This window comes from Empedobacter brevis, from assembly GCF_965118635.1.
Lineage (GTDB): Bacteria > Bacteroidota > Bacteroidia > Flavobacteriales > Weeksellaceae > Empedobacter > Empedobacter brevis_A.
Genome location: NZ_CBCPHV010000007.1, coordinates 1 through 57671, shown reverse-complemented (window position 1 = coordinate 57671; position 57671 = coordinate 1). Strand labels below are relative to the sequence as shown.

General features: G+C 28.3%; 60 protein-coding genes (1 of these 60 running past the window's edge). 36 read left to right on the top strand and 24 right to left on the bottom strand.

From position 1 onward, the window contains the following. Together ACMHJW_RS10725 and ACMHJW_RS10720 are read right to left on the bottom strand one after the other, a co-directional pair. Positions 1 to 1551 carry the 5' portion of a bifunctional UDP-N-acetylmuramoyl-tripeptide:D-alanyl-D-alanine ligase/alanine racemase gene (locus tag ACMHJW_RS10725; RefSeq protein ID WP_413533407.1) on the bottom strand. It extends 915 nt beyond the left edge of the window, so only the first 1551 of its 2466 coding nucleotides appear in the window; its start codon is at positions 1549 to 1551; the stop codon falls past the left edge of the window. Beyond that, on the bottom strand, positions 1538 to 2134 hold the full coding sequence (locus ACMHJW_RS10720) for a thymidine kinase (protein WP_413533406.1): 597 nt from the start codon (positions 2132 to 2134) through the stop codon (positions 1538 to 1540). The genes ACMHJW_RS10725 and ACMHJW_RS10720 overlap by 14 nt, the downstream gene beginning before the upstream one ends. A gap of 158 nt (positions 2135 to 2292) precedes the next feature. Between ACMHJW_RS10720 and ACMHJW_RS10715 the strand changes: the two genes are divergently transcribed. After that, positions 2293 to 3726, top strand: a complete 1434-nt coding sequence (locus ACMHJW_RS10715; RefSeq protein WP_413533405.1) for an exopolysaccharide biosynthesis polyprenyl glycosylphosphotransferase — start codon at positions 2293 to 2295, stop codon at positions 3724 to 3726. Here ACMHJW_RS10715 and ACMHJW_RS10710 read toward each other — a convergent pair. The 12 genes from ACMHJW_RS10710 to ACMHJW_RS10655 all read right to left on the bottom strand — a co-directional run bounded on the left by ACMHJW_RS10710 (position 3719) and on the right by ACMHJW_RS10655 (position 15614). Beyond that, on the bottom strand, positions 3719 to 4987 hold the full coding sequence (locus ACMHJW_RS10710; RefSeq protein WP_413533404.1) for an O-antigen ligase family protein: 1269 nt from the start codon (positions 4985 to 4987) through the stop codon (positions 3719 to 3721). The genes ACMHJW_RS10715 and ACMHJW_RS10710 overlap by 8 nt on opposite strands. Continuing rightward, positions 4962 to 6047 (bottom strand): DUF1972 domain-containing protein, encoded by a 1086-nt coding sequence (locus ACMHJW_RS10705; protein WP_413533403.1) that lies wholly within the window; start codon positions 6045 to 6047, stop codon positions 4962 to 4964. The genes ACMHJW_RS10710 and ACMHJW_RS10705 overlap by 26 nt, the downstream gene beginning before the upstream one ends. 4 nt (positions 6048 to 6051) lie before the next feature. Then, entirely contained in the window at positions 6052 to 7206 is a 1155-nt protein-coding gene (locus ACMHJW_RS10700) for a glycosyltransferase family 4 protein (protein WP_413533402.1), read from the bottom strand. Beyond that, complete coding sequence (locus ACMHJW_RS10695; RefSeq protein WP_413533401.1) at positions 7206 to 7883, bottom strand: acyltransferase; 678 nt, start codon at positions 7881 to 7883, stop codon at positions 7206 to 7208. The genes ACMHJW_RS10700 and ACMHJW_RS10695 overlap by 1 nt, the downstream gene beginning before the upstream one ends. Further along, complete coding sequence (locus ACMHJW_RS10690; protein ID WP_413533400.1) at positions 7876 to 8682, bottom strand: glycosyltransferase family 2 protein; 807 nt, start codon at positions 8680 to 8682, stop codon at positions 7876 to 7878. The genes ACMHJW_RS10695 and ACMHJW_RS10690 overlap by 8 nt, the downstream gene beginning before the upstream one ends. After that, on the bottom strand, positions 8682 to 9920 hold the full coding sequence (locus tag ACMHJW_RS10685) for an O-antigen ligase family protein (protein WP_413533399.1): 1239 nt from the start codon (positions 9918 to 9920) through the stop codon (positions 8682 to 8684). The genes ACMHJW_RS10690 and ACMHJW_RS10685 overlap by 1 nt, the downstream gene beginning before the upstream one ends. Before the next feature lie 2 nt (positions 9921 to 9922). Further along, positions 9923 to 10897 (bottom strand): glycosyltransferase family 2 protein, encoded by a 975-nt coding sequence (locus ACMHJW_RS10680; protein WP_413533398.1) that lies wholly within the window; start codon positions 10895 to 10897, stop codon positions 9923 to 9925. Next, positions 10894 to 12366 carry an MATE family efflux transporter gene (locus ACMHJW_RS10675; RefSeq protein ID WP_413533456.1) on the bottom strand — a complete coding sequence of 491 codons (1473 nt, stop codon included), beginning with the start codon at positions 12364 to 12366 and terminating at the stop codon, positions 10894 to 10896. The genes ACMHJW_RS10680 and ACMHJW_RS10675 overlap by 4 nt, the downstream gene beginning before the upstream one ends. A 147-nt stretch (positions 12367 to 12513) precedes the next feature. Further along, on the bottom strand, positions 12514 to 13104 hold the full coding sequence (locus ACMHJW_RS10670) for a hypothetical protein (RefSeq protein WP_413533397.1): 591 nt from the start codon (positions 13102 to 13104) through the stop codon (positions 12514 to 12516). 58 nt (positions 13105 to 13162) lie between these two features. Continuing rightward, positions 13163 to 14299: a glycosyltransferase family 4 protein gene (locus ACMHJW_RS10665; protein WP_413533396.1), complete on the bottom strand. Its 1137-nt coding sequence runs from the start codon at positions 14297 to 14299 to the stop codon at positions 13163 to 13165. A gap of 3 nt (positions 14300 to 14302) precedes the next feature. After that, positions 14303 to 15256 (bottom strand): hypothetical protein, encoded by a 954-nt coding sequence (locus tag ACMHJW_RS10660; RefSeq protein WP_413533395.1) that lies wholly within the window; start codon positions 15254 to 15256, stop codon positions 14303 to 14305. 169 nt (positions 15257 to 15425) lie between these two features. Continuing rightward, positions 15426 to 15614, bottom strand: coding sequence for a hypothetical protein (locus ACMHJW_RS10655; RefSeq protein ID WP_413533394.1), 189 nt, complete (start codon positions 15612 to 15614; stop codon positions 15426 to 15428). A gap of 39 nt (positions 15615 to 15653) precedes the next feature. On the opposite strand from ACMHJW_RS10655, the gene ACMHJW_RS10650 reads away from it, so the two are divergent. Beyond that, positions 15654 to 16598, top strand: a complete 945-nt coding sequence (locus tag ACMHJW_RS10650; protein ID WP_413533393.1) for a DUF6427 family protein — start codon at positions 15654 to 15656, stop codon at positions 16596 to 16598. On the opposite strand, the gene ACMHJW_RS10645 is transcribed toward ACMHJW_RS10650, so the two are convergent. Together ACMHJW_RS10645 and queD are read right to left on the bottom strand one after the other, a co-directional pair. Further along, positions 16533 to 17360, bottom strand: a complete 828-nt coding sequence (locus ACMHJW_RS10645; RefSeq protein ID WP_413533392.1) for a UDP-2,3-diacylglucosamine diphosphatase — start codon at positions 17358 to 17360, stop codon at positions 16533 to 16535. The genes ACMHJW_RS10650 and ACMHJW_RS10645 overlap by 66 nt on opposite strands. Next, positions 17336 to 17782, bottom strand: a complete 447-nt coding sequence (queD, locus tag ACMHJW_RS10640) for a 6-carboxytetrahydropterin synthase QueD (RefSeq protein WP_413533455.1) — start codon at positions 17780 to 17782, stop codon at positions 17336 to 17338. The genes ACMHJW_RS10645 and queD overlap by 25 nt, the downstream gene beginning before the upstream one ends. 40 nt (positions 17783 to 17822) lie before the next feature. Here queD and ACMHJW_RS10635 point away from each other — a divergent pair, with 40 nt between their 5' ends. Together ACMHJW_RS10635 and ACMHJW_RS10630 are read left to right on the top strand one after the other, a co-directional pair. Continuing rightward, positions 17823 to 18488 (top strand): ComF family protein, encoded by a 666-nt coding sequence (locus tag ACMHJW_RS10635; protein WP_413533391.1) that lies wholly within the window; start codon positions 17823 to 17825, stop codon positions 18486 to 18488. 27 nt (positions 18489 to 18515) lie between these two features. Next, positions 18516 to 20273, top strand: a complete 1758-nt coding sequence (locus ACMHJW_RS10630; RefSeq protein WP_413533390.1) for an Ig-like domain-containing protein — start codon at positions 18516 to 18518, stop codon at positions 20271 to 20273. Positions 20274 to 20382: 109 nt separating this feature from the next. Here ACMHJW_RS10630 and ACMHJW_RS10625 read toward each other — a convergent pair whose 3' ends face one another. The 3 genes from ACMHJW_RS10625 to radA form a co-directional block, all read right to left on the bottom strand. Then, positions 20383 to 20790: a DUF2752 domain-containing protein gene (locus tag ACMHJW_RS10625; RefSeq protein ID WP_413533389.1), complete on the bottom strand. Its 408-nt coding sequence runs from the start codon at positions 20788 to 20790 to the stop codon at positions 20383 to 20385. Positions 20791 to 20842: 52 nt separating this feature from the next. Further along, on the bottom strand, positions 20843 to 21187 hold the full coding sequence (locus ACMHJW_RS10620) for a CD225/dispanin family protein (protein ID WP_413533388.1): 345 nt from the start codon (positions 21185 to 21187) through the stop codon (positions 20843 to 20845). 72 nt (positions 21188 to 21259) lie between these two features. Continuing rightward, the gene (radA, locus tag ACMHJW_RS10615) at positions 21260 to 22624 is read right to left on the bottom strand and encodes a DNA repair protein RadA (RefSeq protein ID WP_413533387.1); all 1365 of its coding nucleotides are present in this window, start codon (positions 22622 to 22624) and stop codon (positions 21260 to 21262) included. Between the two features lie 199 nt (positions 22625 to 22823). On the opposite strand from radA, the gene ACMHJW_RS10610 reads away from it, so the two are divergent. Genes ACMHJW_RS10610 through ACMHJW_RS10595 form a run of 4 tightly spaced genes read left to right on the top strand, consistent with a single transcriptional unit; the run spans position 22824 to position 25338 of the window. Continuing rightward, positions 22824 to 23633 carry a hypothetical protein gene (locus tag ACMHJW_RS10610; protein WP_413533386.1) on the top strand — a complete coding sequence of 270 codons (810 nt, stop codon included), beginning with the start codon at positions 22824 to 22826 and terminating at the stop codon, positions 23631 to 23633. Beyond that, positions 23626 to 24414 carry a hypothetical protein gene (locus ACMHJW_RS10605; RefSeq protein WP_413533385.1) on the top strand — a complete coding sequence of 263 codons (789 nt, stop codon included), beginning with the start codon at positions 23626 to 23628 and terminating at the stop codon, positions 24412 to 24414. Before ACMHJW_RS10610 ends, ACMHJW_RS10605 begins: the two co-directional genes overlap by 8 nt. Beyond that, entirely contained in the window at positions 24407 to 25183 is a 777-nt protein-coding gene (locus ACMHJW_RS10600; RefSeq protein WP_413533384.1) for a hypothetical protein, read from the top strand. The genes ACMHJW_RS10605 and ACMHJW_RS10600 overlap by 8 nt, the downstream gene beginning before the upstream one ends. 26 nt (positions 25184 to 25209) lie before the next feature. Next, complete coding sequence (locus ACMHJW_RS10595; protein ID WP_413533383.1) at positions 25210 to 25338, top strand: hypothetical protein; 129 nt, start codon at positions 25210 to 25212, stop codon at positions 25336 to 25338. On the opposite strand, the gene ACMHJW_RS10590 is transcribed toward ACMHJW_RS10595, so the two are convergent. The 3 genes from ACMHJW_RS10590 to panC all read right to left on the bottom strand — a co-directional run bounded on the left by ACMHJW_RS10590 (position 25339) and on the right by panC (position 27656). Then, entirely contained in the window at positions 25339 to 26358 is a 1020-nt protein-coding gene (locus tag ACMHJW_RS10590) for a lysylphosphatidylglycerol synthase transmembrane domain-containing protein (protein ID WP_413533382.1), read from the bottom strand. A 14-nt stretch (positions 26359 to 26372) separates the two neighbouring features. After that, positions 26373 to 26720, bottom strand: a complete 348-nt coding sequence (panD, locus tag ACMHJW_RS10585) for an aspartate 1-decarboxylase (protein WP_413533381.1) — start codon at positions 26718 to 26720, stop codon at positions 26373 to 26375. Positions 26721 to 26813: 93 nt separating this feature from the next. Beyond that, complete coding sequence (gene panC, locus ACMHJW_RS10580; protein ID WP_413533380.1) at positions 26814 to 27656, bottom strand: pantoate--beta-alanine ligase; 843 nt, start codon at positions 27654 to 27656, stop codon at positions 26814 to 26816. Positions 27657 to 27774: 118 nt separating this feature from the next. Between panC and ACMHJW_RS10575 the strand changes: the two genes are divergently transcribed. The 6 genes from ACMHJW_RS10575 (at position 27775) to ACMHJW_RS10550 (ending at position 34954) form a co-directional block, all read left to right on the top strand. Beyond that, positions 27775 to 28587: a glycogen/starch synthase gene (locus tag ACMHJW_RS10575; RefSeq protein ID WP_413533379.1), complete on the top strand. Its 813-nt coding sequence runs from the start codon at positions 27775 to 27777 to the stop codon at positions 28585 to 28587. Positions 28588 to 28602: 15 nt separating this feature from the next. Then, positions 28603 to 30213 (top strand): DUF4270 family protein, encoded by a 1611-nt coding sequence (locus tag ACMHJW_RS10570; protein ID WP_413533378.1) that lies wholly within the window; start codon positions 28603 to 28605, stop codon positions 30211 to 30213. Between the two features lie 49 nt (positions 30214 to 30262). Further along, positions 30263 to 32110, top strand: coding sequence for a glutamine--fructose-6-phosphate transaminase (isomerizing) (glmS, locus tag ACMHJW_RS10565; RefSeq protein WP_413533377.1), 1848 nt, complete (start codon positions 30263 to 30265; stop codon positions 32108 to 32110). 104 nt (positions 32111 to 32214) lie between these two features. Further along, positions 32215 to 32802 (top strand): riboflavin synthase, encoded by a 588-nt coding sequence (locus tag ACMHJW_RS10560; protein ID WP_413533376.1) that lies wholly within the window; start codon positions 32215 to 32217, stop codon positions 32800 to 32802. A gap of 3 nt (positions 32803 to 32805) precedes the next feature. After that, positions 32806 to 34254 carry a sensor histidine kinase gene (locus ACMHJW_RS10555; RefSeq protein ID WP_413533375.1) on the top strand — a complete coding sequence of 483 codons (1449 nt, stop codon included), beginning with the start codon at positions 32806 to 32808 and terminating at the stop codon, positions 34252 to 34254. Then, entirely contained in the window at positions 34247 to 34954 is a 708-nt protein-coding gene (locus ACMHJW_RS10550; protein ID WP_413533374.1) for a tRNA1(Val) (adenine(37)-N6)-methyltransferase, read from the top strand. Before ACMHJW_RS10555 ends, ACMHJW_RS10550 begins: the two co-directional genes overlap by 8 nt. A 111-nt stretch (positions 34955 to 35065) precedes the next feature. Here ACMHJW_RS10550 and pckA read toward each other — a convergent pair whose 3' ends face one another. Then, on the bottom strand, positions 35066 to 36637 hold the full coding sequence (gene pckA / locus ACMHJW_RS10545) for a phosphoenolpyruvate carboxykinase (ATP) (protein WP_413533373.1): 1572 nt from the start codon (positions 36635 to 36637) through the stop codon (positions 35066 to 35068). 228 nt (positions 36638 to 36865) lie between these two features. Between pckA and ACMHJW_RS10540 the strand changes: the two genes are divergently transcribed. From ACMHJW_RS10540 to ACMHJW_RS10435, 22 genes are all read left to right on the top strand, one after another. Then, the gene (locus ACMHJW_RS10540; protein ID WP_038336002.1) at positions 36866 to 37102 is read left to right on the top strand and encodes an acyl carrier protein; all 237 of its coding nucleotides are present in this window, start codon (positions 36866 to 36868) and stop codon (positions 37100 to 37102) included. A 14-nt stretch (positions 37103 to 37116) separates the two neighbouring features. After that, positions 37117 to 38370 (top strand): beta-ketoacyl-ACP synthase II, encoded by a 1254-nt coding sequence (gene fabF, locus ACMHJW_RS10535; RefSeq protein ID WP_413533372.1) that lies wholly within the window; start codon positions 37117 to 37119, stop codon positions 38368 to 38370. Next, complete coding sequence (gene rnc, locus ACMHJW_RS10530) at positions 38370 to 39122, top strand: ribonuclease III (protein WP_413533371.1); 753 nt, start codon at positions 38370 to 38372, stop codon at positions 39120 to 39122. Before fabF ends, rnc begins: the two co-directional genes overlap by 1 nt. 3 nt (positions 39123 to 39125) lie before the next feature. After that, positions 39126 to 39584: an IPExxxVDY family protein gene (locus ACMHJW_RS10525; protein WP_413533370.1), complete on the top strand. Its 459-nt coding sequence runs from the start codon at positions 39126 to 39128 to the stop codon at positions 39582 to 39584. Positions 39585 to 39616: 32 nt separating this feature from the next. Then, complete coding sequence (gene pyk, locus ACMHJW_RS10520) at positions 39617 to 41059, top strand: pyruvate kinase (RefSeq protein ID WP_413533369.1); 1443 nt, start codon at positions 39617 to 39619, stop codon at positions 41057 to 41059. 127 nt (positions 41060 to 41186) lie between these two features. After that, positions 41187 to 42179, top strand: a complete 993-nt coding sequence (locus ACMHJW_RS10515) for a mannose-1-phosphate guanylyltransferase (RefSeq protein WP_413533368.1) — start codon at positions 41187 to 41189, stop codon at positions 42177 to 42179. 103 nt (positions 42180 to 42282) lie between these two features. Further along, on the top strand, positions 42283 to 42702 hold the full coding sequence (locus ACMHJW_RS10510; RefSeq protein WP_413533367.1) for an adenylyltransferase/cytidyltransferase family protein: 420 nt from the start codon (positions 42283 to 42285) through the stop codon (positions 42700 to 42702). Next, the gene (locus ACMHJW_RS10505) at positions 42702 to 43718 is read left to right on the top strand and encodes an NAD-dependent epimerase/dehydratase family protein (RefSeq protein WP_413533366.1); all 1017 of its coding nucleotides are present in this window, start codon (positions 42702 to 42704) and stop codon (positions 43716 to 43718) included. Before ACMHJW_RS10510 ends, ACMHJW_RS10505 begins: the two co-directional genes overlap by 1 nt. Continuing rightward, entirely contained in the window at positions 43719 to 44267 is a 549-nt protein-coding gene (rfbC, locus tag ACMHJW_RS10500) for a dTDP-4-dehydrorhamnose 3,5-epimerase (RefSeq protein WP_413533365.1), read from the top strand. 20 nt (positions 44268 to 44287) lie between these two features. Beyond that, positions 44288 to 45148 (top strand): glucose-1-phosphate thymidylyltransferase RfbA, encoded by an 861-nt coding sequence (rfbA, locus tag ACMHJW_RS10495; protein WP_413533364.1) that lies wholly within the window; start codon positions 44288 to 44290, stop codon positions 45146 to 45148. A 16-nt stretch (positions 45149 to 45164) separates the two neighbouring features. Then, positions 45165 to 46133, top strand: a complete 969-nt coding sequence (locus ACMHJW_RS10490) for an SDR family oxidoreductase (protein ID WP_413533363.1) — start codon at positions 45165 to 45167, stop codon at positions 46131 to 46133. Between the two features lie 107 nt (positions 46134 to 46240). Beyond that, positions 46241 to 46588, top strand: a complete 348-nt coding sequence (locus tag ACMHJW_RS10485) for a four helix bundle protein (RefSeq protein ID WP_413533362.1) — start codon at positions 46241 to 46243, stop codon at positions 46586 to 46588. 168 nt (positions 46589 to 46756) lie between these two features. After that, positions 46757 to 48118 carry a nucleotide sugar dehydrogenase gene (locus ACMHJW_RS10480; protein ID WP_413533361.1) on the top strand — a complete coding sequence of 454 codons (1362 nt, stop codon included), beginning with the start codon at positions 46757 to 46759 and terminating at the stop codon, positions 48116 to 48118. Between the two features lie 8 nt (positions 48119 to 48126). Then, positions 48127 to 49524, top strand: a complete 1398-nt coding sequence (locus ACMHJW_RS10475; protein ID WP_413533360.1) for a lipopolysaccharide biosynthesis protein — start codon at positions 48127 to 48129, stop codon at positions 49522 to 49524. Further along, complete coding sequence (locus tag ACMHJW_RS10470; protein ID WP_413533359.1) at positions 49521 to 50501, top strand: polysaccharide pyruvyl transferase family protein; 981 nt, start codon at positions 49521 to 49523, stop codon at positions 50499 to 50501. Before ACMHJW_RS10475 ends, ACMHJW_RS10470 begins: the two co-directional genes overlap by 4 nt. Next, entirely contained in the window at positions 50501 to 51511 is a 1011-nt protein-coding gene (locus ACMHJW_RS10465; RefSeq protein ID WP_413533358.1) for a glycosyltransferase family 2 protein, read from the top strand. Before ACMHJW_RS10470 ends, ACMHJW_RS10465 begins: the two co-directional genes overlap by 1 nt. Further along, positions 51498 to 52754 carry a hypothetical protein gene (locus tag ACMHJW_RS10460; protein WP_413533357.1) on the top strand — a complete coding sequence of 419 codons (1257 nt, stop codon included), beginning with the start codon at positions 51498 to 51500 and terminating at the stop codon, positions 52752 to 52754. Before ACMHJW_RS10465 ends, ACMHJW_RS10460 begins: the two co-directional genes overlap by 14 nt. Beyond that, positions 52729 to 53811, top strand: coding sequence for a glycosyltransferase (locus ACMHJW_RS10455; RefSeq protein WP_413533356.1), 1083 nt, complete (start codon positions 52729 to 52731; stop codon positions 53809 to 53811). Before ACMHJW_RS10460 ends, ACMHJW_RS10455 begins: the two co-directional genes overlap by 26 nt. A gap of 5 nt (positions 53812 to 53816) precedes the next feature. Next, positions 53817 to 54920 carry a hypothetical protein gene (locus tag ACMHJW_RS10450; RefSeq protein ID WP_413533355.1) on the top strand — a complete coding sequence of 368 codons (1104 nt, stop codon included), beginning with the start codon at positions 53817 to 53819 and terminating at the stop codon, positions 54918 to 54920. Positions 54921 to 54985: 65 nt separating this feature from the next. Beyond that, positions 54986 to 56071: a glycosyltransferase family 4 protein gene (locus ACMHJW_RS10445; protein WP_413533454.1), complete on the top strand. Its 1086-nt coding sequence runs from the start codon at positions 54986 to 54988 to the stop codon at positions 56069 to 56071. Between the two features lie 10 nt (positions 56072 to 56081). Further along, positions 56082 to 56687: a sugar transferase gene (locus tag ACMHJW_RS10440; protein WP_413533354.1), complete on the top strand. Its 606-nt coding sequence runs from the start codon at positions 56082 to 56084 to the stop codon at positions 56685 to 56687. 3 nt (positions 56688 to 56690) lie between these two features. After that, positions 56691 to 57293 (top strand): acetyltransferase, encoded by a 603-nt coding sequence (locus ACMHJW_RS10435; RefSeq protein ID WP_413533353.1) that lies wholly within the window; start codon positions 56691 to 56693, stop codon positions 57291 to 57293. 27 nt (positions 57294 to 57320) lie between these two features. Here ACMHJW_RS10435 and ACMHJW_RS10430 read toward each other — a convergent pair whose 3' ends face one another. Continuing rightward, entirely contained in the window at positions 57321 to 57581 is a 261-nt protein-coding gene (locus tag ACMHJW_RS10430) for a helix-turn-helix domain-containing protein (protein ID WP_413533352.1), read from the bottom strand. Positions 57582 to 57671: the final 90 nt, after the last annotated feature.

The following is a 57671-nucleotide window of genomic DNA, read 5'->3' as shown; positions in this document are numbered from 1 at the left end:
ATCAGCAATTGCAACACCTAAGAAATCCACGCCATTATTTTGTAATGTATTCGAAATTTCAAAACTTCCTGTACCATAGCTATTAGCTTTTACCATACACATCAATTTTGTGGTTGGTTTTAGCAAAGAACGATACACATTTATATTTTCGATTAGATGTTGCAAATTAATTTCGAGAACAGAATCATTGGAACGTGTTTCAAGTTCATTCGATATTTTTTCTAATTTGAATGGACGAGATCCTTTTAATAAAATAGCTTCGTTGTCTACATTTTGATGACGGAATTGTTCTAAGAATTCTTCTGTCGAGTTGAATGAACGAACATAGGATTGAAATAAATCTTTGAACTGAGAAATTTTTTCTCCAATTAAAACAATTTCATCAAAGCGATAAGGATTGACTAAATTGGCTGCTTGATGATATAAATCTTCGTCTGATAAGTTACTTTGTAAAATATCTGTCAAAACCAACGATTTTTTGTCTCGTGGTTGTTGATTAAGAACATTTAAACCAATTTTTAAAGAATTTAGATCAGAATTGAACGTATCATTGATTAAAATGGAATGATTAATCGCTTCTTTAATTTCCAACCGCATTTCAATTGGTAAAAGTTGACTAAATTCATTTTTAAGTTTCTTATAATCAATGTTTAAACTAATTAAAGTTGTTAAACAAATTAAACTATTTTTAATAGAAGCATCATCGATAAATGGAATCGAATAAGTAAATTCTTCTTGATTATGTAAAATAGAAATTTGTGTATTTGTTTGATTACTTATGATTTGCTTGATTTGTACAGTGGCCAAATCTGAATAACCATAAGTAAATTTATCAATTTTAGCTAAATGTGGATTTTCAAGAATGGCTTGATGAACTTTTTCATTCTCGATATTGAAAACTAATTTTTCTACATTCGAAAATAATTTCAGTTTTTCCTGAATTAATTCATCTTGATTTTTGAAATTCTCTAAATGCGCTTCTCCAATTTTTGTTAACACACCAATTGTTGGTTGAATTATTTCTTCGAGATTTTGCATTTCATTCGGCATTGAAATTCCAGCTTCGAATATTCCCAGATTATTTTCATTTTGCATTTGCAAAACAGAAAGTGCAGCGCCAAATTGTGAATTGTAACTTTTTGGACTACGAACAATCGAAAATTTTTTCCATAACAATTGATTCAACCATTCTTTCACAATTGTTTTTCCATTAGAACCTGTAATTCCGATCACAGGAAAATGAAATTGTTTTCGATGAATTTTTGCCCAATTTTGTAAAGCTAATAGAGGATTTTTAACTTCGATAAAATTTGCATTTGGAAAATTTATAGAAGCTTTTTCAACGACAAAATTTCGAATTCCTCTTTGATAAGCATCTTGTAAATATAAATGCCCATCTTTTTGATTGCCATGAAGGGCAAAAAAAATTCCGTGAGTTGGATTGACAATCATACGAGAATCAAAGAAAATTTGATTGATGATTTCTTCTCCATTTCCAATCAAAGTACCATTTATGATACTCGAAATTTGATTTAGATTATACGTTTTCAACTTTATGTTTGTTATGTTCTTCCCAAAAAGCAACTCGGCTTAAAGGTTCGTATTCTGAAGTTTCACCTAATTCGACAAGGCGATCACTATCAATTTTTCTATGCGAATAGTTTGCCAAATTTCCTGTTCGAACACAAATAGCATGTACTTTTGTGATATATTCGGCTGTTGCCAATAAGTTTGGCATTGGACCAAAAGGACGACCTTTGAAATCCATATCTAAACCAGCGACAATAACACGTTTTCCTTGATTTGCCAGTTCATTTGCAACATCTACAATTCCTTCATCAAAGAATTGTGCTTCATCAATTCCGACAACATCGCAATCATCAGCTAAAAGTAAAATTGCAGAAGAATATTCGACAGGAGTCGAATTAATAGAATTTTGATTATGCGAAACGACTTCGCGGTCTGCATAGCGTGTATCTACAGTAGGTTTGAAAATTTCGACACGCTGTTTGGCAAATTCAGCTCGTTTTAGGCGGCGTATAAGTTCTTCGGTTTTACCAGAAAACATTGAGCCACAGATGACTTCTATCCACCCACTTTTTTTGTTATGATTAAAGGTATTTTCGAGGAACATAGTTCAAATAATTTAGTTAAAATGTAAAAACAAATTTACGGAATAAATTAGATGAAAGAAGTAAAAAAATTAAATGAAGATTGTTTTATAAGAAATGAGAGAAATTGACGTTAATAGAGAGAATTATCTTTTTTAATTATTTTAGCAATCTATTTTTGATGAAAGAATCGAGTGGTAATAAATTTTATTTTATTCAAGAAATTATTGATTTAATCATTATATCAATTTTATTCTTTGTATTTCAAAAACTTCAATACTTATATTTTTTTCCAAAAGATCAAGTTATTTTAGATGATTTACCTACTTATAAAGAATTATTTATAAGTCATTATAAAGCATTATTGTTAATAATTATTTCATGGATTATTGTTTCTGATCATAATAAATTGCATCAAATAACTTTTACGAAAAGAATTGTGAATAATATTAAAAGATTGTTCTTACAAATTATAGTTATTTCGATAGTTATTTTTGCAATTTCTGGATTAAAACAGTACGATTTATTTTCATGGCAGTTAGGTTTGGCTTATATATCTTCAATTTTTATTGTATTGTTCATATTACGTTTATTTTATTTATTGTTTAATATTCTTTTAAATAAAAGAGGTGTTGGTGTGAGTAATATTTTAGTTTTAGATGAAAATTTAAATACAAATAAATTTATTGATTTATTTAATACTCGTAATAGGTTAGGTGTTAGGTTTATAGATCATATATCTGACATGCATGATTTGAAGGTAGAAAATGGTTTTTTGTTGTATAAAGATATTTTTTTTGATAAATATTTAATAGATAATCAGATAGATCAAGTATTTCTTTCTCAGATGGGAAAATTTTCTAATGATGTATTAGTTAAAATATATGAACTTTGTGAAATTAATCATATTCAAATAATTTACATTCCCTATTCCATTTACAACGAATTGACAGAGTTAAAAGTTCAATATATTGATACATTACCTATATTGGTTGTAAAAAGATTTCCCTTAGATTTGACTAAAAATAAGCTGTTAAAATTTATATTTGATAAAATCTTCTCGCTCCTTGTTATAATATTTATATTAAGTTGGTTAATTCCATTAATTTCAATCATAATAATGATTGATTCTAAAGGTCCTATATTTTTCATTCAAAAAAGAAACGGCTTGAACGGAAAGGTCTTTAATTGTTACAAATTTAGAACTATGCGTAACACTAAAATGAATTCTGTAAAAGCTACTGTTAGGAATGACGAAAGAGTTACACGAGTAGGTAAGTTTTTAAGAAAAACAAGTTTAGATGAAATACCGCAATTTATAAATGTATTTTTGGGAGATATGTCAGTTGTTGGACCAAGACCTCATATGATTACGCAAGATTACTTCTATAGGGATATTATAAAGAAATATAACCTCAGACATTATGTTAAACCAGGTATTACAGGTTTATCTCAAGTAAGAGGTTATAGAGGTGCAATTGATTGTAACGAGGATATGGAAAACAGAATTCGAACTGATATTTTTTATATTAGAAATTGGTCTATTTTTCTAGATTTTCATATTATTTATTTAACAATAATGCTTGTTATAAAAGGAGATGAAAATGCTATTTAGCGATTATTTTTTTATTGTATAAATGATGATACATACAAAAATAAATGATAAATAAAGCTATTCCTCTTTGTCTACTAAAAATAGATTCTGTTATACTGAGACTTGATATTAAAATAAAAATTGAAAGAAAATTATAATCTTTGTTTTTTATTGCTATAAATAGAGAATAAAAAAGAATAAAAGAAAAAAGAGTAAATCCAAAAACGCCTAATTCTGCAAATGATTGTATATATTGGTTGTGAAAATTTAATGTACCAAAATAGGGTATATATCCTCTTTTTTCTTGCTTTTCAATTATTTTTTCCTGAGAAGCATTTATTCCGAATCCCTTCCAAAAAATATTATTCTCTTTAATGAATTCAACCAATAATCTAGCTTGATACACTCTTATTGAAGTTCCAGAGAAATATTGATTATTATTAAAACTTTCTTGGTAAACGGCATTTTTGATAGAAATATTTTCAACACCATTTTCTAATACTATATTTTTATCAAAATCTTTAAATTCAGCATCAAATCTATCGAGAATTTTATTTCCGAATAAAGTAATAATCAATGAAATAATCCCAATTAAAATAATAATATTTTTCTTTTTAACCTTTCTACGAAATACAATAAAGCTAAGAAAACCTAATATAGTAGTTATAATGATTATGTTTTTGGAAGAAAGTAATATAATCAACGTAAAAAGAATAAATACAGATAAATAGTCTTTCCAATTTATCAAGTTATCTCTTAATAAAAAAATCATAGGAATCGCAAAAATAATGGAGATATAAATGGCATTTACTTCTAGTGTTACAAGTTCATGATAGAAAAAAACATCTATATTATTTGTTTCTATATATTTAAAAAAACCTTTGATTATAAGAAAAATAGCATAAATCGACATACAATAAGCTAAATTTTTCATTATTTTATGAACATCTTTCTTTTCAAACTTAGGCAAGAATAGAAAAATAAGTGGTAGTAATAAAAATGATATTCCTTTGGAAATACTATTTAAGGATTTTTCTAAATTAATTGTCCAAGTTAGAGATATGCATATTAAAATAAAATAAGCTATTGGAAGATATAAAGCTCTATTTTGATTAAACTGTAGATGTTGTCTATTTATTATACAAACAAAAAGTAGAAGGCCTAATGCTATATTATTTATTGCTAATGAAAGAGGTAAAGTAAGTAGAAAAAAAGTAATCGCCGTCAATAAGCCATTCAATCCAATTAAGTTATTTCTAAACCAGTTTTTTAAGTAATTCATGATATTTGTTGTTGATTATATTCCAATTAAATTCTTTTTGAATGGCAGTTTTATTATTGTAAATTAAATTTAAATGTTGCTCTTTTATAAGTTGACTATATAATTTTTTTACATCTTTATGATCATTAAAATAGAAAGCATTATTTTTTAAAATACTTTTATTAAAATTATTATTATTAGCACAAATCAATGTGTTAGATGCCATAGCTTCTAATAAAGAAGGATTAGTACCACCAACAGAATGCCCATGAAAATACAATCTAGAAAAATATCTCAAATTATTGAGTTTTTTAAGGTCATATATTCCTCCCACAAAACGAATATTTGAGAATGATTTGTATTTGTTTTTTAAATATTCTCCAAATGAGGTTTCGTGTTTACCAATAACTAAAAAAGGTTCATCAACATTAGATTCTGTAACTCCATCGAGAATCATCTCTAAGTTGTTTTCTGGCTCAAATCGTGCAATTAATAATGAATATTTTTCTTTTTCTAAATTATACTCTTTTAGAATATCTTCTTTTTTGTCCTCAAAAATATCAGCCCCATAAGGGATATATGTAGAATCTTTATGATATTTATCTTTCAAATAACTTTGTATTCCAAGAGAATCTGAAATTAAATGATTTGAATGTACTGCCCCTAATTTTTCAGCATATTTTAAAAAATTTTGAACTTTCTTCGAATATTTAGTACGTTTCCATTCTAATCCATCCATGTTAGTCACAATAATTGCCTTTTTTGGCATTAACCACCACCATATAGTACTACTTGTGTATCCTAGTTGAAGTATAATATCAAAATTGCGTTTACGAGCATCTAAAATACAATTCAAGTCATATAAGAATTGTCCAGGCGTACCTAATTTATCTTCAGGATCTTTGCATGTAATTATATGAACACCTTTGTATTTATTTTCTTTATATGGATGTAATGAAGAATTGTAAACATAAACATCTTCTCCTTTATTGGCTAAATAAACGGCAAAAAATTCTGCAAATTGTTCAAATCCACCATGGTAATTCGGAATACCTCTTGTACCTAAAATTGCAATTTTCATAAAATTAGTTTAAAATTTTATAAAAATGATTCATATGTTCTTCAATAGAAAATCTTTTTATGACACTATTTTTACCTTTCAAAGCAAGTTTCTCTCTGATTTTTGGATTATCTATCAATAGCTGTATTTTTTCAACTAAATCATTTACTTGTAAAGGCTTAGATAATAAACCATTTTTGTTATCTTCTACAATATCCAATAATCCTCCATGAGCAGATACTATTACAGGTTTTTCTGCATACATTGCTTCAATAGCTACTAAGCCAAATGGTTCTAGATATAAGGATGGTACTAATGCTATATCAATAGAATACCAAATATTCCATATATTTTTTTGAAAAGGTATAATCTTCACCATTTCTGAAAGATTATTAGATATTATGAATTCTTCTAATAGATTATAATAATTTTTTTGATTACTTAAATAAGAACCTACAAGAAGAAGTTTGATATTTTTATTTTTTTTAGATAAAATTTTAAAAGCTTCTAATAAAAACAGTTGACCTTTTTGAGGATTAAATCTTCCTACTAGACATAATATCAAATCTTTATCAGATGAGATGATTTCTGATCTAAAATTAGATATTTCTAGATCAGTAGGTTTATTAATTTCCTTAAAATCTAATCCGTTCCAAATTAGTTCTCCTGTGTTATGTAAGTTTTTAGTATTTTTCAGCCAAAAATTTTGAGTTTGTTTTGAATTAAATATTACTTTATAATTAGATTTTGAATCTAATAGTTTTATAAAAATTTTCTTAACAATTTTTGGGTTTTCAATGATCTCATGTACATGCCAAATATGCTTTTTATTATAAAAAAAACTATAAATAAATCCTGCTAGAACTGCTATAGTATTAGAGTATATGTAATCGAAATGATTTTCTTTATCTAGTTTTTTTATAAATTTAATAGAACAATAAGTGTCTGAAATAAATTTCAAGAAATTTTTTGGTTTAAATAAATTTCTATGAAGTTTTAGAACTGGTTGTATAGATACAGGAATATTTAGTAAATTGATTTCATCTTTTAGCGGACCTTCTGAAGGCAGTATAACTGTAGGTACGATTCTCTTTCTATCAAGATTTTTGAGAAATAAAAGTAGAGTTTTGTCAGAACCATATAATTCTGCTGATTGATGGACAATTAAAATATGTTTCATTACATAATCTCTTTAATTATTTTTGCAGGAATCCCTCCTATAATAACATTGTTAGGAAACTCTTTTGTAACAACCGCTCCTGCAGCAATTACACAATTATCACCTATTTTTGAACCATCGAGGAAAGTTACTTTAGCCCCAACCCAAATATTATTTCCAATTTTTATTCCTTTAGATGTAACACCTTGCTCTCTTATTAATTTATTCTTATTTATAAAATTATGATTTTCAGAGTGAAAACTTACATACCCTCCCATGATAACATCGTTTCCTATTGAAACACCTCCTGCAGATCCAAATTCACAAAACTGTCCACAAGAAGAATTATCACCAATCTCAAACCCTTTACCATATTTTGACATATGACTAGTACATGTTATGATTGAATATTTTCCAATTTTAGAATTATTTCCTAATCGAAGCTTATTTTTTGCAAACCCATCAATTTTAACATAATCTTCTATTGTTACATTTTGTCCTATTTCAATATTTAATCGATTTAAAATATTAGTGTTTTCGCCTACGAAAACTTTTTTTCTAAATATAAAATATCCTCTTATAATCATTATTAATCTTTCTTTCATGAAATAAAGAAATAAACGATCAGGAATGTCATTATCAATAGTATATTTTTTTCCAGATTTTAATAATAAAGCTTGAAATATTTTTTTAATCATATTTTATTTTTTTTATCATAGAACTTAATGATAAACAGATATTTAATATAAATTTTTTAATATTATTTTTGTAATGTTTGTTTATGTATGTTTTATAACCTTCTATAATTAAGGGGTTTTTTGTTGTTTTAAAACCAACGTAATGAATATATTTTAAAGATGGAAAAAAGACTCTTTTTAAATTTTTATCGGCAATTTTTTTACAGAAATCTACATCTTCTACATACATAAAATAGTCTTTATCAAAACCATTTATTTCTTCATAAAGTTGTTTCTTCAACAACATAAATGCTCCTGAAACCCAATCTACATTATATACATTTTGTTTAAAATTTCCACTTGTAAATTCTTCAGTATTTATAAATAGTTTTTTAAAAATAATCATATTTATATAATTTGGGAATATACCAGCTGATTGAAGATAATTTTTTTTAGCATCAATCATTTTAATTCCTAATATACCAACATCGATATTATTTTCTAAAAACGAAATTCCTTCATTGATAGGGTTTAATAAAATTGTATCATTGTTAAAAAGTAATACATATTTTCCTTGTGCGTAAGTAACACCTAAATTATTCCCACTGCCGAAGCCTAGATTTTCATCGCTTTCAATTACCTTAACTTCTGGATAGTTATCTTTTATATAGTCAACACTATCATCAGAAGAGTTATTATCAACAAGAATAATTTCATACGAAAGATTGGAGAGTTGTTCTTGTAATGAATCAAAACAATTTTTGATATATTTTTTCCCGTTGTAATTGACAATTATTACAGAAACTATAATATCATTCATTATATGGTTGTTTTTTTGGTTGATGGTGAATAATAAAATATTAATCCGCCTAAAATTAGTATAATATTTTCATTTAGATTATATATCCCAGTAATAGCGAAAGATGTTAAGAAATATATGATTGCAATTGAAGATATTGACGTTGCTAAAAAATTATTTTTATTTTGACCTATTAAAAAAATTATACTTATACCGAATAAATAGATTAGTAAACCTAAACTACCTAGTTTATAAAAGACAAATGCATATCCATTATGTATATGAGAAATATGACGAATTCCTTTTGAGTCTGCAGTCAAAGGAGCCATAATCCTTAGATTTATTAATGATCCATTCCCACAGCCAATTATTGTTGAATATGGCGTTTCTTTCATTAAAATAAGAGCTCTTTTAGCTTCGTATCCTCTCCAGTGATCCCAAAGTTGTTGACTATTATTAACATCTATTTTAGTACTTAACATTTCTTTTTGGGAATTCTTAATTTTAAATAGAAATGCTTCAAATCCTTTACTATTTCTATTAATTTGTATATTGTTTAATACTGTGAATATGGCTAATATACTAAACAGAATACCAAATAAGATGCTTGCATTTATTCGATTAATTCGTAAAAAACCATAATAAGCTAAAATTAAAATTACAGAAATAATAATAGTCATTCTAGAAAAATAGAAGAAACTAGAAATTATTAATAAGCCTATAAGAATGTAACGTATTATTTTTTTATCTGTAAAATTTTTATTGAAAATTTTTGTATATCCAATCAAAAAGAAAAGCGCAAATAATTCAACAAAATTATCTTTTGTTAAGTCTCTAATACTATGTATTGTATTAAATTTTACTAAAAAAAATAGGATGTAAAAATGTATTAATGCACATGTAATGCCTAGATAAATAATAGTCCTAATAAACTTTTCTTTATTATCAATTGCATTTGCTATTATATATGCCAAAGTAAAGCTTAAAAGAGGTTTTGATATAAATATAAAATCTTTTACGATATCTATAATTTCATATTTGTTGATAAATGTTCCTATAAATCCTAATAAAATTAAAGAGAATAAAAACATAAAAATGTAAATAAAATATTTTTTAATTCTAATTTTTACATCGAAGAATAATATGATTAATACAAATAATTGGATAATGTAACTTATTTTATAAGAAACAACATATAATTGTAAAAGTATGAGTATAATAAATAAAAAGCTATAAATAATACTTTTTTTAATCTTCATGATTATTTTTTTGAACGTAATAGTATAGAAAAAACGATATCAAATAGTCGGTATTTATTATTTATAAACAATAAATATATATATTTTATATTTCCATTTATCTTATAAACGTTCATAGAAGATGATAAATTGTTTTTAATAATTTTATATTTTTCTAATCGTGTACCAAATGTTTTATAATCTCTAAATAAGGCGAAGAATGTTCTATAAAGAAAAACAAAACTATATTCGTTAATTGTTGGGAACTTAGAATAGTCTTTTATTCTGTAAGTAATCATTATAGTATTAAAGTATTTTAGCGTTTCTAATTCAGATTCAAAAGAATTTATTTTAGTAACTAATGATTCTTCATTCTCCATATAATTATAATAACTTACTTTATATAGATAAAATTCTTTTATGCAAGCTAAGTATTCTAATAAAAACAGTAAATCTTCACAAAAATGAATGCTTTTGTTTAGTTTTAGATGATTTTGGACGATTACTGATTTTAAAAAAATTTTAGAATGTAAATAGCCATTAAACATTAAGTTTAATTTATCAAAAATAGAATGGTAATCAGTAGATAAGTAAAAACGATTACCCATGTTATTTGAATATGCGCTTTTGGGATTTCCTTGTATTATTAATTCAATTTCTTTTTTGGAAGAATTAATAATCTCAAAATAATTTTCAAAATAATTTTTTTGAATTGTATCATCGCTATCTATGAAGCAAATATATTTTCCTTTTGCATTATTTAATCCAATATTTCTAGCAGAACTAACACCTTTATTAACTTGATTTATTAGTTTAATGAATGAATAACTGTTTGTAAACTCTTCACATATTTTTTGTGATTCATCTGTACTACCATCATTTACTAAGATCAATTCATAATCAGAAAAATTTTGATTGATTATAGAATTAATGCATTTTGTTAAAAATTTTTCTGAATTATATATAGGAATAATTATTGAAATTTTTGGAGACATCATTTTCTTAATTTTTTGTACAAAAGATTTTTAATACTATTCTTTTCCTTTTTATTGAAAAGAATTATTAAACAAACTATTCCAACAATTGTTATTTCTATTATGCTAATAATTATTGTGTTAATGAGTTGATTACTAATTATATTACATTTATTGATATGATTTGTTACAAAAAATATAATTGATCCAGCAATAATCATTCTGATTAATGTTTTTATAAAATTTGTAAGTATAAATTGTTGTACTAGTTTTTTTAGAATGTATATATTAATAAAACAAATAATGAGACTAATAACTAATGCTATATAATAACTTGATTGAGTAGGATATCCAATTTTAAATGCGATGTAGGTAAAAGGTAATATTAACATATAAAAACTTCCACTCAAAAAACTAATCCACTTTATATTTCCAGTTGCGTGAATAGCAAAGTTTATTGTGCTTAAAGATATTGTTAATAAATTAATTATAATTGCTAACTGAGAATAAATTAAAGCATATTTCGGAGGATTATTTAACCAAATTTCAAGTACAAAAGTTAGATTGAAATATATTGGAACTGACACAATAAGACTAATTATAAAAGATATTTTTGTTGCTAAATTTATTAATGAATTAAAATTTTTATATTCTTTGCTAGCAAAGGCTTTTATAATTTGTGGTTTAGTAGCTATTAAAACGCTATTTGAGAAAGAGCCAATAGCTCCATGTATTTGATTAGAGATAGTTATGGAAGCATTTGCAATTGGTCCAAAAAATATATTTTGTAATATATTAATACCATGAGATTGTAACACTATTGATAAGTTTCCATATAAATCTAATGAAAAGAATTTCAAAATTGGATTTAATTTTTTCTTATTCAAGATGAATTTAAAAGAATGGTTATTACTATTTTCCAAAGAAAAATAATAATATAAGAGATTGATAATTATACTAATAAATAATAAACCGATTGAATAATAGATTAATTTAAAATCTGTAAAAAAGAATAGAAAATATGCTACTAAAAATTTCCCTACTGTGTCTATAATTTTTATGTATGCATAAATTTTAAATTTTTCTAAAGAAGTTAACACGGCCTCAAAAGGTAATCCTAAAAAAATTACAATTGTATTTATTATTGTAATTTGAAAAAGGATGTTGACATCAAAGAGAATTTTTTTAGGAAAAACAATAAAATTGTTTACAAGATAAACTCCAAAAATTTCAGCAATTATAAAAATGAATATCGCAAAAATTATATGAATTGAGATAGATATATTAAGTTGCTCATATAATTTATTTAGCTTATTGGTGTTTCCTAATTCATAAGAAAAAAAACGAGCAGATGCACTAACGAGTGTAGATTGAATAAATGAGAATAAACCTAATACGCCTGCTACAACACCATATACACCAAAGTCTTCTACGCCTAGATTTATTAATATATATCGCGAAGTAATTAATGTTAATCCCATTGTAATTAACATTCGAAATGTTAAGAAAATTGAGTTTTTAGCTATATTTTTTTGAGTATTCATTAATTCTAAAAAAGGGAATTTTAATATTCTTAATGTATATGAATAAAAAAAGTCTTCTTTAATACGAAGACTTTTTTAGAATATAATTTTCTTTTTTTATTTCGTAGGAGCTGGAGTTTGATTTGCAGTGGGAATAGGATTGAATAATTTGTTAACCTCAGTAGCAAAAACCTCTCTTGGCATGAAAATAGGATCATAAGTTCCATTTACAGATTTTGGTTTAACTATGGCTTTATTACGAGTATAATCAATGAATTCGTTATTCCAGAAATATTGATAAAATAAAGTATCTTTTACATTGAAAGAATTACCTTTATACTGCATATTAAAGTTTTTTATTTGGATATCTGATTGTTCTTTATTATTTCCAAAATCAATTCTAAAATCATATGGTTTTTTATCTGTAGGTAAATCAAAAACTATATTTTGTGCCGAGTCTTTACCTACCACAGGTGTGCTTACAACATACATTGATTCAAAATTGGCATTAGGCTCAAATCTATAATACACTTCTAGTGTATCATCTTTTGAGATAATGGCATTTAAAGAAATCTTTAGTGGATCAGTTATTACAACAGGTACAACAGTATCTCCATTAGACTCATTTGATTTTGATCGCTCTCCTTTTTTATCTCCACATGATATTAAAAAACTGGAAATCAATACTCCGTATAAAATTTTATTCATCATACTTAATTATAAAATAACTTTAACAAATTTATATTTTTTTTAAAAATAGAACATCTTAAGAAATATTTTCGATAATTTTTCTTACTTGTAATCCAAAGAAATTCCAATTATTTTCTTCGGTATATTTTTTTCTTGCATTGTGAGATAAATTAGAGTATAACTCATTATTATTCATAATATTTAAGATTATTTCTAAATAACTATCAGATTTTTCATTTAAATCTAGTGTATATCCATTATAGTTGTCAATAACGATTTCTGGAACTCCCCCTGTTTTTGTAGTTAATACGGGAATACCAAAAGCACCAGCTTCATTAAAAACAATTCCATAACATTCAGCTCTTGTAGGAACAAATAATAAATCGGTTTCTTCTAAAATTTCTATTAGTTTTTTAATTTCTTTCTCATTGTTTTTATCTATAAACGGAAAAATACTAATATCAGAATCTGTTACATAAGGATTTGAACCGCATATAGTTAAATGAACATTTTTTTCTAACATCTTTAGTTTAGTAAATGTTTCTAATACTATATCGCCGCCTTTTCTTTCCCAATAAACACCTAAAAATAGGATATTAAATGTTTTTTTTTGATTTAATTTCTTTAAATTATAGTTAATTAAGTTATCATTAATATTGGCTCCAAAATGAATTTTAGAGATTTTTGAAGGTGAAATATCATAATTTTTAATCACATAATTTTTTGCCCAATTTGTTGGATAAATAATGTGAGAAGCTTTATTCAAAGCTTTTAATTCAACTAAATTTGATTCTTTTTTTGAAAAATTAAATAAATTTTTGAATACATCATAATAATCTGCTAGCTGTCCAAATGAACTATCCGATAAATAAACTATAGGAATATTAGTATTTAAATAGGCTATTTCTGTCGATCCCGCACTGCAAAATATTACATCGAAATTTTCTTTATTTAAAGATTTTTGAATTGCTTTCGATTGAAAGTAACTTCTGAACAAAGAATGTTGATAATTATATTTTTTATTAAATAAGGGAATAGTTATTTTATTAATTATTCCAAAAATTTTTAACCATTTATTGTCACAAGTAATAGCTTTCACATACTCGAATTGATTTTGCAAAGATTTGAATATTTGAAATTGAGTACCTGACCAAGATGTTTTGTCTAAAGGATTAGAGTTTGAGACGAAAGCTACTCTGATTTTACTTTTCATTTATCAATTAAATTTACTTCTAAGTTTAAATATAAATGCAATAAATAAATAGATAAATACACCTAAAAAAGGTAATAAGTATATGAAAAAATTCTCTTTAACTCTTATATTTTCTATATCATCAGAAATGACTTTAAAAATAGATGTCTTATTAATCAAGTCAACGTTATACTCTTGGTTTTCTTTAATCAATTGATTCTTCATTTCTAGAAGAGCAGATAATTCAGAGTTTTCGCCAATCATAACTACAGATTCTTTAGATTTTGAATTATTTTCACTACTATTTTTAGAAATAATTTTATCTATTTGGGAGATCATCTCATTATTATAAATAATTTTTTCATTTATATTTTTGAGTTGAATGGACATATTATTTGTATAATAATCATTATTATTCAAATTATCTAAAATTCGTTTATAAGTTAATCTAAAATCAATCGGAGTGACTGATTCTATACTAATGACATGATTATTATAATTTTTATAAAAATTTTTATCTGAGATAACTTTTTCAATATTATTTTCTTCTGCAAATAGTTTTAATAAATCAAATGATTTATCATTACGTGAAGAAATAAAATTAAAAGGATCTTCGATTGGGGTTATTTTAATATTATAAATGTTATTTAGAAGGAGTTTATTTTGTTTGAAATAGTTCGAATCTTTGGTTATAATTTTAGAATTCAAAGATTTAATTTTAGAATATAAATATTCTACATTATCAAAGTTTGCTTTAATATAAAGTTCACTTGTATATTTAGTATTTTTTTTATCAATAAAATATCCCAAATAAGCTAATAATATAAATAGAGGAATAAGAAATGCAAGATTTCTTTTTATAAATGATAAAAAAGAGAAAAAACTTTTAATTGATTTTTTAATGGAATTATTTATTTTTTTTGCATATATATCCAAATCTATTTCTGAATTATCTATATTACTTGAGTTTTCGCTCATTTTTTATTTATTTGTTTCGTATTCGTATAAATTGTTTAACGTATATAATCAGTTTAATAAACGTATAGATATAGGTTTTATTATTAATTAAATAAAAAAAACCTCTTATAAATTTATAAGAGGTTTTTCGAATTAATTCGAAAATATATTTTTATACAATAAAGATAAATTATCTTTCGTATTTCTTTTCATTTTCGCTTCCAAAGCTAGCGATTTTCATTAACCACCATCCCAATAATGCACATCCGATGAATGTGAATAACCATCCAAAGATAACACCAACTGGAGATAATAAATTTTCAAAAGTCCATTTGAAAATATCACCAATCGCAAAAAATAAATCAGTTATAACTCCCATATTCTAGTTTATTGCTTAATTTGCATCAAAGTTAATAAAATGTTGGTTAATCTACTTGACAAAAGGAATTTTTTTATACAGATTTTTATCATTGTGCTGTTTACGTTGCTTGGAGCCACGAATTTTAACAGTATTGATCTGAGTAATTTAGAAAAATTAGGTGTAATCCTAACGATATTAACGATCGTTTTTGTTGGTTATATCGATAATACGAACGATTTAATATCATCTTCGTCCTATTCAACGTTTACATATATCCTATGGATAATGCCTTTTATTGTGGGATTATCTGATTATCGAATTGCAGGAAGTTTGTTGCTTGTAACTAGCGTTACAGCACAATTGTTATATTTTGAATCCGAAAAAAATGATATTTACAACGCTTTTGACGTAGGCGTTTTTATGAGTTTTGCAATTCTCTTAAGCCCTCCGCTTATTTTTTTAGGAATTGTTGTATTTACTTACTTTTTAACCTTAAGAGTTGTAGAACCAAAAATACCAATACTTGCATTTTTAGGATTTATTCTTCCTATTTTAATCGTTGCACAAGTAAGTTTTTTGCTTGATTATTATTTTATGTTCAATTTTTACAAAGAACAATTAATGTTAACAGTTGTACATTTCGAATGGAAACAATTATTTTTAGCCCCAATTGCAGTCATTCTAATTTTTTCAATAGTTAATCATTTTAAAAACATAAATAAACTGACACCACAAAAGAAACGAATCTTTTTGTTGATGCATTTTATGTTTGTTGCAATCTTGGTAACTTACATTCTTTATGGTGGAAATAATGATGCTTATCTCGCTTTTTTAGGCTTTAGCATAATGCTAATGTTGACAAGATATTTTAGCGAAAGCAAACCAAAAATAGAATGGCTAAAAGAAGCTTCTCTTTGGATTTTTATGATTTGCTTATTAATCTATAATTTTTATGATAGAATCCCTCGATTCTTCTCCTTGATTACGGAAGTAAGTTTTTAATTCGAACTCGTTTCCATCAAAAACACCGTAAGTAAAATAGTTAATCCAATCTCCAAGGTTGATATGACGCGATTTGCCTATTGCAATTTCCATTGGTAAATGACGATGTCCATAGACAAGATAATCGTAATATTTTCGATGTAGTTGCTTGCGACTATACATGATAAGCCATTCGTTGTCAACGCCTAGAAAATTAACATCTTCATCGCCAGAAATCATTTTATTTTTTCGTGAAGCTGTAATGCCCAACCACATTGCCAAATCTGGATGAAGAAGATAGAAAAGAAATTGACAAACTTTGTTTGTAAATATCTTTTTCATGCGTTTGTAACCTTTATCTCCAGGACCTTTTCCATCGCCATGAACAATAAAAAATTCTTTTCCGTTGATGATAAAATCTTGTTTATCTCGAAAAACAATTGCATTGATTTGTTCTTCCAAATAATCTTTCATCCATAAATCATGGTTTCCAACAAAAAAATAAATTGGAATTCCACGATCAGAAATTTCGGCTAATTTTCCTAAAACACGCACAAAACCTTTCGGAACAACATGTTTATATTCGAACCAAAAATCGAACAAATCGCCAATTAGAAATAAAACTCCACAATCTTCTTTTATTTCGTCAAGCCATTTTACAAACAATTTTTCGCGTACCAAACTATCTTTTTCATTCGGTGCACCAAAATGATGATCCGAAGAAAAATAGGCTTTTTTACCAGCTTCTAACTGAATGTTTATTGGTTGTCCTCCGCTAACCATTCTGCATAAGAGTTTTCAGTTTCATGTAATTTCAAGGCTACCAAATCGATATTAGTTGGTAAAAGTGGTTTTATTTTATCCACAATCCACAAAATCATATTTTCAGCAGATGGCTGATATTGAGTAAAAACAACATTATGTCCTTCTGCTAATAATTTTTCTCCTAAAGATTTGTGAGGCGAATTTTCGTTCAATAAAATAGCATGATCAAAAAGATTGACAATCTCTTTGTTCACAATCTTTTTCAAATCGCCAAAATCCATAACCATTCCAAGTTTGACATCGTTGATATCATCAGATGGCGTTCCTTTTACAGTTACAAATAATTTGTACGAATGTCCATGTATATTTTTACACTTTCCGTCATAACCATGCAAAGCATGTGCAGTTTCGAACGTAAAAGCTTTTGTAAGTCGAATGATTTTCATTAAATTTAGTACTAAACTTTAATTTGCAAAGGTAATGGAAATCAAAATAATCGTAAATTCTTTAATTGATTTATTTTTTCCGATGCGTTGTTTGGGTTGTCAAGACGTAATTCAATCTTCGCAATTTCTTTGTGTTTCGTGTTCTACAAAACTTGTTTTTACGCATTTTAATTTTGATCAAAATAATCGAGCATATGATAAATTGATAAATTTATGTGAATTAGAAAATGCTTTTTCGTTGTTAGAATTTAAACATCGTAATATAACACAAGCCATTTTGCATGAAATAAAATATAGAAATCATCCAGAAATTGGAATTGATTTAGCACAATTAGTTAAGCTTGATTTGAGTGAATATGACGGAATTATTCCAATTCCTTTGCATGCAAAACGATTAAAGAAAAGAGGATACAATCAAATAGAAGATTTTGCACGAACGTTAGCAGAAATTAATCAAATTAATTATTTTCCAGAAGGATTAATTCGAATAAAATACAATATATCGCAAGTAAATGAAGATAAAAATCATCGATTAGAGAATTTGAAAGATGCTTTCCAAATCAATCCTAATCTAAAGCCCGGACATTATATTTTGATTGATGATGTATTAACAACTGGAGCAACAATTGCATCTGCTATTAAAAAGTTTAATCTTTCTGAAAATTTTAAGATAAGTGTAATTACCATTGCTTGTGCTTAATAACAAGCTTTTTCTTAACTTGCACCCATGAATAAGACGACACGTTTTTCGCTTTTAATGTTAACTATTTTAACGGTTATTTCTTGTGCTAGACAAGGTTCGCCAACTGGAGGACCTAAAGATGAAACGCCGCCTGTTTTCCTAAAAGCTAATCCAGATACGTTGGCAACGAATGTAGACGTTAATTTGCAAGAGGCAACAATCAACTTTGATGAATATATTGTTTTGAAAGAATATAGCAAAAATGTAGTTGCTTCGCCTTCATTTCAGGTTCCACCAATTGTTACGCCACAAGCTTTAGCGAAGAAAAATATTTCGATAAAATTCCAAGAACCATTGTTACCAAATACGACATATAGTTTCAACTTTGGAGATGCGATTCAAGATTTTAATGAAAATAATAAATTATCTAACTTTCAATATGTTTTTTCGACAGGTAGTTTTATCGATTCGTTGAAAATAACAGGACGTGTAAATTCTTCTTACGATTTCAAATTACCAGAAAAGATATTAGTCGGGCTATATAAAGTAGATAGTACATACAAAGACAGCATTATTATACAAAAGAAACCATATTACATTGCAAGAGCCAATGATAAAGGAGAATATGCGTTAAATTATTTAGCTTCGGGCAAATATAAATTAATTGCTTTTGAGGATAAAGTAGAAAATGTCATGTACGATTTTGGAAAAGAACGTTTAGCTTTTCATAATGAACCAATTGAATTGAAATCTAATCAAGAATTTAATTTAAATTTATTCAATCAAAAACCAGCTTATCGTAAGCCAGAAGCGAGTTTTAAACAAGAAGGATTAATTGTTTTTAAAACAACAGGAGCGACGGAAGATGTGACGATAACGCCAGTTGGAAAAGAATTTAAAACAGCTTATATTCAGAAATTTCCAAAACAAGATTCGATTAATTTTTGGTTCAATCCAAAAGTGGATACAATTGTAGGAAGAAGTGCAAAATTAAATTTCAAGGTTCAACATAAAGATCAAATTGATGAAATAAGTGCGTTATATCAAAAATCGAATGAAGAACGAAAATTGGAATTTAAAGCATTAAATGATCAAAAATTAGCACCAAATAAAGCATTTAAGATTCAGGCAAATGTGCCATTAAAATCAATTGATTTATCTAAAATTTATGTTTTTAAAGATACAATTTCTATTCCGTTCAAAGTTTCGATTGATACAGTTAATGCACAGAATTTGAATTTTGCTTTTGATAAAAATTTAGATGAAAAATTTGAAGTTAATATTTATCCAAATGCTTTAACAGATGTATTAGGAGAGAAGAATGACACGCTTGCTTATCCTATAAAAATGGGAACGCGCGGAGATTTTGGACATTTGAAATTAACGCTTCAAAATGCGCCAAATAAACCATTTTTCTTACAATTTCTAAAAACAGATAAAGATTATACGATTTTGGAAGAATTGTATAATCCTGCAAATAAAAATTATTTCGAGTTCAATTATATTGAGCCAGGAGAATATTTGTTCCGTTTATTAGTAGATGAAAACGAAAATGGAAAATGGGATACAGGAGATTATTTCTTAGGAAAACAACCCGAACCAATTTATTTGTATCCAGAGCCAATCAAAATTAGAGCAATGTGGGATGCTACAGAAACTTGGGTTTTAGGTGAGGCAAATCAACCAGTTACTTTACCAAGTGATGACAAAGATTCGGATAAAAATAGAATACGAAGAGGAGAATTGAAAGAAGGCGAGGAGCGAAGAAATTCTCGAACAACAAATAAGAAATCAGAGAAATAATTCTCTGATTTTTTTAATTAGTCAACTCGCAAATCTTTCGTAATACTTGCGTATAGTTGTATATCATAAACTGGAGAGCCTTAAATAAAGAATATCTAATCTTAAAAAGTTAACTTTCTGGTGCTAAATATATAAAAGGTGAAAGTGGAATATTTCTCAAAATAGAATAAACCAAAAGGAAAATTAAAAAATTTCGTGCAAAATTTGAAGGAAGATGTAGTTTTCCCGACATTGGTTTGTTCAAAAAAATATTTCCAACAATAGCATAATACAATTGTACACAAATATAAAGTGCAAAAGGTAAAATAAGATTGTATCGTAACGATTGCAAAAAATGTCCATGAACAAGCAGTGAAAAGGCACGTTGTCCTCCACAACCAGGGCACCATAATCCTGTTAGATTATGAAATATACATTTGATAGAAAACGGACTTTGATTGCTGTAATAACTATAAAAATAGACAAGTACCAAAATAGGTAAAAGCGTTGCTAATCCATAAACCAAAATCCGTTTCATTTTATAATTTTAATCATCAATGCTTCATCTTCCAGAACTTTCAATAATATTTTTATATTGTTCCATGTAAGCATCCATTCCACCAGTCGCGAATGTAATAATATTTATAATTATGCCTAAAATGCCTAATCCTAAAGCAACATAATAATATTTTAGAATTTTTTGAAGCTTTTTCAGCTCCGACATAATCTCCAATTGCATATTTAGTATTCACTTGGTTAGAAAATACAATTGCAACAATACCGACAATTAGTCCTATACAGCAAGGAGAACAAAGCCCTAAAATAGTTCCAATGATAGCTAAAACAAGGTTGTTCTCTGGTTTTGGTTTAATATCTTCAAAAGAAGATTGTTGTGTTTGATTAAAATCTAGATTTGATTGGTTTGAATAATCCATAATAATGTTTTTAATAGAATAAAAGTAGAAAAAAATATGTAAAAATAAAGTGATTACAAAATATTTAATCCTTTATTGAAATAACATTCGATATAAATCTTCTACTTTAGAAATTCTAACAATTCGAATACCGAAATCTGTATCTTTTATTTTATTATACTTTGAAATAAATATTGCATCAAAACCTAATTTTTCTGCTTCGGTAATGCGTTGTTCAACACGATTTACAGCTCTTATTTCACCACTCAAACCAACTTCTCCAGCAAAACAACAATTGTCTGGTACAGCCGAATCTTCGCTCGAGGAAAGAATAGCTGCTATAACAGCCAAATCAATTGCAGGATCATCAACACGAATACCACCTGTGATATTTAGGAAAACATCTTTCATGTTCAATCGGAAACCAGCACGTTTTTCCAAAACCGCCAACAACATATTCAATCGCTTTGCATCAAAACCTGTAGCAGTACGTTGCGGAGTTCCATAAACCGCAGTAGATACTAAAGCTTGAATTTCAATTAACATCGGACGAACACCTTCCAAAGTTGCTGCAATTGCATTTCCACTAAGCAATTCATCTTTTTTGGTAATCAACACTTCGGACGGATTTGTTACTTCACGTAATCCAGCTCCAAGCATTTCATAAATCCCGATTTCAGCAGTCGATCCAAAACGATTTTTATTTGCACGTAAAATGCGATAAATATGATTACGATCTCCTTCGAATTGTAAAACGACATCAACCATATGTTCCAGAATTTTAGGCCCAGCAATAACACCTTCTTTTGTAATATGACCAATTAAAATAATCGGAGTATTGGTTTCTTTTGCATATTGTATCAGCTCAAAAGTTGTTTCTCTAATCTGAGAAATACTTCCCGGAGACGATTCGACATAAGTTGTTTGAAGCGTTTGTACAGAATCAACAACAATCAACTGTGGTTGTATTTCTTTGGCGTGTGCAAATATTTTTTGTGTATTTGTTTCAGGTAAAATAAAACATTGATCGGATTCAATTTCGATTCGTTCAGCACGAAGTTTTACTTGAGAAACAGATTCTTCACCCGAAACATATAATATTTTAATTGTATCTAATTTTAGAGCAACTTGCAACATCAAAGTAGATTTTCCAACACCAGGTTCTCCACCAACCAAAATCACAGATCCAGGAACAATTCCGCCTCCTAAAACTCTGTCTAATTCTTGATTTTTTGTCGAAATTCTAATTTCTCCTAAAGGATTTATTTCACGAATATTCAATGCGAAAGTTTTTTCCTTTTTATCAGATTTATCTTTCCACGATTTTTTTTCGTCGCCTTTGTCCACGATTTCCTCAACAATGGTATTCCATTCGCCACAACTTTTGCATTGTCCCATCCATTGAGCGGTTTGCGTGCCACAGTTTTGGCAGAAATATGTAGTTTTTGTTTTAGCCATAGTTTCAAATTTATACAAAAATAATCTTTTATCGCGACAAGATATGGAGTTCTAAATGTGAAAAATTTTAATACAACAACTAAAAAACGTTAATGATAATTTACTTTTTTAACAAATTATCGACTTTAGATAAAATTGAGTTAAATATTGATTTTCAATCATTTTCTCAGTTATTTTTAATCAAGATTTTAAAAAGCCTATGAAAAGAACTTTACTCGCTAGTCTGTTTTATATTTTTTGTATTTCTGTTCATGCACAATCGACAATAATTTCGGGAAGAATAATTGTGGATGATACGAATGAAATTGTTCATCTCGATGATTTTGTCATTGAAAATCTAACAACTAATGCACGAACAAAATCAAATGAAAAAGGTCTTTTTTCGATTCGAGTTTTACCAAATGATATTCTGTTTTTTAAACAAATAGGAATTGAAGAACGTCAACTAAAAGTTACAGAAACAATGATTAGAAAAGGTTTTATTGAAGTTCATGTGAATATTGAAGTTATTGAATTAGCTGAAACTAAAATAAAACCGCTAAAAAAGAATTGGAAAGAAAATATTAGCAAAGACGAAACGCAAAGCGAAAAAATAAATAAAAGCTTAGGAATTAATAATGAATTTAAAAATAATGTTGTAAAAGCCTATTTTGCTTCTCAATATCTTCGAAAATTAAAAGTTCCAATTCGTTATGAAAATGTGGTTGGCTTGATAGAACAGTATTCGGATAAAGAAGTACAGACTTATAAATATTTTCTTAAAAAGAAAAATCTTGATAAATACGATAAAATCATTCAACTTAAAGATTATTTTACTGAATATTATTTTGAAAACGACTTAAAAATTTCAAAAGGAAATATCCTTGATTTTATTCATTATTGTTTTGTAGAATTTGATTTTGAATCACTTTTAAAAACAAATAATCATGATAAAATGATTTTGATTTTCGAAGAGCAATCGCCAATTTATCTTTCTATTATCAACCAAAAACGAATCGTACATGAGTAAAATTTTATTCTTTTTATTAATTATCTCATCAAGTTATATACAAGCTCAATCGGCTATGATTTCAGGGAAAATAATTGTCGATGATACGAAAGAAATTATTGATTTAGAAGGAATTTCGATTGAAAATTTAAATACGAAAGCAAAAACCAAAACGAATAATGAAGGTTTATTCTCTATAAATGTTAACCTGAATGATGAATTGTTAATTAAACAAGTTGGGCTTTCTGAAAGAAAGTTGAAAGTTTCTGAAACGATGATTACAAAAGGTTTTGTAACGATTCATGTAAATGTTGAAATTATTGATTTGGCTGAAACCAATATTCAGAAGTTGAATAAGGACGCATATAAAAATATAGGAAAAGAGAAATCCTTCCAAGAGAAATTCAATGATGAAAATGGAATTACTTCCCTAGAATTTAAAGCAGAATTAAATTTAAAACATGAAGAAGAGATCGTTAATAGAACAATAAAACAGGTTGGAGGAGTTAATTTGCTTGGATTGTTTAATTTGTTCAAAAGTCCAAAAAAACGATTAAAAAAGCCTGTTCAATTAGAGGTTAAGAAAGAAGATCAATTGTCTACATTGCACAAGTTTTTTACAACGTATTATTTTGTAAATGACTTAAAAATTCCAGAAGGAAAAATCAATGAATTTTTGGATTATTGTTATTCAAACTTTGATTTCCCGAAGTTATTAAAAGAGAATAATTTCGATGAAATTCTTTTTATAATTGAAGAACAAGCGCCAATTTATTTATCAAAAATGAAGAAAAATGAATAAGATAAAATACATTATATTTTTTAGTTTAATTAACATTTTCACATTTGCTCAAACAACTTTAATTACTGGAAAAGTGGTGATTGATGATGGTATTGCAGGACAAAATGTTGTGGATAATATTTTGGTGACAAACGAATCTACGAATGCGAAAGTTGTAACAAATGTGAACGGAATGTTCTCGATTAAAGCTTCTGTAGGAGATGAATTGAAGTTTACGCACGATTTTTATATTGAACGAAAAATAAAAATTACACAAGATATTTTAACAAAAGGAATGTTGACTATTCACTTGAATATAGAAACGATTGAACTCGCAGAAGCACGAATAAATACGTTGGACAAGAATTTTAAGAATAATATAAAACTGAAATATGATAAAGTTGACGAAATGTATAAGAGTTTGAATTTAGGAATTGATCCAAATTTACGTTTTCGTAAGATAGATCCGTATGCAACTTCAATTTTGAATAATAATGGATTATTAGATCCTTTAAATTGGATTGCAACGATTTCGGGACAAAAGAAGAAAGATAAAAAAGTAGAGGAATATTTCAAAAAAGAGGATAAAATAAAAGATTTAGAGAATTATTTTACGAAGAATTATTTCATTGAAAGCTTAAATATTCCAGAAAATAAAGTCAGCGATTATGTCAAGTATTGTTATGTGAATTTTGATTTGGAGAAACTTCAAAAAGGAAATAATTATGATAAAATAACTCAGATTTTAGAAGAGCAAGCACCTAAATATTTGGAAATGATAAAGAAATAAGTTATGTTTAATCAAAATCACAAAGTATGGAAATATTTATTTTACCACTAATTGATATTATTCTTCTTTTAATTTTGAAAATATACTATCAAATAAATCCTTGGGAAATCGGAAAAATGATAAAGCTTTGGAATAAACGTTTCGGAGGAATGTGATTATTGAGTAGAATCTCGTCGAATTCTTGCGATTTTATAAATTGCAATCAATCCAAAACTAATCATAGATAATACTTGAGCAATATAAAGAATTAAACCAAAATAATCGCCAATTGCTCGCCCTTCTTGTTGATCTCCACCTTTTGCCAAATAAACGGCAGAAAATGCAATCGACATAATATATGGATAAGCCAAACCGCCAGAAACAGGTAAAATCATTCCCAAAGAGCCAGCAATCAAAAGAAATAAACCTTCTGGAATTCCGAAATTCTTAGTATCTGGAAAAGCAAAGAAAACAAGATAAGTCATTAGAAAATAGCAAGTCCAAAGTGCAAAAGAATAAAAGATAAACAAACCTCTTTTTTCTAATTTCGAAATTGATTTTATTCCTTCCCAAAGTCCAAGTAGAAAAGATTTAATTTTTTCGAAAAACTTTAGTTGAGTAATCTTTTGCCAGAAAATAGCGATTAATCCAATTCCTAAAACTATAATTCCGATTGCAATGTAATACTTTAGGAAAGAAGGTTCTGTTGTTGGTTCATACGTTTTTTCTTTGCTTCCTAATTCAACAAAATGAATAAAAGTTTCATAATTAAAAATAAGTGTTAAACCGAAAAAAAATCCTAAAAATAAAAGATCAATAACGCGTTCTAACACAACTGTTCCAAACGATTTTTCGAAAGGAACTTTTTCCATTTTATAGAAACTTGTTGCACGAGCAACTTCTCCACTTCGAGGAATGGTTAAGTTCATGAAATAAGCAAATGCAATAGCCCAAAATCCAGACGAAGTTTTAGTATTGTATCCCATTGGCTTTAGAAGAAGATTCCAACGAGCGGCGCGTATCCAATAAGTTAGAATACTAATTGCCATAGAAGCAAAAATCCAAAAATAATTGGTTTGTTTTAAAATTTTTGCAACTCGTTCAAAATCTATTTGCTTCACTGTTATCACTACAAAAAATAGAGCCAACAATGAAGCAATGATTAAGAAGAGCGATTGTTTGATCTTACTCTTCATATTGAAATTATTTCTTAATCTAAACGATTATCCTCGTTTGGGAAAACAATTGTAGGTTCGTACGTTTTGGCTTCTTCAAACTCCATCATTGCGTACGTTATAATAATTATTGTATCACCTACTTGTACTTTGCGTGCAGCTGGTCCATTTAAACAAATTTCACCACTTCCGCGTTTACCTTTAATAATATAAGTTTCAAATCGTTCTCCATTTTCTTGAACGACGATTTGTACTTTCTGACCAACAACCATATTTGCAGCATCAATCAAATCTTCATCGATTGTAATACTTCCGATATAGTTTAATTTTGCGTCTGTTACCTTAACTCTATGTATCTTAGAGTGAAAAACTTCTACCATCATAATTTTGCAAAGTTACACTGAACTTCTAATTTTCAAAACCTGTTCCAATATTTTTAAATTGGTTTAAAGGATTTGTTATATTTTATTAAATTATTAAAACTGGATATTATCGATTAAACGTACATCACCAGCATAAGCTACGACAAATCCACGACTATTTTTTGCATCAGAAAAATGCGAAATTGGCAATAATGTTTCTTCATCAGTAATTTCAAAATACTCTAATTCGAAAGGTGAATTTCTGAATTCATTTTCAACAAAAGTTTTCACTTCAGCGACTTCTTTTCCGTCATTTTTTAATTGAACAGCTTCTGATAAAATAGAATAAATTTGTGGTGCATCAAGAGTTTGTTGTGCTGACAATCGAGCGTTTCTCGAGCTAAAAGCTAATCCAGAATCGGCACGATAAGTTGGCATTGGAACAATTTCTACATCTAAATTTTCTTGTTTAACCATTTCATGAATGATTCGGATTTGCTGAAAATCTTTTTCTCCAAAATATGCTTTTGTAGGAAGTGCAGCTTTGAATAGTTTACTCACAACCGTAGCAACACCATCAAAATGTCCTGGACGAGAAGCGCCTTCCATTACTTTATCTATTGTGCCAAAATCATAATGTTTTGCGCCTTCATTTGGAGCATATAAATCTTGAACAGTCGGCATATAAACAAAATCGCAACCATATTTCATTAACAATTCTTTATCATTTTCCTCAGTTCGAGGATATTTTGCTAAATCTTCTGGATTATTAAATTGTGTTGGATTGACAAAAATGCTGACAATTGTGTAGTCATTTTGAGCTTTAGAAGCTTTTACTAAAGACATGTGTCCTTCATGCAAAGCGCCCATTGTAGGGATAAAGCCAATGGTTTTGTTTTGGTTTTTTAACTCGACGATTGCGGGAGTTAATTTTTCCTTTTCGTTAAATATAACCATCTTTTGGATTTGTTAAAAAAAAACTAATATGTGGCAAAGCTACTATAAGCAAATAATATATCAACATTTTTTTGTAAATTTGTGCCTTATTATTCATTAGGAAAAGAGAGTAGAAATTATGGAAGGAAAGCGCATATTGTATGTAACAACAGAAATGGTACCTTACTTTCCTGAAAATCCGATGTCTTCACAAGCATTAGGTTTGCCAAAAATCATGCAAAGTAGTGGCGCAGATGTAAGAATCTTTATGCCAAGATTTGGAGCAATTAACGAAAGAAGACACCAATTACACGAAGTAATAAGACTTTCAGGTATGAACATGATTATTAATGATTTGGATCAACCCTTAATCATTAAAGTTGCTTCTGTGCCAGGAGAAAGACTACAAGTGTATTTTATCGATAACGAAGAATACTTTAAACGCAAAGAAGTTTATGGAGAAGATAATGGTCTATTTCCAGATAACGACGAACGTTCTATTTTCTTCGCGAAAGGAGTTTTAGAAACTGTAAAAAAATTAAACTGGAAACCAGATGTTGTTCACGTAATGGGTTGGATGTCTAGTTTAGTACCACTATATCTAAAAGAATATTATTCTGATGATCCTTTCTTTCAAGATGCAAAAGTTGTTGTTTCTTTATTTGACAATGGATTTGAAGGAGAATTGGATAATGAATTAGTTAAAAAATTAGCTTTTGATAAAGTAGAAGCTGATGTAAAACAATACTTAGAAAAACCTACACATTTAGGTATGATACAAGCTTCATTGCAATATGCTGATGCAGTTGCAAAAGGAGAAGAGATAATTCCTGAAGATGTAAAAAACTATATCAACCAACAAAATATTCCTCTATTAGATTATTGTTCTAAAGAGCAAGCAAAAGAAGTTTACAAAGACTTTTATCTTGAGGAAGTAATGAACTCTAATTAAAATCTGTTGAGATTAATGAAAAAAATTTTGAATGTCCTTTCTATGTCTGTTGCTATGATCATTGGATTGGGAACTGTTGTTTCTTGTGAAGATGAAACACTAGGATTAGATAACAACGTGATTGGAGGCGAAGCAGAAGGAAATCTAAAAACTTTAGATGTTATTGCTTTTAATGCCAAATTTGATACGCTTCGTACGGATAAATTCGTTCTTCAAAATGGAGCTTTTGGGGTATATAACGAACCTATTTTTGGATCTACATCGTCTAAATTTTATACACAAATTAGACCTTCATCTATAGGTAATCCAAATTTTGAACCAGAAACTTTAGTGGATTCTGTAAATTTGATCATTCCTGTTTATTATAACGCAACTAAAGATCCTATTTCAAGAGATACGATTAATTTATCTAAACCAGGAAAAAAACCAGAAGAAACAGATACAATTCAAATTACGACTAAATATGCAGTAGATTCTTTGTATGGTAATAAAGATATTCCAATGACCTTGAAAATCAAGGATATTAATACTGTCTTATACAATGATACAAAATATTTTTCGCAATTAAGCGGGCTTGAATCTCCAATAGCTGTTAATTCAAAGGTACTTGGAACGGCTATTATTGGTAAAACTATAACAGGAAGAGTTGTTAAACAGCAAAAAGGAACTTCTAATATTTCTGAAATTGTACCAGGCTATAAAGTTTCTTTAGATAAAAGTTATTTTGATGAAAAAATTGTCAAAAATGCAAAAACAGGATTACTTTCAGATTATGCGACATTTATTCGTGAGAATATAAAAGGTCTTGAATTTTCTGTAGAAGAATCAAATGGATTTATTGTTAATTTTAATCCAAATAAGATTGACTTGAAGATGTATTTTTCTTACAAAAATCCAAAAAAGAAAGAAGATACAGATAAAGATTATAAAGAGCGTCTAAGCGGTACTTACGCTTTTGATTTTACAAATCAATGGAACTCAGCTATAGGAAATAACTCGAATGTTATAGCATCTCAAATTGTCAATAATACGGTGGGTTCACTTTATTCAACAATTAAACCGGATGAAGTAAACGGTGATTCGAGACTGTACTTAAGTGGAATGAGTGGAAATTACGCAAAATTAAAAATTAATCAATCTCAACTAAATGAATTAAAAGCTGAGATGACTAAAAGCAATATTGCAATTCTTGGAGCCAAATTAAAATTTTATATAGATGATTCTTATGGTTTTCCAAAACCTCCTTATTTACTTGCTTGGAATAATTATAAAAAAGATGATAAAGTTGTTAATGAATTGTATGCAGACGTTTTAGAGTTTTATAATTCATATCCGACTTCTGTTCATTTTAATCCTATTGTTACAGGTAAAACCGATTTTTATACAATTGATATTACAAAGTATCTAAAAGGTGTTTTAGAAAAAGGAAATAAATTTAATGATGAAAGCATGTACATTACAATGGGGAATTTCTTAACATCTGTTAAAGACCCATCAACTATTAATAGTACAAATCCTTATCAAAATAACAGAGCTTACAATCCTTATAGAATCGTTTTACATGGAAATAATACGGAAGTAGCGGATAAAAAAATAAAATTATTGGTATATTTCTCTAAAAAATAGAGATTATTATTTTTAACAAATTAATTTAACTTAAATACTATAAAATATTATGTGTGGAATTGTAGGATATATTGGACATCGCGAAGCGTACCCAATTATTATAAATGGACTAAAAAGACTAGAATATCGTGGATATGATAGTGCAGGATTAGTTCTTTCTACTGGTACTGGTTTTGAATTAGTAAAAACAAAAGGAAAAGTTTCTGATTTAGAAAGAAAATCAGAAAATTTAGATAAAACGCCTCATTTAGGAATTGGGCATACACGTTGGGCAACACATGGTGTTCCAAATGATGTAAACTCTCACCCACATATGTCAAATAATGGACGTTTAGTTTTGGTTCATAACGGGATTATTGAAAATTATGAATCAATCAAACAATTATTAAAAGACAAAGGTTATGTTTTTCACAGTGAAACAGATACAGAAGTTTTAGTTAACTTCATTCAATTATTTCAAGAAGAACAAAACTTAAATTTAACAGATGCTGTTCGTTTAGCTTTGAATGAAGTTATTGGAGCTTATGCAATTGCTGTTTTAGATAAAGAAGAACCTAATACAATCGTTGTAGGCCGTTTAGGTTCTCCTTTAGCGATAGGTATTGGTGAAAACGAATTCTTCGTTGCTTCTGATGCTTCTCCGTTCATAGAATTTACAAAGGATGCAGTTTATCTTGAAGATGGAGATATGGCAACAATTACTTTAGATAAAGTAGTTGACGTACGTACAATACATAACAATGAAGCAGTTTCTTTAGATATACAAGAATTACAATTGAATATTGAAGCGATTGAAAAAGGTGGTTATGAACATTTCATGTTAAAAGAAATCAATGAACAACCACGTTCTATTCGTGATACAATGCGTGGACGTTTATTAGTAGACGAAGGTGTAATAAAAATGGCTGGAATTTGGGATCATCAAGAAAAATTCTTGAATGCAAAACGAATCATCATTGTTGCATGCGGAACATCTTATCATGCAGGTTTAGTTGCTGAATACATGATCGAAGATTTCGCTCGTATTCCTGTAGAAGTAGAATATGCATCTGAATTCCGTTACCGTAATCCAATTATCAACAAACACGATGTTGTTATTGCAATTTCTCAATCAGGAGAAACTGCAGATACATTAGCAGCACTTAAATTAGCAAAAGAAGCAGGAGCATTTATCTTCGGAATTAATAATGTTGTAGGTTCTTCTATTGCTCGAATCACAGACGCCGGTGCTTATACACATGCAGGACCAGAAATTGGAGTAGCTTCAACAAAAGCATTTACAGCTCAATTAACAGTTTTAGCATTAATTGCTTTGAAATTAGGAAAACATAATGGTGAATTATCAACAGAGAAATTCAACTTATTAACGCGCGAGTTAGAGCGTATTCCTGAGTTAGTACAGCAAATTTTAGATAATTGTGAAGGAGTTATCGATCAAATTGCGGAGAAATATAAAGACAATAAAAATGCAATTTATCTAGGACGTGGATACAATTATCCATCTGCATTAGAAGGAGCATTAAAATTGAAAGAAATATCTTATATTCACGCAGAAGGATATCCAGCAGCAGAAATGAAGCACGGACCAATTGCATTGTTGGATGAAAATATGCCAGTAATTGTAATTGCTACGAAAAAAGGATACTATGAAAAAGTAGTTTCTAATATTCAAGAAATAAAATCGCGTAGTGCAAAAGTAATTGCAATTGTAAACGAAGGTGATGAGCAAGTAACTGCTATGGCAGATGATTACGTTGTAATCCCAGAAACAGCAGAAGAATTCTCACCAATCTTAACAGCTATTCCTTTACAATTATTATCATATTGGATTGCCGTTAAATTAGGAAAGAATGTAGATCAACCTCGTAATTTAGCAAAATCTGTTACTGTAGAATAAGAAAATATTTTAAAGTACATATATTTAAGGGATGATGTTTTAAAATCATCCCTTTTTCATTTTATAAGTTTAAATTAATTATTAATTTCACAAAAAATAACATCATGTTTGTAGGAATCGTAGAAGGAGTAGGAAAGCTTGTAAAAGCAGAGAAAGATCAATCTAATTTACATTTATGGATTGAAGCTGATTTTTGTGATGAATTAAAAATTGATCAAAGTGTTGCACATAACGGAGTTTGTTTAACAGTTGTTGATTTTAAAGATGGGCTTTACAAAGTCACTGCTATAGAGGAAACGCTAAAAAAAACAAATTTTAACACATTAAAAAATGGTGATTTGATCAATTTAGAACGATGTTTGCAATTCAATGGTCGTATCGATGGTCACATTGTACAAGGACATGTAGATCAAATTGGAAAAATTGTTTCAATAGAAAACCAAAATGGTAGCTTTTTTGTAACAGTAGAATACGACGAAGTTTCGTCTGGAAATGTAACAGTAGAAAAAGGATCTATCTGTCTAAATGGAATTAGCTTAACTGTTGTAGACAGTAAAGTTGGACAATTTTCTGTTGCGATTATACCTTATACTTGGGAATTTACAAATCTTAATCAAGTGAAAGTTGGCGATACAATAAATTTAGAATTTGACATCTTAGGAAAATACGTAAAAAGATTATTCCAAAAATAAACAATGATTAGAAAAAAAAATAACCTATCGCTACCCATTCGTATTATCATTTATATGGTAACGATTTTGTTATTTACAGCAGGTGCTATCTTGCTGATTACTGCAAATCATTTCAATGAGCAAACCAAACAATATCATGAAGATATTCTCAAAAGAAAGGTAAGAGCTGTAGAATCTGCAATAGATTACGAAATGGATAATTATCCTGGTATTGCGACCAAAGATAATATTCATTCCATCTTAGAAGATGGCTTTCTTAGAATTGGAGATATTAATAAAACAGATATTGTTATCTACGATTTGCGTGGGAATAAAATACTTACAACACAACCAGTTTCGACAACTTATAATGTTTTACCTCAAAAAATATTAGACAAACTCAAAAATTCGAACGATTTTATCATCGCGAATAGAGATAATAACAATGAAAATGATATTTATTCATCATACAGCAATATAAAGAATTACTACAACGAAAATATTGCAATCCTTTGTTTACCTTATCAATCAAATCAAGATTTCTTACAACAAGACATGTTTACCTTAATTGGTAGTTATGGCTTAGCTTTTGGCGTTATTCTTCTTTTCGGAACATTAGCAGTATACTTTGTTACAAAACGTACATTGAATAAACTCTGGTCATTTGCAGATCGTATTCGAGAAACAGAAGTTATTGTAAACAATATGCCAATCCGCTACGATGGAAATGATGAAATAAAAGTTTTGGTCGATTCTTATAACGATATGTTGTTTAGATTAAGAGAACAATCAGACTTAATTGCGAAACAAGAACGAGAAGAAGCTTGGAGAGATTTTGCAAGACAAGTAGCTCATGAAGTAAGAAATCCATTAACTCCAATGCGATTAATGATTCAGAATTATATGCGAAAATTTGATCCTAATGATCCTGATATTGAAGAAAAAACAATACGAACAGGAAATATTTTATTGCAACAAATAGATACAATATCGGCTATAGCTGAAGCGTTTTCTGATTTTGCAAAAATGCCTTCTCGTAACGATGAAAAAATTGATATTGTTGAAGTTATAAGAAATTCACTTTATGTATTTCCAATGGAGTACATTGAGTTTAATTATTCTCCAGATATAATTTTGATGCATTTTGATAAACAATATTTGAATAGAGTCATCACAAATATTACGAAAAATGCTTTTCAATCTATCCCAAAATCTCGTGTTGCCAAAGTAAAAGTTGATGTATTTCTGATTGATAATTTTTTACATATAACAATTCAAGACAACGGAAATGGAATTCCTGTCGAATCACAAGATTCGATTTTCGTACCTAAGTTTACAACAAAGAATAGTGGAATGGGAATCGGTTTACCAATGGTTAAAAAAATTATTGATGATTATGATGGTACAATCCGTTTTGAAACCGAAGTTTCTGTTGGTACAACATTCTATATTTTGATTCCTTACAATGAATAGAAAACCTTTTCGATTCAAACAATTCGAAATTTTTCAAGATAAAACCGCAATGAAAGTTGGCACAGATGGTGTTTTACTTGGTGCTTGGGCAACTTTACAAATGGGCGAGAATATTTTAGATGTTGGAACAGGAACAGGATTAATTTCCTTGATGTTAGCTCAACGTTTTCCAAATGCAAAACTAGATGCTATAGAAATTGATGAAAATGCGTTTATACAAGCAAAAGAAAATTTTGATCATGCTGATTTTGCAGATAGATTAACGATTTTTAATTCTTCATTCCAAGATTATTTTGCGAATAAAAAATATGATTTAATTGTCAGCAATCCACCTTTTTTTGTGGTTAATGATACAGTTAATTTTGATGCACGAAAACAAGCTCGTCAACAAGAAACATTAACTTTTGAAGAGTTATTAACGAAAACAGCAGAATTACTTCACAAAGATGGTTTAGCGAGTTTTATTATTCCTTATGATCAAATGATAGACTTTTGTGCAATAGCTTCTCAAAATGGCTTAAAATTAACCAAAACACTATATGTAAAAGGAAATTCTTCAGCAGCAATAAAACGTGTGTTGTTAGAATTTAGTTTTCAGGAAAAAAAGATGGAAGAAAAAGAGTTGATTATAGAAATCGATCGACATCAATATACAGAAGATTATATTCAATTGACAAAAGATTTCTACTTAAAAATGTAATCTTTCTAAATATAAAAAAAACATAAAAAAACCGAGCAATTCGCTCGGTTTTATATTTTATATGATTTAAGTTAAATCTAAAAAACTTAACCTTAAACTCAATTTTTGATATTAAATTGTTGGTCCTCCAGCCAATAAATCAGCAGTAGCAAATTCTTCAAATTTCTTGAAGTTTGCTTTGAATTTGTCTGCTAATTCTTTAGCATTTGCTTCATAAGCTGCAGTAGAATCAAAAGAATTTGATGGACATAATTTTTCAGAATCAACTCCTTCGATAGCAACAGGAACTTCAAATCCGAAATAAGGATCTTTTTTGAATTCAACATTGTCTAAATCTCCATTTAGAGCTGCATTTATCACTGCGCGTGTATCTTTTAGCGACATACGCTCTTTTTTACCATTCCAACCTGTGTTGATTAACCAAACATTTACACCTGTTTTTTCAACTTTATCACTTAACATTTCAGCATATTTTGTCGGATGTAACGGCATAAATGGCGCACCAAAACATGTAGAGAATGTTGTTTGAGGTTCAGTAATACCAGCTTCTGTTCCAGCAACTTTAGAAGTATATCCAGAGATAAATAAGTAAGCTGCTTGATCTGGGTTTAATTTTGCAATTGGAGGGAAAACTCCGTAAGCATCAAATGATAAGAAGAAAATATTTTTTGGATTTTTTCCTAAAGAAGGAACTGCAATATTTTCAATATAATCGATTGGATAAGAAACGCGTGTATTTTCTGTAATAGAAGTATCTGTAAAATCGACTTCGTTAGTTCCTGGAGTTAATTTACAGTTTTCTAATAAAGCTCCATCTTTAATTGCGGCAAAAATTTCTGGCTCACCTTCTGGAGATAAGTTAATTACTTTTGCATAACATCCACCTTCAAAATTGAAAACAGTGTTATCAGCTGTCCATCCATGTTCATCATCACCAATCAAACGTCTGTTTTTATCTGCTGATAAAGTTGTTTTTCCTGTTCCAGATAAACCAAAGAACATTGCTGTATCTCCATTTTCTCCAGAGTTAGCAGAACAGTGCATTGGTAAAGTATTTCTAAAAACTGGCATGATGAAGTTCAAAGCAGAAAAAATACCTTTTTTCATTTCTCCTGTATAACCTGTTCCTCCGTTTAAAACGATTTTACGCTTAAAGTTTAAGATAGAGAAATTGTGTTGTCTTGTTCCATCTACTTCTGCATCTGCTACAAAAGTTGGCGCATTAATAATTGTCCATTCAGATTCTCCAAAGTTTTTTAATTCTTCTTCAGTTGGACGAATAAACATATTATAGATAAATAAATTAGCAGCTGGGGATTCTGTAATTGCTCTAATTTTAGTTTTATAAGAATCGTCAGCACAAGCATAAGCATCACGTACATAAATTTCGCGGTTGCTTAAGTGCTCAATTACTTTATCATACAAAGCGTCAAATTTATCAGAATCGAAAGGAATATTAATGTTTCCATCCCACCAAACATTTTCTGCTGTAATTTCATCTTTTACAATGAAACGATCTTTAGGAGAACGTCCTGTAAATTCTCCAGTCAGCATATTTACTGCACCAGAAGATGTAATTTCTCCTTGTCCTAGCTCTACCATTTTCTTAGTAAGCTCTTCAGGAGATAACTGATAGTTAATTTTGGAATTTTTTATTCCATAAGATGCTAATTCGATGCTCATTTTTGTGATTTTTATAGTATTTTAATATTTTAAAGGTAAAAACTTTGTGCAAAGTTACAATAAAAAAATGCGTGAAAAATTTGACTTATGTCATTCACTTAAACGTTTTCGTGAATATTTATTCAGCGTATATTTGTATGTTCTTATGCGTGCATATAAAAAAAAGCTTGTATTTAATATAAGTTTTATATTTTTGCAGTAGTTTACAACAATTAAAATTAGAAAATTATGTCTGACATTACATCAAGAGTGAAAGCGATTATCGTAGATAAATTAGGAGTTGACGAAAGCGAAGTTACGCTAGAAGCAAGTTTCACTAACGATTTAGGAGCTGATTCATTAGACACAGTAGAATTAATCATGGAATTCGAAAAAGAATTTGATATCCAAATTCCAGACGATCAAGCAGAAAAAATTTCTACTGTAGGTCAAGCTGTAACATACATCGAAGACTTAAACAAGTAATAGTTCCTATTTTTATGGAATTAAAAAGAGTAGTAGTAACAGGTTTAGGCGCGCTAACACCAATCGGAAATACATACCAAGAATACTGGGATGGATTAGTGAATGGTGTAAGTGGCGCTGCGCCTATTACGCTTTTTGATGCAACTCTTTTTAAGACACAATTTGCTTGTGAAGTTAAAAACTTCAATATTGAAGATCATTTTGATCGAAAAGAAGCAAGAAAAATTGACCGTTGTGCCCAATTGGGAATTATTGCAGCTAGAGAGGCAATAAAACACAGTGGAATCTTAGAAGATGAAAATGTAAACAAAGAGCGTATCGGTGTTATATGGGGATCTGGTATTGGTGGAATTAAAACTTTTGAAGAAGAAGTTTCAAATTACGCAACAGGAAATGGAACGCCTCGTTTCAATCCTTTCTTTATCCCTAAGATGATTGCAGATATCACGCCTGGTCATATTTCAATGGAGTTTGGTCTTATGGGACCTAATTATACAACTGTTTCGGCATGTGCTTCATCTACAAATGCAATAATTGATGCTTTTATGTTATTAAGACTTGGAAAAGCAGAAGCTATTGTTACAGGAGGTTCAGAAGCCGCTATCACAGCCGCTAGTATTGGAGGTTTCAATGCTTTACATGCGTTATCTACAAGAAACGATGATCCACAAACTGCTTCAAGACCTTTTGACAAAGACAGAGATGGTTTTGTTATGGGAGAAGGAGCTGGATGTATTGTTTTAGAAGAATACGAACATGCAATTGCGCGTGGAGCTACAATTTATGCTGAATTAGTAGGAACAGGGATGACAGCAGATGCTCATCATATCACAGCACCACATCCAGAAGGAATCGGAGCTTTAAATGTGATGAAAGAAGCTTTATTAGATGCTAATATCAATGTAGAAGACATCGATCATATTAATATGCACGGAACATCTACACCGTTAGGAGATATTGCAGAATCTAAAGCAATTCAAAAATTATTTGGAGAACATGCTTACGATATTCAAATCAATTCAACAAAATCAATGACAGGTCACTTATTAGGTGGTGCAGGGATTATTGAAGCGATTTCGACTATTGGAGCAATCAATAATGGTATTGTTCCACCAACAATTAATCACTTTACGGATGATGAAAATCTTGATCCTAAAATAGATTATACATTTAACAAAGCAAAAGAGAAAAATGTAGAATATGCATTGAGTAATACTTTTGGTTTCGGTGGTCACAATGCTTGTGTGATATTTAAGAAGTATAAGTAATGTCTTTCTTAAAAAAATTATTTTCTTTTAAAAATCATCGTGATGATTCAAATTCATCTGATCCTTTTTTGAAATTTTTAAAGTCGATCTTAGGTTACATACCTCAAAATGTTGAGGTTTTTAAAGAAGCATTTACCCATAGATCTGCACAAAAAAAAGATGAAAACGGAAACAGTATAAATTTTGAAAGATTAGAGTTTTTAGGAGATGCATTACTTGGTGCTTCTGCAGCAATGCATTTATACTACAAAGCACCAGATCAGCAAGAAGGCTATCTAACAAAAATGCGCTCTAAAATTGTTTCGCGTAAACAATTGAATACAGTATCGAAACAACTTGGCTTGTTGAACTATTTAGATCCAATGAACAATCACAACAATTTAGGTGAAGACGTAAATGGTGATATGTTAGAAGCTCTAGTTGGTGCAATATATGTTGATGGAGGTATAGCTGCTGTACAAAAATTTATTCAAGCCAAAATTATTGATCCTTATGCGGATTTAGAACGTTTAGAACATACCATTACTAGTCACAAATCGTTGATTTTGGAATGGAGTCAAAAAACGAGAAATACGATAAGATTCAATACTTTTGAAGAACAAAATGCAGAAGATTTGCAGATTTTTGTGTCAGTTATTCGTCTTAATGACAAAGTGATCTCCAGAGGGAGAGGAACTTCTAAAAAGAAAGCAGAAGAAAGTGCCGCAAAACGCGCCTATTATTCGCTACAAAAGAAAATAGAAAAAGTTTAGAATATGGCAGAATTACTCTTATACGATGATTGGATAGATTTTCATCTCATAGGCGTAAATTCTAGTTTTAACATTTCTACACAATTTATTTTTCATCTCAACTCTACTTTCGATACGCATTTTCAGCGTATTCATGATTTGGATATTCGGTTAGATGAGCACACTTATTTTTTCGAAACCTATCAATGGTTAGACGAAGCAAATAAAATAGATTATCATATCATTAAAAATACGCCAAATCAATCTGATTTTAAAAAAAATGAAGTAGATTTATCAAATCTTTTCAAGGAGAGCATTATACTTGTGCCAAATTACAAGGATTGCAATTATGTTGTAAAAATCTCGGGTTGGGAAGATGAGCTACAATATCTTCAACTACCATTTGTAGAAAAAGATTTTATAAAAACGATCAAAAAAATAGATATCGATTTGATTAGCAATGCAGATCAATTGATTTTCTAACAAAATATTGTGCATAAAAAAAGGGAAAAATTATGATTTACGATAGACAATATCTTAAAAAGACAAAAATTGTCGCGACTTTAGGTCCGGCAACTGAAAGTCCAGAGATTTTATTAGAAATGATGAAAAAAGGAACAGATGTGTTCCGTATCAACTTTTCACACGCAGATTATGCAGATGTGAAACGTAAGATTGAAACTATTCATCAGTTAAATAACGATCATGGCTACAATACAGCAATTTTAGCAGATTTACAAGGGCCTAAATTGCGTATTGGAAAAATGGAACATGAAGATTTTATTATCAATCCTGGAGATATTTTAACTTTCACAAACGAAGAAGTTGTAGGAACAAATGAAAAAGTTTTTATGACGTACAAAAAGTTTGCGCAAGATGTACAAGTAGGAGAAAATATCTTAATTGATGATGGAAAATTAATCTTCAAAGTAATTGAAACGAATGGAACAGATACTGTAAAAGCAGAAACGATCCAAGGAGGGCCATTACGTTCTAAAAAAGGAGTTAACTTACCAAATACAAATATTTCTTTACCAGCTTTAACGGAAAAAGACAAAGAAGATGCAAAATTTGCGATTGAAAACCGTGTTGATTGGTTTGCATTATCTTTTGTTCGTTCTGGACAAGATGTAAAAGATTTATCAGAATTTATCAAAGAAAATGGAACATTAAAAATTCCAATTATTTCTAAAATTGAAAAACCAGAAGCATTAGAGAATATTGATGATATTTTAGAATTTTCTGATGGTTTAATGGTAGCTCGTGGAGATTTAGGAGTAGAAGTTCCGTTTGAAATTGTACCAAAAGCACAAAAACAATTAATTGACAAAGCTAAATTAGCTCGTAAACCAGTTATTGTTGCAACACAAATGATGGAAACAATGATCTCAAGCCTTACACCAACTCGTGCTGAGGTTTCTGATGTTGCAAATGCTGTTTTTGATGGTGCTGATGCCGTGATGTTATCTGGAGAAACTTCTGTAGGACAGTATCCTGTACAAGTTATCGAAAAAATGACAAAAATTCTTCAAACTGTAGAAGATGATGATCACGTACATGTGCCAGAACATAAACCATTAGTTCAGAACGAACGTTTTGTAACAGATATGGTTTGTTATAATGCAGCTAAAATGGCAGAAGATACAGGAGCAAAAGCAATTGCGACTTTAACATATTCAGGTTATACAGCTTTCCAAATTTCTTCACATCGTCCGAATTCATTTATTTTGGTATTCAACCCAAGTAAACGTATTAATCGTATGTTGAATTTGTTATGGGGAGTAAAAGCAATTAATTATGATCCACGCGATACTTCTACAGATCAAACTGTAACAGAAGTTAATATTTTAGCAAAAAATGAAGGTTATGTAGAATACGGTGATTATATCATCAATCTAAACGCAATGCCTGCATTCGAGAAAGGAATTACTAATACATTACGTATTTCGATGATTTAATAAAAAATCAATAATATTAAAAGCGTTCAAAATTGAACGCTTTTTTTGTTTTTAAAAGAAAAATTAGAATAGAATGTTATCCTATAGTAGTTTTTAATAACTTTACAAGTTCGAATTAGAAGAATTTATGTGTATTTATAATGTAATCTTATCGGGTGGAGTTGGAAGTCGTCTTTGGCCGCTTTCTCGTAAAAGTCATCCCAAACAATATCTACCTTTGTTCAATGAGCAGTCATTATTTGAATTAACGATTCAACGTAATCGTCCAATTGCTGATAAATTAATTGTGATTGGAAATAAAGACAATGATCATTTAAGTCAAGAAGTTTTAGATAAGCTCGATGTTAATTACACAAAAATTGTAGAAGCTGTGCCTCGTAATACAGCAGCAGCAATTGCATTTGCAGCTTTCGCTGTAGAAAATGATGATATTCTAATCGTTACGCCATCAGACCATTTAATAGAAGATATGGAAGCCTATCAAGTTGCAATGAAAAAAGCAATCGCATTGGCTGAAAAAGATTATATTGTAACATTTGGTGTGCATCCAACTCGTCCAGAAACAGGTTATGGCTATATCGAGCACAAAGGAGATAATGTACTTTCTTTCCGAGAGAAACCAAATCATATTACAGCACAAGATTTTATTGAACAAGGAAACTTTTTGTGGAATAGTGGAATGTTTTGTTTCAAAGCAAGAGTTTTACTGAAAGAGTTAAAGAAGTTTGAAAAAGAAATTTATGAAAACGCTAAAATAGCTTGGACTGAAAATATAAACGGAGAGTTGGACGAAGAACTTTCAATGAATATTCCTTCAAATAGTATTGATTATGCTGTAATGGAACGCAGTAAAAAAATAAAAGTTGTTCCAGCAAAATTTGTTTGGAATGATTTAGGTTCTTTCGAATCCTTGTATGATTATTTTGTATTGAATGGACATTATGTGGATCGAAATGGCAATATGGTAATTGGAACAGATGTTTATACTTCTTTTGTAGGTTTACAAAACACAATATTTGTCAATACACCAACAGCGAATTTAATTCTACAAAAAGAGTATTCGCAAGAAGTAAAAAATGTTTACACACATTTAGAAAAAAGAAATTCGGAATTAATATAACCTTAAGGAGCTCAAAATAAGAGTTCCTTTTTTAATGATAAATTCATTTAAAATAATTCAACTTTATTCCCTAAATTTGTCGTTCCAACAATATTATTATAAAATGACTACGGGAATTACATTCGGTATATTTGATTTGCTTCATGCAGGTCATATCATGATGCTCGAAGAAGCCAAAAGACAATGCGATTATTTAATTGTAGGACTTAATACAGATCCTGCAAGTGTAGATCCTTCAAAAAATACGCCTACACAATCCATTGTAGAACGTTATATTCAATTAGAAGGTTGTCGATATGTCGATGAGATTATTCCGTACGAAACTGAACAAGATTTGTTCGATATGTTAAGTGCACTGCCTATAAACATTAGAATTATTGGTGAAGAATATCGAAACATAGATTTTACAGGAAAAGATTATTGCCTAGATAATAATATCAAAATTTACTACAACAAACGAACACATCGCTTCTCAAGTTCTGGATTAAGAAAAGTAGTGGCAACTTCTGAAAAGGAGAAATAATGAAAACTGTTCTCATCACTGGTGTAGCTGGTTTCATAGGCTACCATTTAGCTGAAAAATTAATCGATAAAAATATCAAAGTTGTTGGAATTGATAATATAAACGATTACTACACAGTTCAGTTAAAATATGATCGATTAAAAGAGTTAGGAATTAATCAAGAATTTGCTTCAAATTTTAATCAGAAAGTACTTTCTTCTAAACACGAAGAAAAGATGATTTTCTATCGAATGAATTTAGAAGATAAAGAAGCTTTGAGTCAACTCTTTAAAAAATATTCTTTTGATACGGTTGTTAATTTAGCAGCTCAAGCCGGTGTGCGTTATAGTATCGAAAATCCTGATGCATATGGACAAAGTAATTTGGTTGGTTTTCTGAATATTTTAGAATGTTGCCGAAATTATAAGGTTAAAAAATTACTTTACGCAAGCAGTTCAAGTATATATGGAAATTCTTCAGATGTTCCTTTTTCAACGGATCAGAATGTCGATCATCCTATTAGCTTATATGCTGCAACCAAAAAAGCAAATGAGCTAATGGCCCATGCTTATAGTCATTTGTATAATTTTCAGACGATAGGCTTACGCTTTTTTACTGTTTATGGACCATGGGGAAGACCAGATATGGCGATGTTTTTATTTACAGATGCAATTCTAAATCATCAGCCTTTAAAAGTTTTTAATCACGGCGATTTATCACGAGATTTTACATACATTGATGATATTATTCAAGGGATTGAAAAAATACTTGAAAATGAAACAATAAAAGAAAATTACCAATTATACAATATAGGAAATAGTAAACCCGTTCAATTAATGGATTTCATAAAAGAGGTTGAAAATTCGACTGGTGAAAAAGCTATTTTAGAAATGTATCCGATGCAAGCAGGAGATGTGAATCAAACATGGGCAGATGTCCAAGATTTAAAAGATAAATTTGGCTATAATCCAAATTATCCTGTAGATAAAGGAGTTTATAACTTTGTACAATGGTACAGAAAATATTATAATAAATAAATGAAGGCAACAGAAACAAAACTAAAAGGCTGCTTTGTTTTAGAACCAACTGTTTTTGAGGATTCAAGAGGCTATTTCTTCGAATCATACAACGAAAATAAATTAGAAGAGATTTTAGGTTATAAACCAACGTTTGTTCAAGATAACCAATCAAATTCCTCTTACGGTGTTGTGCGTGGTTTGCATATGCAAGAAGGTGAACATTCGCAAGCGAAATTAGTGCGTGTTGTTGAAGGAGCTGTGATTGATGTAGCTGTTGATGTTCGTGAGGGTTCAGAAACTTATGGAGAATCAATTACAGTTGAATTATCTGCAGAAAATAAAAAACAATTGTTTATTCCAAGAGGATTTTTACATGGTTTTTCTGTTATTTCTGATTCAGCAACTTTTTTTTATAAATGTGATAATAACTACAATAAAGCTTCTGAGGATGGAGTAAATCCTTTAGATGATGAATTAAATATAGATTGGAAAATAGCAATTGATCAGATGATTATATCTGAGAAAGACCAAGAAGCTCAATCGTTTTCTACATTCAAAAATAAATAATCAACTTTTAAACCATAAAAATGAAAGGAATAATATTAGCTGGGGGTTCTGGAACACGTTTACATCCATTAACATTAGCTGTTAGTAAACAATTAATGCCAGTGTATGATAAACCAATGATTTATTATCCATTGTCAACATTAATGTTAGCAGGAATCAATGAGATTCTAATTATATCTACACCTCATGATTTACCTCATTTCGAAAAATTGTTAGGAGATGGTTCTCAAATTGGATGTAAATTTTCTTACAAAGAACAACCAAGCCCAGATGGATTAGCACAAGCTTTTATTTTAGGAGAAGATTTTATAGGGAATGATAAAGTCGCTTTGATTCTAGGAGATAATATTTTCTATGCTTCAGGAATGTCAAAATTATTACAAGATTCTGCAGATCCAAATGGTGGCGTAGTTTTTGCTTACCAAGTGAGCGATCCAGAGCGATATGGAGTAGTAGAGTTTAATCAAGATAATGAAGTCGTTTCAATAGAAGAAAAACCTACTGAACCTAAATCAAATTATGCTGTTCCAGGTTTATATTTTTACGACAATGACGTGGTAGAAATTGCCAAGAATATAAAACCATCTCCACGTGGAGAGTTAGAGATTACGGATATCAATGCCGAATACCTAAAAAGAGGAAAATTAAAAGTAGGCGTGTTTAACCGTGGTACAGCTTGGCTAGATACAGGAACAATTAATTCATTGATGCAAGCAGGACAATTTGTTCAAGTGATAGAAGAGCGTCAAGGAATGAAAATAGGTGCGATTGAAGAGGTAGCCTACCGAATGGGATATATCAACAAAGAACAATTAATCAAAATTGCCGAGCCATTGAAAAAAAGTGGTTATGGTGAATACTTGATGAAAATAATAAAATAAGCTACAATACACAACAATGAAACATATTTTAATCACAGGAGGAGCTGGATTTATAGGATCCAATCTAACCGAATATTTTTTAGGAAAAGATTACCAAGTAACATGTTTAGATAATTTTGCAACAGGGCATCGTCATAATGTAGAGCCTTTTTTTTCAAATCCTAATTATACATTAATCGAAGGAGATATCCGCGACTTAGAAACATGTCACAAAGCAGTAAATGGTGTGGATTATGTATTGCATCAAGCAGCATTAGGGTCTGTACCACGATCAATTAATGATCCTATTACGTCGAATGATGTTAATGTTTCAGGTTTTTTGAATATGTTGGTTGCTGCACGTGATGCAGGAGTTAAACGTTTTGTGTATGCGGCATCATCTTCAACATATGGCGATTCAGAAAACTTACCTAAAGTGGAAGATATTATTGGAAAACCACTTTCTCCTTATGCGATTACAAAATATGTAAATGAATTATATGCAGATATTTTTTCTAAAACTTATGGTTTATCATGCATAGGATTACGTTATTTCAACGTATTTGGTCGTCGTCAGGATCCGAATGGAGCATATGCAGCTGTTATTCCATTGTTTGTAAAACAATTCATGAACCACGAATCACCTAAGATCAACGGAACAGGAGATTATTCTCGCGATTTTACATACATTGACAATGTGATTCAAATGAATGAACGTGCGATGTTAACAGTAGACGACAAAGCAACAAACACAGTGTACAATACAGCAGTTGGAGATCGTACGACGTTAAATGATTTGGTAAAATATTTACGAGAATATTTAAGTGAATTTGATGCTGAAATTGCGAACGTAGAAGCTATTCACGGACCAAACAGAGTAGGAGATATTCCACATTCATTAGCATCTATCGAAAAAGCAAAAACATTATTAGGTTATCAACCTACCCATACAATAGACAAAGGCCTAAAAGAAGCTGTAAAATGGTATTGGGATAATTTGAAGTAGAAAGCTTGTTAAGAAGTGAATAGGTTAAGAAGTTAACAAGTGAAGGAGTTGAAATGACAAGTTTACAGACTTTATAAGTTAACAAGTTTATGCTAAATAATAAGAATATGAGAAGTCATAAGGATTTATTAGTTTATCAGAAATCATTAGATTTGGTGACATCCATTTATTCTATAACCAATCACTTTCCGAAAGAAGAACAATTTGGTCTAACAAGTCAGTTAAGAAGAGCTTCTGTATCTATTCCTTCTAATATAGCAGAAGGAGCAGGGCGTAAAAGTAAAAAAGAATTTATTCAATTTTTGTACATTGCATTAGGTTCTCTAAATGAAGTTGAAACACAAATTGAAATATCTAAACGATTAGATTACATACAAGAAATTGAAAATTTCACAAATGAATTGATTCACATTAAACGAATGCTTTTAAAATTAATAGAATCTTTGAAAGAATAAAAGAATAAATTAGTAATCAAGCTAGCTTGTTTACTAGTTCACAAATTTAATAGTTAATAATAACATGTTTCCAAGTTAACAACTTTACAAGCTCACATGTTTCCAAGTTTACACGTTCACAAATTAAAATTAACAATAAATTAAAATTAATCGATCATAAAACAAGATATGAATACACAACATAAAATAGCAATTATTGGACTAGGATACGTAGGCTTACCTTTAGCACGTTTATTTGGAACAAAGTATCCAGTCGTAGGGTTTGATATCAATCAGAAAAGAATTGAAGAATTAAATCAAGGAACAGATCATACATTAGAAGTTTCAGATGAAGTTTTACAATCAGTTTTAGTAAAAGAAAATCCTTTTTCTACTGCGACGAATGGTTTGTATTGTTCTTCAAACTTAGATGATATCAAAGATGCAACTATTTATGTAGTTACAGTTCCAACACCTGTTGATAAACATAATCGACCAGATTTAACACCTTTGTATAAATCATCAGAAACGGTAGGAAAAGTATTGTCTAAAGACGATATTGTCATTTATGAATCAACAGTATATCCGGGTGTGACTGAAGAGGAGTGTATTCCTGTATTAGAGAAAGTTTCTGGATTGAAGTTTAATGAAGATTTCTTTGCAGGTTATTCACCAGAGCGAATCAATCCAGGAGACAAAGAACATACAGTTGAGAAAATTTTGAAGGTAACTTCAGGCTCTACACCAGAAATTGGAGAAATTGTAAACGATATTTACAAATCAGTGATTGTTGCTGGGACACATTTAGCTCCAACAATTAAAGTTGCAGAAGCAGCAAAAGTAATTGAAAATTCTCAACGAGATATCAACATTGCCTTTGTCAATGAATTAGCAAAAATATTCAATTTATTAGAGATTGATACACAAGCAGTTTTAGAAGCAGCAGGTACAAAATGGAACTTCTTACCATTCAAACCAGGTTTAGTAGGAGGACATTGTATTGGAGTAGATCCATATTATTTAGCTCAAAAAGCACAAGAAAAAGGATATCATCCAGAAATTATTTTAGCTGGTCGTCGTTTGAATGACTCGATGGGGCAATATGTAGCTTCACAAGTAGTGAAAACAATGATCAAAAAAGATATCAAAGTAAATGGAGCTAAAGTGTTGAATTTAGGAATAACATTCAAAGAAAATTGTCCTGATGTTCGTAATACAAAAGCTGTGGATGTAATCGAAGCGTTGCAAGATTATTCTTTAGACGTTACAACATATGACCCTTGGGCGAATCCTTCAGAAGTAATGCATGAATATGGTATAACAAGCCATACTGAGCTTGCTTCTTGTCATTCTGAACTCGTTTCAGAATCTCAACAAAACAATTCAACATGTCATTCTGAGCCTGTCGAAGAATCTAATAAATACGATGTGATTATCTTAACCGTTGCACATAAAGAATTCGCTGAACTAGATTTAACACACTACCTAAAAGAAGGTGGAGTGATTTATGATGTGAAAGGAATTTTGGAAGAATGTGATAGTAGATTGTAATTGATATTATGTCAAGTGGACAAAAACTTATAAAAAATACTCTGATATATACAGTAGGTAATTTCGGTTCTAAGATATTATCATTTATACTAATTCCGATATATTCTTATTTTTTAAGTAAAAAAGAATTAGGAGAGTATGATTTAGTATTAACTACTGTGAATCTATTATTACCTATAGTTTCATTGCAAATGAATGAGGCTATATATAGATGGTTAATTGAAAATAAAACAGATTCAAAGCATTTGTTTAGACAGACTATACTATTGTTGTTGTTATCATTTGTTGTAACAGAGATTTGTATACATATTCTAAACCAATTTTATAATATAATATATATTAGAGAGCTTTCTATTCTGTTATTTACGTCTTGTCTTTTACCATTTTTTCAACAAATACTTAGAGGTTTAGGTTTAACAAAATATTATTCTTTTATTGGAATAACAAATAGTTTTTTTATCTTCTTTTTTAGTATTCTATTTTTATTGACAAATATTTTTGATGATAAAGTTAAAGGAATATTTTATGCATTATTTATTTCTAATTTATTAAGTATTGTTTTTATTATATATAAAATAAAATTTGTTTTTAATAACTTTTATAAGATTAGGATTGATGTTAAAATGCAAAAAAGTCTTCTTGTATATTCAATACCTTTGATATTTAATTCATTAAGTTGGTGGATAATAAACGCATCAGATAGATTTGTTATTTTGAAATATATGTCAATTGAGGATAATGGAATTTTTGCTGTGTCTTCTAGACTACCAGCAATTTTAACATTATTGAATACTGTTTTTATGCTTGCATGGCAAGATTTAGCAATAAGTGCGAACGATGATAATAATCCCTTTTATTCAAAATTATTTAATAAATATATAAGCATAAATTTAGTTATTGCTTTATTATTAGTGTCAGCTTCTCCAGTAATTACGTATTATCTTTTTGATGACAAATTTTATGAGTCTTGGAAATATGCAATGTTATTATATGTCGGTTCTGCATTCTCTTCTATTTCAGGTTTTTTAGGGGCAATTTATTTGAAGACTAAATCAACAAAAGGTATACTGATTACAAGTATCATAGGAGCCATAATTAATATTATTATATCAATATCATTGATTAACGTAATTGGTTTATATGCACCAGCTTTTGGTTCTGTTTGTAGTTTTATTGTGATTTTTATATTGAGATATAGTCAAATAAAAAGTGTTTTTAAGTTGAAAATCAACTACAAAGTACTGTTTTTTCAACTTATTCTTTTATCAATTGTAATATTAATAAATATCTATTTAGAGAGTAAATTAATTTCATTGATAATTTCATTGATCGCTTTTATTTATATGCTGATTATAAATAGAAGTATTATAGTTAAACTAAAAAATAAATTAAATATAAAAATATGATAAACTCAAATAGAAATAATATTGATAGTCTAAAAAAAATAATTTATAAGGAAATTAGCCCTTTAATTGACAATGATTTTGTATTAGTAGATATTCCAAACCATAGAAATATAGGAGATTCATTAATTTGGAGTGGTGAACTTGAATTTTTTAAAAGTTTAGATTTTAAATGTTTAAAGCAATTTAATAGAAATACTTTTAGAAATAACGCAGTGACATCCGAAAAAATTAATATTTTAATACATGGGGGAGGCAATTTTGGAGATATTTATGAATCAAGCCAAAGTTTTAAGAGAAAAATAATTGAAGACTTTCCTAATAATAAAATTATTATTTTACCACAGACGGTGCACTATAATAGTAAATCTAATTTAATCAAGGACATGGAGTTAATGAAAAGTCATTCAAATTTACATATTTGTGTTAGAGATAAGTTTTCATATGAAATATTAGAAAACTATTTAGGTAAATTGAAATTAAGATTAACACCTGATATGGCTTTTTATCTTAATTTTGATAAGTTGATTCAGAAAGTGAAGAGTGAAAATGTTTTATTATTAAGTAGAACAGATGCAGAAGCTCAAAATAAAAATTATAATGCTATAATTGAGGTTGAAAATTACTCTGTAAGTGATTGGCCTACATATAAAACGAAAAATAAAAAATTAAATATATTGAATAATTATATAGAAGCTCTTGATGGTAAAGTATCATATATATTTAAAGATTTTCCAATTATTAATAGTTTTATACATGATTCTTATGGGTTTAAGAATAGAAATGGAATGAATAATCATATTCAAAAAGGAATTGAATTTTTGAGCCCTTATAGTACTATATATACTACAAGATTACATGGTTTAATTTTAAGTATATTATTAGACAAAAAAGTATGCATCCTTGATAATTCTTATGGGAAGAATAAGAGTTTCTATGATTGTTGGTTAAAAGATTTTAATAACTTAATATTAATTTAATGGAACCTGAAATATCTGTTATACTACCTGCGTATAATGCCTCAAAATATATTAATGAAGCTATTGATAGTATCTTAATTCAAAGTTTTAAGAACTTTGAATTAATAGTTATTAATGATGGTTCAATAGATGAAACAGAGGAAATAGTAAAAAGTTATACAGACAGTAGAATAAGATATATTTTAAATGAGTCTAATTTAGGATTAATTGACACCTTGAATAAAGGAATAAATTTATCTAAAGGTAAATATATTGCTAGAATGGATGCCGATGATATATCCGAATATAATAGACTTGAATTACAATATAATTTTTTAGAGAATAATGATGAGTATATAATATGTAGTTCTTCTAGACTTGAATTCAGTGATAATATAACAGATAATCATAAAAGTTATTTACCAGAAAGTGATTTACAGATTAGAGTATATTCAATTTTTAGTACTCCATTTACACATCCGTCAGTGATGTTTAGAAAAAATATTTTTATTAATAATGGACTTTACTATAGTCACGAATTTAAGTATGCTGAGGATTATGAATTATGGGTTAGAAGTTTACAATATGGCAAGGGCTTTAATTTCAATACACCGTTATTAAGATATCGAAATACTCCAAATAGTCAAACAAGTGTTGGGGAAAGTAATATAGACTTGAGAAAAAAGGTAATTTCAAGTATTCAATTAAAAGCATTAAAACTTAATACAGATATAGTATTATTAGAAAAAGATATTAATTTTCTTTATATATTATCGTTATCTCAAAAAATTAGAACCATAGATTTTAATGAATATAATTTATATTATATAAATAATTTTTTTTCAAACTTAGAAAAAGAATTAATTAATAAAAAAGGATATATCAAAAATGATATTTTAAAAATATTTGGAAAAAGATATTTGAAAATTATCATTTTTAATATTAGAAAATTAAAATTATCAGATATAAAATTTATAAATATTAAATTATTAGTTTTTGGTTTATTAAATTTATATAATGAAAGAAAATAGAGTAGCGTATTTTAGTAAATATTTTTTTAATGTAATTTTATCTTTCTTCTATATTTTTAATGTATCGTTTGTATTTTTACCATCGATTTTAAGAACAAGAGTACTAATAGGGTTTATAGGGTTTATAGTTTTTTGTAATATTTTTAAAAAAGGTATTCCAAAATCGTTTTTAAAAATAATTTTAATAATATTATTACCTATAATATTTATAGTTTTAACTTCTATTATCAATAATAATCTAGATCCTAGATTTATAGGAAATACTTTTCAAAATTTAATCTATATTTTTGGAGCATTTTTACTAGTTAAAAGATTAAATTTTGATATTTTATTAATATCTAAAGTATTGGTTGCCTCTATATTTTTACATAATGTATTGGCTTTAATAATGTTTTTAAACCCTAACTTACTTTTTTTAGTTGTATCAATTCAAAGTACTGGAGATAAGTTTGAATATGCTTTAAATAATGTTGTAGAATTTGGTTCTAGATTTATAGGTATTGGTATTGGAACTTTTTTCTCAGGAGGAATAATAGCTTGTATAGGAATATTATTATCTGTATATATTTTGACTCAAATCAATAAGAGTAAGTTATTATGGTTTTTAATATATTTATTTATTTCTATTACAGGAATATATATAGCTAGAATAGCATATTTAGGTATAATAATATCAGTGTTTTTTTATTTTGGTACTTTAATAATACAAAAGAAGTATACAATTATACCTAAGGTTTTTAGCTTATTATTTATTATTGGCAGTATAATATTTTTATACATAATAAATAACATAGATGATTTAATGAAGATTTCATCATTTAACCACTCTTTTGAAATATTTATTAATTTATTTAATACAGGTGAGATTTCTACAAAATCGACAGAAGGTGTAAAAGATATGTTAATATTTCCATCTGATTTAAAATCAATACTTTTTGGAGATGGACAATTTTATTATGAAAATGGATCATTTTATATGCATACAGATGTAGGTTACTCTAGGCTTGTGTACTATTATGGTATCTTAGGTATGATATCATTTTTTCTAATACATTTATATATATTAAAATTTAATATTAAGTATAATAAACATAATAAAGTTTTTAGATTTTTACTAGTAGCATTAACATTAATACTGTTTATTGGAAATTTAAAAGGATTATTAGATATAAATTGGTTAATGTTTATTTTTTATTGGATAGCGTTAAAAAAATATTATGAAAATTTATCATATAATAAATAGTCTTAATTTAGGAGGAGCAGAAAGACTTGTTGTTGACATGTGTAAAGAAATGTCATTCTCAGATAATGAAATTAATCTTATTTTACTTTCAAATTCTAAATCTAATTTAATTGATGAAGTAAAAGCAAATAAGAATATTAAATTGATAAACTTAAAAAATAAAAATCTTTTTAATATTAAGATATTATTTCAATTAAATAAGTACATTAAAGATGCTGATATTATCCATTTGCATTTATTTCCAACATTATATTGGGGTGTTTTTTATCGTTTATTTTTCATGAAAAGAAAAAGTAAGTTATTTTTTACTGAGCATAGCACTGAAAATAATAGACGAAATAAAATTTATTTAAAATTTATTGAAAAGAAAGTTTATTCAAGTTTGGATAGAGTAATTTGTATATCTTCTTCTACAAAATCAAATTTGATAAATCATCTAGGAAAAAAGTTTGAAAAGAAATGTGTTGTAATAAATAATGGAATAGACTTACTTAAGTTTCAAAATTCATCATCTTATAAAAAAGAAGACTTTAATTTCAATATCAATGATTTTATTTTAATCCAGATAGCTAGTTTTAGATTAGCTAAAGATCAGTTAACTGTAATTAAGTCTTTAAAAAAACTACCAACTCAAGTAAAATTATTATTAGTAGGTGATGGAAGTGAAAGAAGTAATATTGAAAATCTTATTAATCAATTAGATTTAGAGGATAGAGTAATATTATTAGGAAATAGACCAGATATTCCAGAGTTGGTAAACATGTGTGATGTAGTGATTGTTTCTTCAAATTATGAAGGTTTTGGTATTGCTGCAGTTGAAGGAATGGCTTGTGGAAAACCAATTGTTGCTTCAGATGTTGCTGGTCTATCGGAAATTGTGTCTGAATATGGAATTTTGTTTCCTAAGGGTAATATAGACAAATTAGCATTTATTATAAATAGATTAATTAAAGATGAATTATTTTACTTAAAAAAATCAAAACTTTGTTTAGATAGAGCTAATAATTACTCAATTGGAACAGTTGTTGAAAGATATTTGTCAGAATATAAAAAATGATATATATGAGATTTATCGGTTTATATTTTTTTAACTTACTTTTAAGTTGTAATCTTAATGGACAATATGAAGTTAAAAAAATACCATCAATTTATATCAATGATAAAATAGTAAAAGATAGTTCAAGTAATTATTCTAATGCTGAAAGTGCAGTTAGTTATTTGCCAATAAATTATGTGCAAGATGCTTCTGTCGATTACACTGATAATATTCAAGAAGCTATAAATAAAAATGAAGTAATTATTTTACCTAATTTTCCTATTTTAATTAATGATAATGGGATCAAGTTAAAAAATAATACAATTTTAATTTTTAATAAAAAATCAAAATTTATCTTAAAACCATCTGACAAACAAGGATATGGATTAATAAATATTAATAACATTTCTAATGTAAAAATATTTAATATGAATATTGTTGGTGATAGAAAAAATCATTTGAGTAATAAAGGTGAGTGGGGAATGGGTGTTAATATAATTAATTCTAAAAATGTATTTATATACAACTCTAACATTAAAGACTTTTGGGGTGATGGTATATATATAGGTGGTAATAATTTTTCGTCAAATATTAATATTTTAGGAGGTTTAATAGATAATAATCGTAGAAATGGTATTAGTATAATTAGTGGGAAAAAAATATTGTTAAAGAAGTTATTAATATCTAATACAAATGGTGCTAACCCTCAAACAGGATTAGATATAGAACCGAATACAGAGATTAATAAAATTATTGATTTAATAGTTGAAGATGTAACTACATTTAATAATTTTAATAGCGGGACGTCTTTGTATATAAATAATTTAAAAGGGTATAATACTTCAAATAATGTTAATATTTATATTAATAATTATAATGATATAGATTCAAAGTATGGTATGTCATTCTATAATTTAAAATCTGAAAAAAAGAAAGGTTTAAAAGGTAACATTATTTTAAAAAATATAAATCTAATTAATAATAATATACCATTAAGATTTAGGGATAATAATTTTTCACTTGATAATATAGAATTAGAATATAATAACATTAAAGTAAATAATAAAATAGATAATAATATATTAATTGAGCTTAAAAGCTTAAATAAGAATAAAATAAAAAGAAATTGAAACTCATCCGAATTACAACCATCCCTCTTTCTCTTAAAGTATTATTACGAGGACAATTAAAATTTATGTCTCATTATTTTGAGGTCATTGGAGTTTCTTCAAATGAGAAAGAGTTGGAAGAAGTGGAAAATGAGGAAGGAATAACAGTAGTTCCAATTGAAATGTCTCGTAAAATTACACCAATTCAAGACATTAAATCTTTAATAAAAACATATAAATATTTAAAAAAAGAACAACCACAAATTGTACACACGCATACCCCAAAAGCAGGTATTGTTGGAATGTTAGCTGCAAAATTGGCAGGAGTACCCATTCGTCTGCATACAGTTGCAGGTTTGCCTTTAATGGAAGCTGTAGGAGTTAAAAGAAAAGTATTAGATTTTGTTGAAAAGTTAACCTATTCATCAGCAACCAAAGTTTATCCTAACTCAAAAGGATTGTATGATTTTATTTTACAAAATAGTTATACATCAGCTGATAAATTAAAAGTTATTGGAGAAGGTTCTTCAAATGGAATTGATACTTCTTTTTTTTCTAGACAACAAATTTCAGAAGAAAAACAAGCTCAATTGAAAATAAAATTACAGATTCAGCCTACTGATTTTGTCTTTGTTTTTGTAGGGCGTTTAGTAGGAGACAAAGGAATCAATGAGTTGATAAAAGCGTTCTCTAAACTAAATAAACAAAATGTAAAACTTTTGTTGGTAGGACCTTTAGAAAGTGAACTTGATCCTTTGCAGGACGAAACACTTAAAGAAATAGAGATCAATCCAGCTATTCTAACAGTTGGTTTCCAAAAAGATGTTCGTCCATATTTTGCTATTTCTCATGCACTTGTATTTCCTAGTTATCGCGAAGGATTTCCCAATGTAGTTATGCAAGCAGGAGCAATGGAATTGCCAAGTATCGTTTCTGATATTAATGGATGCAATGAAATTATAATTGAAAGTAGAAATGGAACAATCATACCAGTTAAAAGTTCAGACGTTATATTAATAGCTATGCAAAAAATGATTGATGATAAAGATTTTTATCATGAATTAAAGAAAAATGCGAGGCCAATGATTCAGGCACGTTATGAACAATCAGTAGTTTGGAATGCACTTTTAGCTGAGTATAATCAATTAATTAGTAAGCTACCAAATAAATAAATTTAATATCATGTATCAAAATTATATTAAGCGCTTTTTCGATTTCATTATTGCTTTAACAGGGTTAATCATTCTTTCTCCAATATTTATATTTGTGATGATTGGATTATATTTTGCAAATCAAGGAAAGCCTTTCTTTTTTCAGGCTCGTCCAGGATTGAACGAAAATATTTTTAAAATCATCAAGTTTAAAACGATGAATGATAAAAAAGATAAAGATGGGAACTTATTACCAGATGCAGATCGTTTAACACCAATTGGAGCATTTGTTCGTAAAACTTCGTTGGATGAAATTCCTCAATTAATTAATGTTCTAAAAGGAGATATGTCGTTAATAGGACCACGTCCTTTATTACCACAATATTTACCTTTGTATAACGAAACTCAAAAAAGAAGGCATCATGTACGTCCAGGGATTACAGGTTGGGCACAAGTAAATGGTAGAAATGCCATTTCTTGGACAAAGAAATTTGAATTGGATGTTTGGTATGTCGATCATATTTCATTTAAAACTGATTTGAATGTGTTTTTAACAACGTTTAAAAAAGTATTTAAATCTGAAGGAATTTCAGCCGATGGGCATGTAACAATAGAACCTTTTAACGGAAATAATTAAGACATGTATTTATACGGAGCAAGCGGACATGGAAAAGTAATTGTAGAAATTGCAGAAGAAAATAATATTAATATTGAAGGATTTCTTGACGAAGATTTATCTAAGAACCAATTATTGAACTATCCAATAATAAATGAACTGCCAGATAAAAATATTGAAGTAGTTATCTCAATAGGTAATAACCAAGTGCGAAAAAAAATTGCAGAAGAAAATACTCAATTTTCTTACCTTATTTTAATTCATCCAAAAGCTGTAATTTCTAAAAGAGCTACAATAAAAGAAGGAACAGTAATAATGACTGGCGTTTCTATTAATTCCGAAGTAAAGATTGGAAAACACTGTATAATCAATACAAATGCTTCCATAGATCATGATTGTATTATCGACGATTTTGCACATATTTCCCCAAATGTAGCATTAGCGGGTAATGTTGAGGTAGGAGAAGGAACACATGTAGGAATAGGAGCTTGCGTTATACAAGGTGTTAGAATTGGCAAATGGTGTACAATCGGTGCAGGAGCTGTCATTATAAAGGATATTCCAGATGGAGCAACGGTTGTAGGAAATCCAGGAAAAATCATTAAAATAAAAGATATAAACGAATAAAAAATAAGGCTCCTAATGGAGCTTTTGTTATTTTGTATAATTATTAAATGATTTATCATTAAAAAACGTTGTCAAACTTATTTTAAGAATTCGACATAGGTTTTTAATTGTGTAAATTGTTAATCCATCCTCATTATTCAAGTTTGTCCATTTATTTATAGCTTGACGGTCTTTATCAGATAAGTTTGCTAAATCTGATTTTGACATTTTCTTTTCTTCTAAAATTGTTAAAAACCTTTTTTTAATAGTATCTCTTAACTCTTTATCTTCATTACTTAACTTAGGCATAAGACAATTTTAAGAGTTTATTAAAAATTTATTGTAAACTATTTGGTTTACATTTTTTTTGTTTATACATTTGAATAAGTAAAAGAATAT

What these genes read in the sequence shown, in the direction of transcription:
- ACMHJW_RS10540 (WP_038336002.1), top strand. Translation starts at nt 36,866, where the DNA reads ATGTCTGACATTACATCAAGAGTGAAAGCGATTATCGTAGATAAATTA.
- ACMHJW_RS10560 (WP_413533376.1), top strand. Translation starts at nt 32,215, where the DNA reads ATGTTTGTAGGAATCGTAGAAGGAGTAGGAAAGCTTGTAAAAGCAGAG.
- ACMHJW_RS10675 (WP_413533456.1), bottom strand. Translation starts at nt 12,366, where the DNA reads ATGTTAATTACAATGGGATTAACATTAATTACTTCGCGATATATATTA.
- ACMHJW_RS10625 (WP_413533389.1), bottom strand. Translation starts at nt 20,790, where the DNA reads ATGAAACGGATTTTGGTTTATGGATTAGCAACGCTTTTACCTATTTTG.
- ACMHJW_RS10445 (WP_413533454.1), top strand. Translation starts at nt 54,986, where the DNA reads ATGTCTCATTATTTTGAGGTCATTGGAGTTTCTTCAAATGAGAAAGAG.
- ACMHJW_RS10600 (WP_413533384.1), top strand. Translation starts at nt 24,407, where the DNA reads ATGAATAAGATAAAATACATTATATTTTTTAGTTTAATTAACATTTTC.
- ACMHJW_RS10715 (WP_413533405.1), top strand. Translation starts at nt 2,293, where the DNA reads ATGAAAGAATCGAGTGGTAATAAATTTTATTTTATTCAAGAAATTATT.
- panD (WP_413533381.1), bottom strand. Translation starts at nt 26,720, where the DNA reads ATGATGGTAGAAGTTTTTCACTCTAAGATACATAGAGTTAAGGTAACA.
- ACMHJW_RS10505 (WP_413533366.1), top strand. Translation starts at nt 42,702, where the DNA reads ATGAAAACTGTTCTCATCACTGGTGTAGCTGGTTTCATAGGCTACCAT.
- ACMHJW_RS10700 (WP_413533402.1), bottom strand. Translation starts at nt 7,206, where the DNA reads ATGAAACATATTTTAATTGTCCATCAATCAGCAGAATTATATGGTTCT.
- ACMHJW_RS10655 (WP_413533394.1), bottom strand. Translation starts at nt 15,614, where the DNA reads ATGGGAGTTATAACTGATTTATTTTTTGCGATTGGTGATATTTTCAAA.
- ACMHJW_RS10440 (WP_413533354.1), top strand. Translation starts at nt 56,082, where the DNA reads ATGTATCAAAATTATATTAAGCGCTTTTTCGATTTCATTATTGCTTTA.
- ACMHJW_RS10590 (WP_413533382.1), bottom strand. Translation starts at nt 26,358, where the DNA reads ATGAAGAGTAAGATCAAACAATCGCTCTTCTTAATCATTGCTTCATTG.
- ACMHJW_RS10620 (WP_413533388.1), bottom strand. Translation starts at nt 21,187, where the DNA reads ATGGATTATTCAAACCAATCAAATCTAGATTTTAATCAAACACAACAA.
- ACMHJW_RS10555 (WP_413533375.1), top strand. Translation starts at nt 32,806, where the DNA reads ATGATTAGAAAAAAAAATAACCTATCGCTACCCATTCGTATTATCATT.
- ACMHJW_RS10450 (WP_413533355.1), top strand. Translation starts at nt 53,817, where the DNA reads ATGAGATTTATCGGTTTATATTTTTTTAACTTACTTTTAAGTTGTAAT.
- ACMHJW_RS10475 (WP_413533360.1), top strand. Translation starts at nt 48,127, where the DNA reads ATGTCAAGTGGACAAAAACTTATAAAAAATACTCTGATATATACAGTA.
- ACMHJW_RS10485 (WP_413533362.1), top strand. Translation starts at nt 46,241, where the DNA reads ATGAGAAGTCATAAGGATTTATTAGTTTATCAGAAATCATTAGATTTG.
- ACMHJW_RS10605 (WP_413533385.1), top strand. Translation starts at nt 23,626, where the DNA reads ATGAGTAAAATTTTATTCTTTTTATTAATTATCTCATCAAGTTATATA.
- fabF (WP_413533372.1), top strand. Translation starts at nt 37,117, where the DNA reads ATGGAATTAAAAAGAGTAGTAGTAACAGGTTTAGGCGCGCTAACACCA.
- ACMHJW_RS10470 (WP_413533359.1), top strand. Translation starts at nt 49,521, where the DNA reads ATGATAAACTCAAATAGAAATAATATTGATAGTCTAAAAAAAATAATT.
- ACMHJW_RS10455 (WP_413533356.1), top strand. Translation starts at nt 52,729, where the DNA reads ATGAAAATTTATCATATAATAAATAGTCTTAATTTAGGAGGAGCAGAA.
- glmS (WP_413533377.1), top strand. Translation starts at nt 30,263, where the DNA reads ATGTGTGGAATTGTAGGATATATTGGACATCGCGAAGCGTACCCAATT.
- ACMHJW_RS10575 (WP_413533379.1), top strand. Translation starts at nt 27,775, where the DNA reads ATGGAAGGAAAGCGCATATTGTATGTAACAACAGAAATGGTACCTTAC.
- ACMHJW_RS10480 (WP_413533361.1), top strand. Translation starts at nt 46,757, where the DNA reads ATGAATACACAACATAAAATAGCAATTATTGGACTAGGATACGTAGGC.
- ACMHJW_RS10490 (WP_413533363.1), top strand. Translation starts at nt 45,165, where the DNA reads ATGAAACATATTTTAATCACAGGAGGAGCTGGATTTATAGGATCCAAT.
- pckA (WP_413533373.1), bottom strand. Translation starts at nt 36,637, where the DNA reads ATGAGCATCGAATTAGCATCTTATGGAATAAAAAATTCCAAAATTAAC.
- ACMHJW_RS10650 (WP_413533393.1), top strand. Translation starts at nt 15,654, where the DNA reads ATGTTGGTTAATCTACTTGACAAAAGGAATTTTTTTATACAGATTTTT.
- ACMHJW_RS10680 (WP_413533398.1), bottom strand. Translation starts at nt 10,897, where the DNA reads ATGATGTCTCCAAAAATTTCAATAATTATTCCTATATATAATTCAGAA.
- ACMHJW_RS10595 (WP_413533383.1), top strand. Translation starts at nt 25,210, where the DNA reads ATGGAAATATTTATTTTACCACTAATTGATATTATTCTTCTTTTAATT.
- ACMHJW_RS10465 (WP_413533358.1), top strand. Translation starts at nt 50,501, where the DNA reads ATGGAACCTGAAATATCTGTTATACTACCTGCGTATAATGCCTCAAAA.
- ACMHJW_RS10550 (WP_413533374.1), top strand. Translation starts at nt 34,247, where the DNA reads ATGAATAGAAAACCTTTTCGATTCAAACAATTCGAAATTTTTCAAGAT.
- ACMHJW_RS10630 (WP_413533390.1), top strand. Translation starts at nt 18,516, where the DNA reads ATGAATAAGACGACACGTTTTTCGCTTTTAATGTTAACTATTTTAACG.
- ACMHJW_RS10645 (WP_413533392.1), bottom strand. Translation starts at nt 17,360, where the DNA reads ATGGTTAGCGGAGGACAACCAATAAACATTCAGTTAGAAGCTGGTAAA.
- ACMHJW_RS10430 (WP_413533352.1), bottom strand. Translation starts at nt 57,581, where the DNA reads ATGCCTAAGTTAAGTAATGAAGATAAAGAGTTAAGAGATACTATTAAA.
- ACMHJW_RS10515 (WP_413533368.1), top strand. Translation starts at nt 41,187, where the DNA reads ATGTGTATTTATAATGTAATCTTATCGGGTGGAGTTGGAAGTCGTCTT.
- rfbA (WP_413533364.1), top strand. Translation starts at nt 44,288, where the DNA reads ATGAAAGGAATAATATTAGCTGGGGGTTCTGGAACACGTTTACATCCA.
- ACMHJW_RS10435 (WP_413533353.1), top strand. Translation starts at nt 56,691, where the DNA reads ATGTATTTATACGGAGCAAGCGGACATGGAAAAGTAATTGTAGAAATT.
- pyk (WP_413533369.1), top strand. Translation starts at nt 39,617, where the DNA reads ATGATTTACGATAGACAATATCTTAAAAAGACAAAAATTGTCGCGACT.
- ACMHJW_RS10690 (WP_413533400.1), bottom strand. Translation starts at nt 8,682, where the DNA reads ATGAATGATATTATAGTTTCTGTAATAATTGTCAATTACAACGGGAAA.
- ACMHJW_RS10460 (WP_413533357.1), top strand. Translation starts at nt 51,498, where the DNA reads ATGAAAGAAAATAGAGTAGCGTATTTTAGTAAATATTTTTTTAATGTA.
- ACMHJW_RS10660 (WP_413533395.1), bottom strand. Translation starts at nt 15,256, where the DNA reads ATGAGCGAAAACTCAAGTAATATAGATAATTCAGAAATAGATTTGGAT.
- ACMHJW_RS10695 (WP_413533401.1), bottom strand. Translation starts at nt 7,883, where the DNA reads ATGATTAAAAAAATATTTCAAGCTTTATTATTAAAATCTGGAAAAAAA.
- ACMHJW_RS10510 (WP_413533367.1), top strand. Translation starts at nt 42,283, where the DNA reads ATGACTACGGGAATTACATTCGGTATATTTGATTTGCTTCATGCAGGT.
- ACMHJW_RS10610 (WP_413533386.1), top strand. Translation starts at nt 22,824, where the DNA reads ATGAAAAGAACTTTACTCGCTAGTCTGTTTTATATTTTTTGTATTTCT.
- ACMHJW_RS10670 (WP_413533397.1), bottom strand. Translation starts at nt 13,104, where the DNA reads ATGAATAAAATTTTATACGGAGTATTGATTTCCAGTTTTTTAATATCA.
- ACMHJW_RS10710 (WP_413533404.1), bottom strand. Translation starts at nt 4,987, where the DNA reads ATGAATTACTTAAAAAACTGGTTTAGAAATAACTTAATTGGATTGAAT.
- radA (WP_413533387.1), bottom strand. Translation starts at nt 22,624, where the DNA reads ATGGCTAAAACAAAAACTACATATTTCTGCCAAAACTGTGGCACGCAA.
- ACMHJW_RS10525 (WP_413533370.1), top strand. Translation starts at nt 39,126, where the DNA reads ATGGCAGAATTACTCTTATACGATGATTGGATAGATTTTCATCTCATA.
- panC (WP_413533380.1), bottom strand. Translation starts at nt 27,656, where the DNA reads ATGGTTATATTTAACGAAAAGGAAAAATTAACTCCCGCAATCGTCGAG.
- rnc (WP_413533371.1), top strand. Translation starts at nt 38,370, where the DNA reads ATGTCTTTCTTAAAAAAATTATTTTCTTTTAAAAATCATCGTGATGAT.
- ACMHJW_RS10685 (WP_413533399.1), bottom strand. Translation starts at nt 9,920, where the DNA reads ATGAAGATTAAAAAAAGTATTATTTATAGCTTTTTATTTATTATACTC.
- ACMHJW_RS10635 (WP_413533391.1), top strand. Translation starts at nt 17,823, where the DNA reads ATGGAAATCAAAATAATCGTAAATTCTTTAATTGATTTATTTTTTCCG.
- rfbC (WP_413533365.1), top strand. Translation starts at nt 43,719, where the DNA reads ATGAAGGCAACAGAAACAAAACTAAAAGGCTGCTTTGTTTTAGAACCA.
- ACMHJW_RS10570 (WP_413533378.1), top strand. Translation starts at nt 28,603, where the DNA reads ATGAAAAAAATTTTGAATGTCCTTTCTATGTCTGTTGCTATGATCATT.
- ACMHJW_RS10720 (WP_413533406.1), bottom strand. Translation starts at nt 2,134, where the DNA reads ATGTTCCTCGAAAATACCTTTAATCATAACAAAAAAAGTGGGTGGATA.
- ACMHJW_RS10705 (WP_413533403.1), bottom strand. Translation starts at nt 6,047, where the DNA reads ATGAAAATTGCAATTTTAGGTACAAGAGGTATTCCGAATTACCATGGT.
- ACMHJW_RS10665 (WP_413533396.1), bottom strand. Translation starts at nt 14,299, where the DNA reads ATGAAAAGTAAAATCAGAGTAGCTTTCGTCTCAAACTCTAATCCTTTA.